This window comes from Qipengyuania sp. (assembly GCF_965277845.1).
In the GTDB taxonomy this organism is placed as follows: domain Bacteria; phylum Pseudomonadota; class Alphaproteobacteria; order Sphingomonadales; family Sphingomonadaceae; genus Qipengyuania.
In genome coordinates this window covers 277,135-334,805 of sequence record NZ_OZ255844.1, presented here as the reverse complement: position 1 = coordinate 334,805, position 57,671 = coordinate 277,135, and the positions used below count along the sequence as shown (strand labels likewise).

The window sequence follows — 57,671 nt, the reverse complement described above, 5'->3', positions numbered from 1 at the left end:
CTTGCGGCCATTGATTGAATTGAAGCTGGCCATCACCGACTCAACGCCGGCCGCGATCGCGGCGGGGTAGGGCGCGGCGTGGATCGCCTTGAGCGCCTCGATGTCGCCGGTCACCTCGCCCTGGTCGACCCCCTGGTCGGTGCCGCCGTCGCCGAAGAAGTGCTTTGCCGTGGCGATGACATGGCCCGCGCCGAGCCGGTCGGCTTCGCCCTTGCGGCCCTGCAGCCCCTCGACCAGGGCGGCGCCGAGCGGGGCGACGATGGCGGGATCTTCGGAATAGCTTTCGTAAGTGCGCCCCCAGCGATCGTCCTGCGCCACTGCGACCGTGGGCGAGAAGTTCCAGTCGATGCCGGTCACTTCGATCTCGACCGCCGTGGCCTCGCCGATACGCCGGATCAAATCGGGATCGCGCGTCGCGCCGAGGCCGATATTGTGCGGAAAGATCGTGGCGCGCACCACGTTGGTGTGGCCGTGAACCGCATCGGTACCCCACATTGTCGGGATGACGGGCTCGTCGCCCTCCATCGGCTGGACGGAGGCGACATACATTTCATCGGCATGGCGCAGCCATTCCGAAGCCGGCGCGAATTCGTCGCCATAGGGGCCGCGATTACCGCCGTTGAGATAGCTGCCGAAGCGATAGCGCTCCATGTCCTCGGCGGTGAAGGAGCCGATCTGCGGCTGGATCAATTGCGCGACCTTGCGCTCCAGGCTCATACGCGCAACGAGATCGGCTACGCGCGCGTCTTCGTCCGAAACGGGCGCCGACGCCGTGCGCGGCGTATTCCGAGCTTCCGACGAAACCGTGGTGCAACCCGCCAAACCCATTGCGGCAGCCGTCGCCAGTAGAATCGCTCGCATTCGAAACATCCCTCCACGCATTCCCATTCTTGAGAACGTTCTCAAAAACGAGGATTGCCATGTGGTCGCAGCAAAATCAAGCCGCGAGTTCGCTGCGTGGCATGGTCGTGAGCAGGATGGTCGCCAGGGCGGCAAGGCCGGCGAGTAGCCAGAATAGGCCGCCGAAACCGAACACCGGAACCATCGCCAGCGTCAACCAGGGCATGATCAGGCTGGGCACGGTATTCGTCAGGTTGAAAAAGCCGAGATCGCGCGCCCGCCGGGCCGGTCGGGGCAGCACCCTCAGCGTCTGGCTGGAATGCAGTGCCAGGAAGACGCTGGTCGAGAGACCGAAGATGACGTAACCGGCAATCGCTCCGCCGAGCCCATCGGCAAGCGCCATGATCACGAGGCCTAGGCTTCCGATTCCGGCGCCGATCACCAGCGGAAGGATGGGGCGACCGCGGGCATCGGACCAGCGACCGGTAAGCAAGGCTGCCGGTACCGAGAGGCCGAGCACGATGGCGAAGATGCGCGCGATATCGTTGTCGCCGAAAGTGGGATCGATTCCCGTAATCCAGATAAGCAGATAGGCGAACAGCGCCGCTTCGGCTATCTGGACCAGCAACCGGGCGAGCCACATCCGCGCGACCGCGCTGCGCTTGACCCGCCCGCGCAATTCGCCGTCATGCGGCGTCTCGACCATCAGCTGCGGCATGGGACGCGGACGTCCGAACAGGACGACCGGCAGCACCATAGCGGCGACCAGGCCCGCGACCAGGCCAAGCCGACCGTCGGCATCGGCAAGGCCCGGCAGGGTCACGAAGGCGCCCGACAGCGCGCCCAGCGCCGGCGCGAAGGCAAGAAGGCCGCCGAGCAGGCCCTTCTGATGGTCCGGCACGACGTCGCCCGCCCATGCCGCCAGCGGTGCAAGCATCATGTTGATCGACACCTGCCATATCACGATCACCAGCAACAGCTGCGCGGGCGTCTGCGCCAGCTGGACCAGTTGCAACAAAGCCCCCGACACGATCATGCCGCCGACGATCCAGGGCTTGCGTGTCCGGGTGATGTCGCTCAGCCAGCCGAAGCCGATATTGGCGATGCTGGCCGCGATCGCCCCGGTAAAGGCGGCATAGGCGAGCAGATCGATGGTCGCCTCGCCCGCCATTGCGCTGGCCCTGAGCGGGAGTAACAGCGTGAGGAAGGGGGCATAGGATACGGAGCCACCCGCGACGGCCAGCGCATACAGCAACAGGAAGCGCCGGGACTGGTACTGTCCTGGCGCTGCGTCAGCTGCGGGCATGGTTCGGCGCGCGGGCGGTCGAGCCGCGAACGATCAACTCACCCTCGACCACCACCGGCTGATCGGGGGCACCGTTCTTGCGCGCGTCGATGAGCAGTTCGACCGCCCGCGCCGTCGTCGCCGAAATCGCCTGATCGAGCGCGGTGAGAGCGGGGCTGGTGAAGCGCACCACCGGTGTGTTGTCGAAGCTGACGATGGAAAGATCCCGCGGCACGTCGAGTCCGCGTTCCCTGGCTACGTCCAGTGCAGCAAGCGCCATCTGGTCGCTACTGGCAATGATGGCGGTCGGTGGATCGTCCCGGTCGAGCAGCGCGCGCGCTGCCGCCAGCCCGCTCTCGAAGCCGAAATCGCCCTGCTCCAGCAGGCCGTCGCAGTCGAGCCCGGCATTGCCCATCGCCTCGCGCCACCCGTCGACGCGCCATGCCGACAGGCTGTATTCGTCGGGACCGGCAATAAAGCCGATCCGCATGTGGCCGAGTTCGATGAGATGGTCGGTCGCCTTGCCAGCGAGCAATTCGTCTCCCATCGTCATGGCGATGCCGGGGCCCTCTTCCTTAGAGCCGATCCGTGCGAAGGGAATGCCACGCTCGGCGAGCAGGCCGGTAATCTGCGGATTTTCCGAGTGCGGCGGAGTGACGATGACCCCGTCGGGCTGCAGCGCCGCAAGCGCCGCGCCAAGCTCGCGCTCGACATGGTCGCTATGCGTGTCGACCAGCTCGAAGATCATGCGATAGCCGCGCTCGGCCGCGGTCAGCATTCCGCCGAGCAGCATCTGGTCGATCCAGTCGCGTCCGTCGCGCGCCCGCCAGTCGGCGATCGTGCGGTCGCGGTCGTTTATGGCGAGGATGAGATAGGACCGCGATCCGCTCATGCGCTGCGCGGCGATAGAAGGAACGTAGCCGAGCTTGTCGATGCTCGCCTGCACCTTCTCTTTCATCGCGGGGCGAACATTGGGTTCATCGTTGATGACGCGGCTGACGGTCTGGAGGGAAACCCCCGCATCGGCTGCGACATGCTTGATGGTGACTGACTGGCGCCGCCGACCCATAGAATTGAAAACCCCATTCTCGCCCGGCTACGCCTTAACGAAGATCACAGGCCCTGTGTTCGATCAGGCGTTTATCCAGCCGCGATTGCGCAACGCTGCGTCGCACAATAAGCAACGGGCCCCGGTCTTGCAACCGAGGCCCGCACTCATTTCATAGGTTCTATCCGCTCAGAAATTGAAGCGCGCGATGAAGGTGAACCGGCGGTCGTTGCGGAATGCCGAACGCGTAACCCTCGTGCCATCGAAATCGATCACCTGCGAGGTTTCGGTCACCTCGTCGAGCAGGTTCACACCCTGAATGCCCAGTTTAAGATGGGAATTGACGTCGTAGAAGATCGACGCATCCAGCTGGCCGGTATCTTCCTGCCAGATGGGCGAGAAGGGGAAGATGTCGTCGCGCGGGGTGATCAGGAATTCCGAACGCCAGTTATAGGCGGCGCGCATCGAGAGCGGCCCCTTCTCGTAGAAGATGGTCGCGTTGATCGTATGCTCCGAAATTCCGGCCAGCGGTTGCCGCGATACGAACGGTCCGCCGTTCAGGGGTTGGAACCCGGTGGAAACCGAGGGCGATCCGATATCCGACAGGTCCGGGTTGGGGAAATCCCCTCCGTCGATGTAGGTATAGGTGAGTTGTGTGCCCAATCCGCTCAGCAACCCAGGCAGGAAATCATAGGTCTGCTGATAGGCGATTTCGAATCCCTTCAGCGTACCGCTGAGATCGTTGGCCGGACCGTTGATGATGACGTCCTGCGACAGGCCGCTCGCTGTCGTATAGTTCACGACACCCGTCCCGGTAGTCACGATCCCGTCGATATCCTTCATGAATACCGCCGCAGTCAGCGAGCCGACGTCGTCGAAGTACCATTCCGCAGACAGGTCGTAATTCCAGGATTCGATCGGCAGGAGGTTGCGATTGCCCGTCGCTATCGAGAGCAACGGTCCATTGTCGACCCGGCCACTGAAGCCGAGAACGCCACTGGCGTTGAACAACTGCAGGTCCGGTCGCGAGATGCCCTTCGAAACAGCGCCACGAATGACCACTCCGGTGCCGCTGTCCAGCCTGATATTGAAGGCCGGGAGCCAATGGTCGAACGTTATCTCGCGATCGTCCTGGACCACCTCGCCGGTGAACAGCGACGCGAATTCTGAAAGGCGAGCGCCCGTCAGATTACAAAACAGTCGCTGCTGACCCGGAGGTAGCGGGGTTGCGCATACTGCGGTGATTTCCGCCGGCTGGACAATGCCATCGCCATTTGCCGAGGGATTGATCGTGGGATCATCGAACTGACCCGGGAGCGGGAACCCGATCAGCCCGCCAGATTTCACCCGCGTTTCGACGTAGCGGAGGCCGATGTTGCCTGCGATCGACCAGCCGCTATCGAAATCGTGGCCGAAGTCCACGCGAGCGTAGGCCGCGTTGGTGATCTCGGTGACGTCAGAGATTTCGGGCGGGCAGAATGGATCGCAAGCCGTTACCGTTCCGGTCACCGGATCGGTGAAGGTGCGGCCGTTCACGCCGAGATTGAACCGTTCGGGCGTCTGTGAAAACTCTCCGATCTGTTCCCACTGCTGGTCGGTCGTCCCGGCGAGGTATTCGCCGAGGAAGTCGTCCCCGCCGAAGAAATAGGCTTCGCCACTGGGAACGGGGGTGGCCGTCCGGCCGCGCTGGAAACCGTCCGCAAAAGGCGAACGGATCTGCGAAAAGCCGGGGAAATCGTCGGTGTATGCGCCGCCACCGATCGCGAACTCCTGCCCGGGCAACCCAGTATAGAAACGGCCCGGGACGAAGCCGTTGCCGAACGGGCCGGGACCTTCCGAGAAACAGCCCGGTCCCGCACCCCAGGGGGCGCAACCGCCACGGCCGGCCCAAGGCGCCGAGAGATTGCCCCAGGTGCTGAAGTTCGTGTTCCGGGTTATGCGGTCCCGTGCAGCCCAGCGCGCGCCGAAGCGGGCCTTCTTGAAGAAGCCGTCGTCGCTGATGTCGTATTCGAGATCGGCCTTGACGCTGAACAGGTCGCCCTCGTTGCGCTCACGGCTGTCGAGGCCGAACCAGTAATAGGTGAAGAAACCGCTCGAGAAATAGTCGTCGGGCGCACCCGGAGGCGCGAGAAACTCGACATTGGGCGTATTGCCGCTGAGGTCGAGCGCGATGTCGGCCCAGGTGCTCATCGCGCCGAAGACCGAATCGCGATTGAGGTCAGAGGTAACGTATTGCGCTTCGACATTACCGCGGAAGCGGTCGGTGAAATCCATGTCGATGTCGAAGGACAAATCCTGGGTCACCGATTCGGTGTCGCGCAGGAACCGCAGCGTATCCAGCGGTATCCCGCCGAGACCGAAGGGTGTCGCGTAGGCGTTGCCGACATTGTCGGTCAGGATGCCGCTCACGAAGCGCCCGTTGTCATCGAAGGTGAAATTCGTGCCCGGACGCGGGTCGGGCGCCGACACGCCGTCGTCGATGCGGCCCAGCAGCGCGAATTCCTCGGTGAAGAAGCTGGTTTCCGAGCGCAGGTACTCGAAGGTCATCAGCAGGTCGCCATCGAGCGTCTCGAACTGGCCGACGGCGGAAAATGCCTCGCGATCACGATCGAGGTCGGTCGTGCGAACACCGGCATATTGCGGAACGATCACCGCGCCTGCCGGCGGGAACTGGTCCTCGGTGAAGTTGGGCGTATCGCCGAAACCGCCCGAATTCACATCGAACACGCGCAGGCATCCGCCGCTCAGATCGGCATTGCGGTAGCAGGGGTCGGCAACCTGCGAGGCATCGGTACGGCTCTTGAGCTCCGACCGGGAATAGGCAAGTTGCAGGCCGAAGGTGCCGGCGCTCGTATCGAAAGTATCCGATACGAGCAGATTGAACGTGGGCGACCATTCCTCGCGCAGATCGCCGTAATTGCCCTCGATCGAACCGGCAATGTTCAGACCCGGATTGTCGAGCGGCTTGCGCGTCACAAGGTTGACCAGGCCAGCAATCTGACCTTCGATCATGTCCGCCGTGGTGTTCTTGAACACCTCCACACGGCCCACGAGTTCGGGAGAAACATCCTCGAAGCTCAGCGACCGTCCGCCGGTGGCCGAGAAGATGTCCCGACCGTTGAGCTCGGAGCGAACGAAGGGCAGGCCGCGGATGATCACGCCGGTACCTTCGACCGAGAACCGGTCGGGGTCGGAAGTTTTTTCGAATCGCCCGATGTTCACGCCGGGAACGCGCTGGAGGGTCTCGGCGATCGAGCGGTCGGGGAGTGCGCCGATATCTTCCGCGGTCACTACGTCGACCACGGTATCCGCATTGCGCTTGATGTTCTGCGCACTCGCCAGCGACTGGCGGAAGCCGGAAACGACGATGACATTGGCATCATCGATTTCCTCGGGTGTTCCGCCCGGAGTTTCCTCGTTGAGCGTGTCGTCCGTTTCCTGCGCCCATGCGGGCTGTGCTGCTACCAGCGCCAGGCCCGATGCTGTGGTGAGCGCGGCGATGCGGCGCGAATGTGCGGCGACGCCAGTCCTTCTAAGAGACATGTTTCCTCCCTTGTCCCAAGCTTCCCAGCAGGTTTGATCCTGCAATCTGTTTGAAACATATCGAAGGTTGTGAGCGTTCACAAGATACAATATGTGCGAGGCGATGAGGCGTGGCGCTCTGGCAACAGAGGCCCCGAAATGGCATGAGGGGAGCGATGGCAATAGAACATATCGTAATCGTGGGTGGCGGCACTGCAGGCTGGATGGCGGCGGCAGCGCTGTCACGGATTCGCGATGGCCGGCCGGTCGCCATCACGGTGATCGAATCGGAACAGATCGGGACGGTGGGCGTGGGTGAAGCGACCATCCCGCCACTCGTCGAGTTCAACCAGGCGCTGGGTATCGACGAACGCGAGTTCCTCGCCGAAGTGCAGGGCACCTTCAAACTGGGAATCCAGTTCGTGAACTGGGGCCAGGTCGGGGAAAGCTACATTCACCCGTTCGGCGCCTATGGCTACGACATCGGCGGAATCAATTTCCACCAGGTCTGGCACAGCCTGCGTGGGCGGGGGGACAAGCGCCCGCTGCAATTGTTCAATCTCGAAACCATGGCGGCCTATTACGGGAAGTTTTCGCGCACCGAAGACTATGCCCGCGACGATCTGCCGCCGATGAACTACGCCTACCACATCGATGCGACGGCTTATGCGCGCTATTTGCGCAAATATGCCGAGAAGCGCGGCGTAGTCCGCCGCGAGGGAATCGTGGAGCAGGTGGCGCTCGACCCGGAAAGCGGCCACGTGGCCAAGCTGACCCTGTCCGATGGTGAGGAGATCGAGGGCGATTTCTTCGTCGACTGCACCGGCTTTCGCGGCCTCCTGATCGAACAGGCGCTCGAAACGGGGTACGAAGACTGGACCCATTTCCTGCCCTGCGACCGCGCCGTGGCGCTGCCATGCAATCGCGACGACGGTTCGCCGCCGCCGCCGTTCACGCGGGCCACCGCGCACAGGGCGGGCTGGCAATGGCAGGTCCCGCTGCAGCGCCGCAACGGCAATGGGCATGTCTATTGCAGCCAGTTCATGGAAGCCGACGAGGCACACGACATTCTCGTGCAGAACCTCGCCGGCAAGCCGACCGCCGAACCCAATCACCTGCGTTTCGTGACCGGCCGCCGCAAGAAGTTCTGGAACAAGAACGTGGTTGCGCTCGGTCTTGCTTCGGGTTTCATGGAACCGCTCGAAAGCACCTCGATCCACTTGATCAACACGGGCGTGAACAAGCTGATCGCGACCATGTCGCTCGACGGCATTACCGAAGCCCAGGCGAATACGTTCAACCGGCTCACGGTCAAGGAATACGAGCGGATCCGCGATTTCCTCGTACTCCATTACAAGGCCACGCGGCGCGACGATTCCCCGTTCTGGGACTATTGCCGGACGATGGACGTGCCGGATTCGCTGACCGAGAAGATCGAGCTGTTCAAGGCGAATGGCCAGGTGTTCCGCGAGGAGGACGAACTGTTCACCACCACCAGCTGGACCGCGGTGATGATGGGGCAGGGCATCTCTATGGAGGGCAACAGCCCCATGGCTGCGGCTGTGGCGGACACATCGGTGCAGGAGATCGACGAGATGGCGAAATCGATCCAGTGGCTGGTCCAGCAGATGCCCGGGCATCACCAGTATCTCCAGCGCTACTGCCCTGCGCGCGAGCCAGCGCCCGCCTGAGGCTTGCCCTTATCGGTGGGCCGCTCTAGCGCTCGCTGTGCATGTTCGATCCGCTGGCCTTCCGCAATGCACTGGGTTCCTTCGCCACCGGTGTGACCATTGTCACTGCGCGCGATGATTCCGGAAAGCCGGTCGGACTTACGGCCAACAGCTTCAACTCGGTAAGTCTCGATCCCCCGATGGTGCTGTGGAGTCTTTCGCTCCATTCGGGCAGCCTGTCGGTGTTCCGCGATGCCGATAACTGGGCGGTGCACGTTCTTGCAGCCGACCAGCAGACGATGTCGGATCGCTTCGCGAGGCCGGGACGCGACAAGTTCGATGGGCTGGACATGGCAGACGGTCCGGAAGGCGCGCCGCTGCTCGAAGGCTGCGCAGCTCGCTTCGGATGCCGCGCGCGGTTCGAATACGAAGGCGGCGATCACGCCATCTTCCTAGGCGAAGTAATCGATTTCGACCGGCGCGAGGCCGAGCCGCTCATTTATCACGGCGGGCAATACGGGCGCATCATGCGGCCCCCGTCGGGACAGGACCTCGAACGTGAGGGGCTCGCCGAAAAGAGCGCCTCGGGACTTTCCCTTACGGAACGCGGCAGCCAGTTGCTCGCCGCGCTGCAGGCGGTGGCGAAGCGCTAGACTCGGCGCGCTCGTCCCGATACCGGTTGCGAAAAGCAACCAAGGGAAGAGGCAGCATCATGAAAACCCGCATTACCGAAATGTTCGGCATCGAGCATCCGATCATCCAGGGCGGCATGCACTATGTCGGGTTTGCGGAGATGGCGGCGGCGGTTTCCAATGCGGGCGGCCTCGGCATCATTACCGGTCTCACTCAGGGCACCCCCGAAAAGCTTGCCGACGAGATCGCGAAATGCCGCGACATGACCGACAAGCCCTTCGGTGTGAACCTGACCTTCCTGCCCACGGTCAACGCGCCCGACTATCCCGGGCTGGTCCGCGTCATCATCGAGGGCGGGGTCAAGGTGGTCGAAACCGCGGGCAACAATCCGCAGCAAGTCCTGCCCTATTTCAAGGACGCCGGGGTCAAGGTGATCCACAAATGCACCAGCGTGCGCCACAGCCTGAAAGCGCAGTCGATCGGCTGCGACGCGGTCAGCGTCGACGGCTTCGAATGTGGCGGTCACCCTGGTGAGGACGACATCCCCAACATGATCCTGCTGCCCCGCGCGGCGGACGAACTGGAAATTCCCTTCGTCGCCAGCGGCGGCATGGCCGATGCGCGCAGCCTCGTCGCCAGCCTTGCGATGGGAGCCGACGGTATGAACATGGGCACGCGCTTCATCGCGACACAGGAAGCGCCGGTGCACGAGAATGTGAAGAAGGCGATTGTCGCCGCTTCCGAGCTCGACACAAGGCTGGTCATGCGCCCCTTGCGCAATACCGAACGCGTGATGACCAACGATGCAGTCGAGGAATTGCTACAGATCGAGAAGGAGAAGGGCTCCGACCTCAAGTTCGAGGATATCATCGAACAGGTAGCAGGCGTCTATCCGAGGATCATGATGGAAGGCGACATGGACGCGGGCGCCTGGTCGTGTGGCATGGTCGCGGGTCTCATCAACGATATCCCGACCTGTAAGGAACTGATCGATAGCATCATGGCCGAGGCAGAAACCCTGATCCGCCAGCGCCTGACCGGTTTCCTCGACGGCTGATCCGTTTCGTCCGATACAAGGATGCAATTTTTATGAATTCGATCGCTGCGGCCGACCGGCCCGCATGGGCGGCGCTGGTTCTGCCCATTGTCTTGCTGGGGGCAAGCATGCTGCTGTTCGTCGCCGTCGGGGCGGCGGACTATCCCGGCAAGATCGCCAAGGAGATGGGACACAGCACGGCGCAGCTGGCGATTGCCGCTGCGCTGGTATTCCTGCTTCACCGGACCGGACTTGCCCGCGAGGCCGGACTCACGCGTCCCGTGCGCGAATGGCCCCGGGGTTGGCCGCTCGCGGTGATTCCGATGGCGCTCATCGGGTTGATCAACCTGCTGTCGGTCGACGTGCAGGCACTCAGTTTCGACCTGCCGAGAGCCGCCGGCTGGCTTTACAACAGCATGTCGACCGGCCTGTTCGAGGAAATCCTGCTGCGCGGCTTTTGCTTCTACTATCTCTATCGCGCCTGGCAGAGCCGGCCCAATGCGCTGATCAAGGCGGGCATCGCGCAGGCGCTGATCTTCGGAATCGCGCATGCCTTCAATATTTTCCAGGCGCCGCTTGGCGATGTCGTTCCGCAGGTCGTCTATGCTACCTTGCTGGGGATCGGCTTTGCCGGGATCGCAGCCTACACGCGCAGCTTGTGGCCGGTGATCGGCATCCATGCGTTCATCAATGCGATGGGCGATCTCGACGTGTTTTTCGGTGTCGAGAGCTCCGCGGAAGCGGGCAGTGCGTCGGGCTATGTCGTCGCGATCGTGATCATTTTCGTGGTCTCTACGCTTCCCGGACTGGCCATGTTGCGGCGTCGGCAGGCGCAGATCGACGGAGCAACGCCGGATGCGTGATTTACTAGACCGCCGACGTGGGGCATCGTCGCCCGTGACCCATCTCCCGCCCCGGAATTGAGGAGCTTTCGCATGCTCGATACCAGCTATCGCACCGCCTACAATGAAGACCACGAGGCCTTTCGAGATACCGTGCGCAAGGTCTTCGCCGAGCACATGACGCCCTATCTCGACCAGCACGAGGAAGAGGGCATAGTTCCCCGCTCGGCGTGGAAGGCGCTGGGCGAGGCGGGCATGCTGTGCCCGACGGTCAAGGAAGAGAATGGCGGGCTGGGCCTCGATTTCGGCTTCAACTGCGTGCTGTGCGAAGAACTGTCCTACCTCGGCAGTTCGGCCGGTTTCACGCTGCAGAACGACATCACTGCGAACTACATCGAACGTCTCGGCACCGACGAGCAGCGCGCCAAATATCTACCGGGCATGGTTTCGGGCGATGTCATAACCGCGATCGCCATGACAGAGCCGGGCGCAGGCAGCGATTTGCAGGGCATTCGCACCACCGCGATCAAGGACGGCAACCATCTCGTGGTGAACGGGTCGAAGACCTACATCACCAATGGCCAGAATGCCGATATGGTGATCGTCGTCGCCAAGACCGATCCCTCGCAGGGCGCCAAGGGCACCACGCTGGTACTGGTCGATGCCGATACCGAAGGCTTCGAGCGCGGGCGCAATCTCGACAAGATCGGCCAGCATTCGGCCGACACGTCCGAGCTGTTCTTCAACGATTGCCGTGTGCCTATGACCAATATCCTCGGCGGCGAGGGACGCGGCTTCATTCATTTGATGGAAGAACTGCCGCAGGAACGGCTTGGCATTGCCGTCGGCGCACAGGCCGCCGCGCAGCGCGCTTTCGACGAGGCGGTGAACTTCACCAAGGACCGCAAGGCTTTCGGCAGAACCGTGTTCGAATTCCAGAACACCAAATTCGTCCTCGCCGACCTCAAGGCCAAGCTGCAGGTCGGCTGGGCGCATCTCGACTGGGCGATCAAAAAGCACCTCGCTGGCGAACTCACCACGGACGAGGCGAGTGCGGCGAAGCTATGGCACACCGATCTGCAGTGGGAGGCCTGCGACAAGGCGCTGCAACTGCATGGCGGGGCGGGCTATATGAACGAATACACCATCGCCCGCCTGTGGCGCGATGCGCGCGTGACCCGCATCTTCGGCGGCACCAACGAGATCATGAAGGAAGTGATCAGCCGCTCGATCTGAAGGAGAGCAGCCAATGGCCGATCCGCTCGATTTTTCCGGACAGACCGTTCTGGTCGTCGGTGGTTCGAGCGGGATCGGCAACGGCATCGCCCACGGTTTCCGAGAGCGGGGCGCCGAGGTTCATGTGACCGGCAGGCGGCCCACAGCCGAGGATTACGCGGGAGAAAAAGGCAGCGATCTCGCCGGCCTCATCTTCCATTCGCTCGACGTCGCGCAGGCCGGGGCGGTTGAATCGATTGTGCTGCCCGCAGGGCTCGATGTGGTGGTCCTTTGCCAGGGCACCGTGCGCTATGGCCGCGAGGAATTCGAGCGGCCCGGCTGGGACGCGGTGATGGAGGTCAACCTCAATTCGCTGATGGACTGTGCGCGCATCGTGCGTCCGAAACTGGCGGAAAATGGCGGCTCGCTGATAATCGTCAGCTCGGTCGGGGCCTATCACGCGATGATCGGCAATCCGGCCTACGCCGCCAGCAAGGCGGGCGCGGCAAGTCTCGTCGGCAGCCTGGCACAGGCCTGGGCGGGCGAAGGAATTCGCGTCAACGGCATCGCACCGGGCCTGGTCCCGACCAAGCTGACGAAGGTGACGACCGATGACGAACAACGCGCCGCCGGTATAATTTCCCGCATCCCGGCGGGGCGCATGGGCACCCCGCAGGACATGGCGGGAGCCGCGCTGTTTCTCGCCTCGCCGCTGGCGGATTATGTCGTCGGCCAGACAATCCGCGTCGATGGCGGGATGACGCTCTCATGAACGTTGGATGGAGGCTTTCCTACTCCACCGGCGTTTGCGATGTGGACACCATGGAGCTGAGAGGCACTATGTTTTCGTCGCGCGCACCTTGTGTCACTTTTGCGGGATGACGATGTAAAACAACAAGTTGGCGGCGTTTTCAAGGGTGACGCAGTGTCACCTTTGTCACGCAGACCGGGCATGGAGAACGTTTCGCCGTCGCACAGGGAGGACCTACACATGGAATACGTCAATCTCGGCCCCTCGGGCCTCAAGGTTTCGCGTCTTTGCCTGGGCTGCATGAGCTATGGCGATACCAGCAAGGGATGGCACGGGGACTGGGTGCTGTCCGAGGAGGAAAGCCGCCCCTTCATTCGCGAGGCGCTGGAGGCGGGGATCAATTTCTTCGACACCGCCAACATGTATTCGCTCGGCGCGTCAGAAGAGGTCGTCGGACGCCTGCTCCCCCAATTCGCCCGGCGCGACGAAATCGTGGTTGCTACCAAGGCCTTCATGCCCTGGCGGCAGGCGCCCAATACCGGCGGCCTCTCGCGCAAGGCGCTGATGCAGGCGATCGACGACAGCCTGACACGGCTCGATATGGACTATGTCGACCTCTTCCAGATTCATCGCTGGGATACCGAAACCCCGATCGAGGAAACCATGGAGGCGCTGCACGATATCGTGAAGGCCGGCAAGGCGCGCTATATCGGTGCGTCCTCGATGTGGGCGTGGCAGTTTGCCAAGGCGCAGGAGGCTGCGAAAGGGAACGGTTGGACCCGCTTCATCTCGATGCAGAACCACGTCAACCTGCTCTACCGCGAGGAAGAGCGCGAAATGCTGCCATTGTGCGCCGATCAGGGCGTGGGAGTGATCCCGTGGAGCCCGCTTGCGCGTGGCAAGCTCGCGCGGGCCTGGGACGAAAGCACCGTTCGCAGCGAAACCGACGGTTTCGGCAAACTGCTCTATCGCCAGCAGGAAGAGGCAGATCGCGCCATCGTCGAGGCAGTCGGTGCGATTGCCGAGGAACGCGGCGTCTCGCGCGCGACTGTCGCGCTGGCCTGGCACTTCGCCAAGGAGGTCACCGCACCGATCATCGGGGCGACCAAGGACGGTCACATCGGCGCCGCGGTCGCCGCCATGGGTCTGGAGCTGACGGCGGAAGAAGTGCGTCGGCTCGAGGAGCCCTACATGCCGAAAGCACCGGTCGGCGTGGAAACCACCGTCCCGCGAGACTGGTCCGTTTCCGTTCGCGAAGATTAGAAAATTCGCCCTTTTTCGCGAAGTGTTACAATCGCGGAAAGGGGGTCACATACAAGTCACAAGACTGCGGCATCGCTGCCTTCGACAGGTGGGGTGATTGCCGCGTGCGCACGATTAACATTTTCCTGACCGACCCGATCGCGGGAGACCTTCCGGACTTCGACAACGGGGACATCCGATACGTTTTTGCCCGTCTCTATCCCGACGGGCCGAGACGGCTGGTCGAAGGGCCCGTCTGCGCCTTCGTCGACTGGGTCATGGACGACCTTTCCGGGCTGGAGATGTGCCGCCGCCTGCGCACCGATCCGCGTATGGAAGATGCGCATATAACCATCGTGCTCGAAGAAGACGATGCGGAAGACAAGCGGCGGGCATTGCGGGCGGGCGCGGACGATTACATCGTCGGCCCGATAGACCGCACTGCCGTCCTAGACCGGGTGATGGCGCTGCAGGTCGGCGGCGCGCAGCCGCGGGTCACTGAGCGCCTCGAGCTCGGCCAGTTGCTGGTCGATCTCGCCGCGTTGCAGGCACGCTGGAACGGCCAGGCACTCGACTTGCGGCCGAACGAATTCCGCTTGCTGCATTTCCTCGCCCAGAACCCGGATCGGGTATTGTCGCGCGCGGACCTGATCGCCGCTCTCGGCAAGCAGGAGCCGCCGATCGACGAGCGTACCGTGGATGTCTGGATCGGCCGCTTGCGCCGCGCCCTGCGCAAGGTGGGTGCCGGAGAGCGTGTGCGTACTGTGCGTTCGCTCGGATACGTATTCGATAGCTACGAGTGACACTGGCGTAGGATTGGGAGCTGCAACGGTCCCGGTTGAAACCAAGCGGGCATTTGCACCAAGAAAAGGGGGCCGCCCGAAGGCGGCCCCCGGGGTGTGAAGACTGTCTTCTCTCAGAACTCGGCGGAAAGCGATACGGCGAAGCTGCGACCGACGTCGTAGCTGTTGATCTCGATCCGGTTGGTGCCGTTGGTCTGGAATTCGAAGTGATCGCGACCCGTCAGATTGCGGGCTTCCAGCTTCAGTTCGAGATCGGTACCGGAGAGTTCGAAGCCCTGCCGCACCACGAAGTCGAGACGAAGGCCCGGATCTTCGACTATGTCGGGCAGTGCCGCCGTTCCGCGGCTGGTCACGCGCTCGCTGGCATAGCTCAACAGGAATGTGGCCTGGCTGATCTTGTCCAGATCCTCGATGCCGAGCTGCAGATTGACAAGGTGGTCCGACTGGCCCGTCAGTGGCACGCCGTCGCGGAAGAAGTTGGTCGCCGGCTGGTCCGCGAGCGGGAAGACCCGAGCGATATCGTTCGAACTGACCTGCAATTCCGAATTGGTGTAGGTATAGTTCGCGATGGCAACCAGGCGCTTGCTGTCCCACCAATCGCCCAGATTGTAGAGGTCCTTGTTCCACTGGAACTCGGCTTCCACACCGTAGAGCTGAGCCGAAGGAGCATTTGCAAAACCGCTGATCTGGTTGTTGTCCGAGAAGCTCGAGAAGATCTCGATCGGATTCTCGATATCCTTGTAGAAGCCGGCGACGCTCGCCTTGCTGCCCGAGCCCCAGTAATATTCGAGCCGTGCTTCGTAATTCGTCAGCTCGCTGTCGACCAGCGACGGGTTGCCGTTGAACTGGCGGTTGGTTTCCGGATCGAAATAGGTCTGGAAAATCAGTTCGCGGAACTGCGGGCGCGCGATCGTCTTCGATGCGTTCAGGCGCAGCTGGAGACTATCGGTCACTTCCCAGGTGAGCGTTGCGCCCGGCAGGAAGTAGTCGTTCTCGAGCAGGGTCGTATTGCCCGAACCGCTTGGCGTGCCGTCCAGGCCTAGCGGGATGACTTCCTGCGTGGCATCTTCGTAGCGCACGCCGACATCGAGCGAAACGCCGAGGGTCGGCTCGATCCGGGTCTGGACGTAGCCCGCCAGAATCTCGAGACCTGCGGCGAAGGCCGGGTCCGAACCGGTCGTATCGAAGATGGTATAGGTGAACGGTCCGATACCCGCGGCATCTTGTGCCACCGGATCGTAACCGAGTTCGATCAGCGAATCGCCGAGCAGGTTGTCCGGGCGGAAGGCGCCGAACACATCGGGGTAGCCGCCCGAGGCACGGATATCGAATTCGCGCCGCGAGGACAGCCGCTCGGTGTCGGTATAGGCACCGCCCACCGTCACTCCGAGCCAGTCCGCCAATTGGTAGCTCAGATCGACACCGCCGTAGTAAAGGTCTTCGGTCAGATCCGAGAATGCCACCACGGCGCCGCCGCGCTGCGGGTCGAGCGTATTGAGAAAGACGTTTCCGAGCGGATCGTTGGCATTGTTGGTACGCGTATAGGTGAACTCCCATTCATAGGGCGCTTCACGCTGTGTCTGGGCATAGCCGCCACGCAGGTCGACCGAAAGATCGCCGAATTCCAGTTCGCCGGTAAATTGCGTATCGAACAGCTGGCGCTCGTACCAGGCGGTGTCTTGGACCTGGTCGGTGTCGTCATTCTGGAAGTCGGTGCCCTCGGCGAGCGAGGCGCGCTTCAGGCTGTCCCGGATGAACAGGTTGACGATCCGGAAGCGATGCTCGCCAACCTCGAGGCCGAAGCCCAGCATGGCGTTCGCGAGGATGCGCTGGTCGGTGGTGAACTGGCGGAAGTCGGTGTCGAGATCGAGGTCCGTATTCACCGCGGTCTGGCGTGTGATGAACCGATTGCGCCACTTGTTGCTCAACGAAGCCGTGGCGATGATGCCGAAGCGGCCGTCGGAAAAGACGTCGAAGCTGGTTCCCGCGGTAATTCCGGTCGACCAGTTGGCTGGCAGATTGTCGGTGCTCTGCAGCAAAATCAGGTTGGGATCGCCCAGTTCGAGCAGGATCGAGCGCTGGTCGACGCTCGGGTCCGAGATAGGAACGCCGCTGTCGAGATAGTTCTGCAGCGCGGGCCGCGTGGTGCGGCGGCCATCGTCGAAACCGAACCAGTCGTAGCTCGACCCATAATAGGTGTAGCCGGTGCCGAAATTGGTTTCGCTGTCTCCGGAAATCCCGGCGCTGATCTTGATGAAGCTTTCTTCGGGAACGGCGCGCGTGGTGAGGTTGATCACGCCGCCGCCGAATTCGCCGGGGAAGTTCGCCGAATAGGTTTTTTGAACCAGGCTCGATGCGATGATGCTGGTGGGAAAGATATCCAGCGGCACGACGCGGCTGAGGGGCTGCGGCGACGGCAACGGGAGACCGTTGAGGAGCGCAAGCGAGTAACGATCGCCCAGGCCGCGAACGAAGACGAGGCCGTTGCCTACGGTCGACAGGCCTGTGACCCGGGTCAGCGCGCCGGCGATGTCGCCTTCGCCGGTGCGGGCGATGCTGGCGCTGTCAAGGACCGAGACGACCTGCGAGGATGCGCGAGTCACGTCCTGGCGACGGCGTCCGGTCACGACGATGGCGCCGCCGGGGACGGAAATCTCGGGCTCCTCGAACTCTTCCTCGGCTGGCGTGTCGTCGATACCCTCGACCTGTTGTGCCAGGGCGGCGTCGGTCGCGGGGTCTTCTTCGGCGGGAACGCCTTCGGCGCCGGTGCCTATGCCCGTTTCCTGGGCATAGGCGGCGCCGGGAATGGTGAGCGCGGTGGTGAGCAGGAGCAGCGCGGTTAGCTGCTTGCCGGTCGACATGGTTCGAGACCCCCTCATGTTCAGGCCTTTGAAAACTGTGTGGAGCCCTGCGATGGCTCCCGTGCGAAAAAGCGAAGAAGGCCGCGGGACGCACGATATGCGTGCGTCCCGCGGCCTCTGGTGCCGATTAGTAGACCGGCAGGCTCGAGCAATCGGACACGGCGGCGTCGAAGGTCACCGTGGCCGAGTTGCAGGTCCAGCCCTGAATCCAGGTGTCGTTGCCCGGATAGGCCGCGCCGATGTTGGTCGGCAGCGTGAAGAACGCATCCAGCGAGGTCGGATCGAACACGGCGACCCCATTCTCGTTGGCGCCGTTGACGAAGGTCATCGTCAGCGTGTTGGTGAAGCCCGAATCGTTGTTCGAGCCGGCATCGTAGATCGCCTGCGTCTGGGCGGCGGTGACTCCGTCGCTACCGTCGCGGAAGTCGACATCGCAATCCATCACGAAGCTTTCGAAGACCGGCGGGCCGTCTTCGTCGGGCCCTGCGCCGGCAGCGCGGATCGTTTCGGGAAGGTCGAGACGCAGGCAGGGCGTTCCGCCGGTCTGGTCGACCAGAACCGAGTTCACGATGGCGAAATCGGCGCCGCCGCGGATGCGGATGGCCTGATCCTGCTCGGCGCCATTGTGGATGAAGGTCGCATTCGAGATCTGCGTCTTCTGGCGCGGGGTCTGCTCTTCGAGGCCGTTGTTCGAGTCAGCTTCGATGATCGTGTCGCCGACACCGGGGCGTTGAACCACGATAACATTCTGCATGTTGGACTTGACGCCGGTATCGGTGTCGAGGCTGTCGTCTTCCGCACCGACGACGATCAGGTTCCGCACGTCGAACTGGCCGCCGAAAAACTCGACGCCGTCATCCGAGCTGTTGTAGCTCATGATGTTGCTGATGCTGGTACCGCTGCCGACACCGCCGGTGGTCAGGGCCTGCAGTTCGTTGTCGCCCGAAAGGACGAAACCGGAATAGCGAATCTGCACGTAGTCGAGGTTCCCCGAGTCGTCGTCGGGGGTAGCACCGCCGAACAGGGCAGGCTGAGCCGCGCCTTCGACCTGGCGTTCGCAGGCGACGGTGCCCGGCGTGGCGCCGGGTGCGCCGCAGTCGGTAACCGGTGCGCGGCCGGAAAGGACGAGACCGCCCCACTGGCCCGACGAGTTGACGGTATTGAGCCCTTGGACGTTGTCGCGGCTGGTGAAGATGATCGGGCGTGCGGCAGTACCGACGGCCTGGATCGTGTTTCCGCGGTTGACGTTCATCCAGCCCGAACCCGACGAGAAGAGGATGACGCCCGGCTCGATGGTCAGCTCGACATCGGTATCGGCACCGGTATCGGCTGGGCCGCCATCGGTGCCGACGTCGACACGTCCATTGATGCGATAAAGCAGGCCGTTGATGAAGGGCAGGGTGGACGAAGCGGCGAAGCGCTCCGGCAGTTCACACACGCGGTAAGTGCCGGTCGGGCCCGAAATGGTTCCGGTGTCGGTCAGGCCGACGGGGTCCGAGATGGTCGGGCAACCGGCAGCCGGAGTGACCAGCGTCGACGTCGGGGTCGGCGTCGGGGTCGGCGTGGGTGCCGGGGTATTGGTGTTGTTGATGGTGATGTTCCCGCCGGTGCCCGGCGAGACGATTTCGTCGGCGCCGCAGCTGGCGAGAGCCAGAGCGGAGCAGCCGAGAACGAGCGAACGATGGAAATTGGTCACGGGTAACGGTCCCCTCAAAAACCGGATGAATCGAAATGCGAATTCGTTGATCGCGAATCGTCCGCTAGGGGTGCTTCGTGACACTTTTTATCGTTTCGTGACCGTTGTGTTGCAAAACCGGCAAATGGCACGACGAACCGAGCCGGTTCTCGAAAATACCTTTGCCGGCGCTAGAAATTTCAGTTTTGTGACAATGTTACGGAATTGTTGCAGTCGCTTTGGGCGGGGTTCATAACAGCTCTCAGAACAGGAAAGGGAGAGCTGTCATGGCGATCATTACCAGCGTTGCTTTGGCCCTTCTCGTGCAGGGTCCCGTCGACGCGGCCAAGACGCCGCAGGCCGAATATGACGTCGGCTACGAAGAACTCGTCGCGAACGACAATCTTGCGGCGCGCGAAATCATCGAAAACTCGGATGAATTGGCCGAAGATGATCCGGCACGGTTGATCAACCACGGCATCGCCCTCGCGCGCACAGGCAACTATGAGGCGGCGCGCGCCGCGTTCGAGGCCGCAGCCAGCGCCCGCAACAGCGTCGAGCTTGAAACCGCACAAGGCAAATGGGTGGATTCGCGCCGCCTTGCCCGCAAGGCCCTGGCAATGCTCGATAAGGGCGAATTTGCCCGCTATTACGCACTGTCGCTTCGCTAAGTCCGCGCGAGATCACCGAACCAACAGGCCCGCCTTCCTTTTTTGCGGAAGGTGGGCCAATTCGTATCGGCCGCGATAGTTTCCTCCACAATTCAGCTTTTTGTCACCCGCCTGTCATGTAGTATCCTCAATGGGGCCGCACGGAGGGTGCAATGATTCTCGCACGCTTGGCGCTGGTTTTGGGATTGTCCTGCGCAGCGCTTTCCGCCTTTCCTGCAAAGGCGGATGTCATGGAGATCGACGCGGACGGAGCGCGCTGGGTGACCGGCGGGGGCACCGCCCTTCCTGCTGCGCAGAACGAGTTGGCGGCGTCCGGACCGCTGGCAGAAGTCCCTGCGGATCTTGTCGTTCCCGACATCGCGGTCGCAGATCCCGTCGAACATGCCCGGCTGGTGCCCGAGGGATACAAGGCGAAAGTGGCCGAACTGGCCGCGCGTTTCGACCTCAGCCCGACGCTGATCGAGGCTGTCGTGTGGCAGGAGAGCCGCTGGCGTGCCAATGCGGTATCGCCGGTCGGTGCCCGGGGTCTTGCCCAACTGATGCCCGGCACCGCGCGCGATCTCGGCGTCGACCCCGACGATCCCTTCGCCAATCTCGAAGGTGGGGCGCGCTATCTGCGCGAACAGCTCGACCGGTTCGACGGCGATCTCGAGAAAGCGCTAGCCGCCTACAATGCCGGACCCGGACGCGTCATTCGTGCGGGCGGCATTCCCCGCATTCGCGAAACACAGCATTATGTGGCGGCCATCATGGGCCGTCTGTCAGACCATTCACGGGAGTAGATAATTGAGTCGCAAGTTTACCGTTCCGGCAGCTCTTGCCGCATTGACGACCCCCAGCGCAGCGTTTGCGCAGGCTGCCGATCCGGCAGGGTCGGGCCCCATCGTCGCAGCGCTTGGCTGGCTGCAGGGGACCTTGCTCGGCAATGTCGCCACCGCGGTTGCAGTAATGGCCGTGGCGGCAGTCGGTTTCATGATGCTGACCGGGCGCCTCAACTGGCGTTTCGGCGCGACCGTGATCATCGGCGTGTTCATCCTGTTCGGTGCGGCTTCGATCGTCGCCGGTATTCAGGGCGTGGCGAGCTAGCATGACCGCGCTCGTCCGCCATCCCGTTCACCGCGCATTGACGCGCCCGCAGATGTTCGCGGGGGTGACATATAACTATTTCATCATCAACGGGATGGTGACGACCGAGGCATTCCTGATCACCGGCAGCTGGCTGGCGTTGCTGGTCTTCGCCGTGATGCATGGCATCGGCTATTTCGCCTGCCTGCGCGAACCGCGCATTTTCGACCTGTGGATTACCAGGGTCAGTAAGTGCCCGCGGGTGAAAAACTACAAGCGCTGGGGGTGCAATTCCTATGCCGCGTAAAGAGAAATGGATGGGCGCTGCGGCGTGGAGCGCGAAGGAAGCGCGCGCCGGCGACCGCTTGCCCTATCTGCGCCTGATCGACGAAAGCACCATGCTGTTGCGTGACGGCAGTGTGATGACCGCGATTCAGGTCCCGGGCCTGCTGTTCGAGACCGAGGACAGCGAAGCGTTGAACGCCCATGCTGCGACGCGCGAAGTCGTGCTGCGTTCCACGCTCGATGCGCGTTTCGTTCTCTACCACCACGTCATCCGCCGCCGCGTTTCGGTGGAGCTGGAGGCGCAGTACCCCGATCCGATCAGCCGCCATATCGACGAGCGTTGGCGCGAGCGGCTCGGCTCGGGCCAGCTGTTCGTGAACGACCAATTCATTACACTGATCCGCCGGCCTGCACGCGGCAAGGCGGGGCTGGCCGAACGCATGAGCAAGAAGTTCAAGCGCGGTGGCGGCGAACGGCTCGAAGCCGATCCGAAGGACCTGCGCAGCCTGCGCGCCGCCTCGCAAGGATTGGTCGCCGCGCTTCAGGCCTATGGCGCGACCCCGCTCGGCGATTATGTCGGTCCGCAGGGTCATACCAATTCGGAAATGCTCGAGCTCTTGAGCGCGCTCTACAACGGCGAGATGCGCCCCGTGCGTAAGCCTGCCGACGATGTCGATCTGGGGCACATGCTGCCCTATCGCCGCGTCAGCTTCGGGCTCGATGCAATCGAGATGCGCGGTTCGGGCGCGCCCGATTTTGCCGCGATCCTGGGCCTCAAGGACTATCCCGAGGCGACTTCGCCGGGGTTGCTCGACAGCCTGCTGCGCCTACCGTTCGAAATGGTCGTGTCGGAAAGCTACGCGCCTGCCGAACGCCAGACCGCGCGCGAACGCATGGATCTCGCCATCCGGCGCCTGAAAAGCGCGGACGAGGAGGCCGCCGCCGAACGCGCCGACATGATGGCCGCGCGCGATGCGCTGGGAAACGGCGCGGTCGGCTTCGGCGACCATCACCTGACCGTCATGGTCAAGGAACAGGGTCTCGGCCGACTCGACGATGCCATGGCCGCCTGCGCCGCCGCACTCGCCGATACCGGCGCGATCGCGGTGCGCGAGGATACCAATTGCGAGCCCGCTTTCTGGGGACAGTTCCCGGGCAATGAGAGCTATCTCGTCCGCCGCGCGCTGATCTCAAGCGCCAATATGGCCAGCTTCGGGAGCCTGCACGGCTTCGCGCTCGGCCAGGCGCAGGGCAACCACTGGGGCGAGGCGGTTACGCTGCTGGAGACCACCAGCGCCACCCCGTTCTTCTTCAATTTTCACCACGGAGATCTCGGCAATTTCTCGGTCATCGGGCCCTCGGGTTCGGGCAAGACCGTGGTTATGAACTTCCTCGCCGCGCAGGCGCAGAAATTCAGCCCCCGCACCATCCTGTTCGACAAGGACCGTGGCGCGGAACTCTTTGTGCGCGGCATCGGCGGGCGCTACGACAGCATCCGTGCGGGTGAGCCGACCGGTTTCAACCCGCTCGCGCTGCCCGACACGCCGGGCAACAAGGCCTTCCTGCGCGACTGGCTGGGCGTGCTGCTCAAGGCCGAGGGGCCGGAGGAAGAGCAGACCATCGCAGGCGCGGTCGACGCGGCCTATGCCAACGATGCGTCGCTGCGCCGCCTGCGCCACTTCAAGGAATTGCTGTCGGGCAGCCGCCGCCCGCAGCCGGGCGACCTCGCGGATCGTCTCGGCGCATGGATCGGGGAAGGCGAACATGCCTGGATGTTCGACAATGCCGAGGACAGGCTCGACCTGACGAGCCGCGTGCTCGGCTTCGACATGACCGCGCTGCTTGAAAATCCCAAGCTGCGCACACCGACCATGATGTACCTCTTCCACCGCATCGAGGAACGGCTGGACGGCAAGCCGACCATGATCCTGATCGACGAGGGCTGGAAGGCACTCGACGACGAGGTCTTCGCCGCGCGCATCCGCGACTGGCTCAAGACGCTCAGAAAGCGCAACGCGCTGGTCGGTTTCGCCACGCAGTCGGCGCGAGACGCGCTCGAAAGCCGCATTTCGACCGCATTGGTCGAGCAGACCGCAACCATGGTGTTCATGCCCAATTCGCGCGCGCGGCCGGAAGATTACTGCGACGGCTTCGGCCTGACCGAGCACGAACTCGCGCTGATCCGAACGCTGCCGGCGCACAGCCGCTGCTTTCTAGTACGCCAGCCCGACGCCAGCGTGGTCGTGCGTCTCGACCTGTCCGGGGCGCCCGAAGTGCTGACACTGCTTTCGGGCCGTGAGAGTTCGGTTCGCCGCCTCGACCTGCTCCGCGAAGCATTGGGCGATGCGCCCAGCGAATGGTTCCCCGCGCTCACCGGCACCAAGTGGCCGGGCGGCGCCAACGACGAAGGGGAGGCGGGGGTCGAAGCCCTCGGCCTTGCCGCGGAGTGAGCGTGAATTGCCAACAGGCCACCGAGCAGGTCGGCAATGGTGTCGCCGCCGCACTGCGCGGGGTGGACTGTATCGCGGGCGAGGCTAGCGCGGCTGCCTTCGGCCGCCTGTTCGCGCCGGGCGGATCGCTCGGCACCGTGCTCACCATTCTTCTGACGATCTTCATCGCGCTGTTCGCGCTCGCACTGCTGACCGGGCGCACCAATATCGGCGTGCGCAGCCTCGTCCCCCGGATGATGACGCTGGGATTGGTGCTGACCTTCGCGACAAGTTGGATCGCCTATCAAAGTGTGGTGTGGAACCTCGCGGTCGCGACGCCCGACTATCTCGCGGGCATCCTGACCGGCACGCAAGGATCGGCTACCGACACTTTCGCGCAGAAGATCGACGTGGTCTTCATCGCCATCCAGGAAGCGAGCGCGGGAGCGGAAGACATCTCCACTTTTTCGCCCGAAGGAATGATGTGGTTCGGTGCGCTTCTCTTCATGCTCGGCACGGTGGGCCTGCTTGTTACCACCAAGATCGCATTGGGCGTGCTGATCGCGCTTGGCCCCCTGTTCGTCGTCATGGCGCTTTTCAACGGTACGCGGGGCCTCTTCACCGGCTGGGTCAAGGGGCTGACGATGTGCGCGCTCGCGCCACTGTTCGCGGTGCTCGGCGGCAGCGTGATGCTCGAACTGGCAGTTCCCATCCTTGCCGCACTCACCGCCGTACCCGGGCAGGTCGATCCGCAGGCGGGCATGGCCTTCTTCCTGATCGGGGCCGTGCACGTTGCGCTCATGATACTGGTGCTCAAGGTCGCCGGCACGATGGTGGCGGGCTGGAGCGTTTTCGGCCTCGTTCCGGACAGGGAAGAAAAACCGTCTCCCGCGGCCGCTCCACAGCAGGCCGCACCGGCCCCCGCGCTCGCTCAGGCGCAGTCGGCCAATCAGACAAGTTCGCAGGCGCGCAAGATCGACGTATCGGCCGTGCCGACCTCCTACGCCGCGAACGATCCCGGCGGTTCTGACGCCGGCGGGGCGCGCGTGACCAAGGTCTACGCGACCTCTTCAGGTTCCGCTCAGCAAGCCATCACTAGCAAGGCCCGCATGCGCGGTTCCGGCATCGGCAGCCGGTTCAAATCCGCCGCGCCCAAAGCCCTCGACCGATCCATGGAGAAACACGCATGATCCGCGCGCTCTTTCCCGCGCTCGCTCTCGCCCTGCTGGCTGCCCCTGCGGCGGCACAGGATTCGCGCCTCGTCGAGGTGATGTATGACGAGGCCAAGGTGGTCCGCGTCGAAGGCCGGGTCACGGTGCAGGCCAGCATCATGTTCGGCGACGACGAGGTGATCGAGAATGTTGCCATCGGCGACAGTTCGACCTGGCAGGTCACCCCCAACAAGCGCGCCAACATCCTGTTCGTAAAACCGCTGGATGCGCGCGCTTCGACCAATCTCACGGTCATCACGAGCAAGCGGACCTATCTGTTCGACCTCGTCGCCAATCCCAATGCCAAGCCGCTCTACCTGATGCGCTTCGCCTATCCGGACGAGCCCGAGGAAGAAGAGGCGCAGATGGTCGCCGCGCCCAATGCCATCGAGCGGCAGGCAGCGCGCGATCCCTATGCCGTGGTCGACCCGGCGGATCTCAACTTCGCCTGGAACGCGTCGGGCGATCCCGAACTGCTGCCCGAAAACACCTATGACGACGGCACGGCGACTTTCCTGACCTGGCCGACGGGCAAGGACGTGCCCGCGATCCTCGTGACCAATAGCGAAGGTGTGGAAGGTCCGGTCAACTTCACCGTCCGCGGCGATACGATAGTGGTCGACGGCGTTCCGCGAACGATCGTCCTGCGGTCGGGCGAGGATTCCGCCCAACTCATCAATACCGGGCCCGAACGGCCCGCTGCCAGTGCGAGCGGCAATCCCGCTCTCGCCTCGAAGGGGAGGTAAACGATGCGTCTTGCCATGCGACTGCCCGAGAAGAAGCCGGGCGACAGCGGCATCGCCAATGATGTCGATCCGCGCGAAGGTGCCGATGCAGAAGTCATCGACCTGGCGCAGCGCAATGCCTTTCCGGCGGTTGCGCGTCCGGCGGGAAAGTCCGACGCGCTCGGCCTCGTGGCGGGTATCGCGATCGTCGCCGGCCTCGGCCTGGTGACGCTGTGGAGCATGAATTCCGCCCGCGTGGCACCGCCCGAGGGGATCGGCGGCCAGCAGGCGCCGGTGGAGGCCGCACCTGCCGTGCCTCCGCAGGCGATCACTCCGCCGGCCCCCGCGCAAGCCGTCGCGGCCCCCGCAGCCCGGCCCGATCCCGCGCCGCAGCCGGTGCTCGCCGCGCAGCCTCAGCCCGGTCTCGCGGCCAATCCCTATGCTAACCCGACGGTAGTCTTCGACTCGGGCGCTTCACCCGCCACGTTGGCGATCGTCGAGCCGGGCACCGGCGGCGATACTGCTTCCGCCGGATCGACCGGCAATTCCGCGACCGATTTCGCCAGCCGCATCGGCGGCGTGGGCGGTGCGCCCGCGCAGGCCAAGGCGATGGTCAATCCCACGACCACGGTCACGCAAGGCACGCTGATTCCCGCGATCCTCGAAACCGCGATCGATACCAATGTTCCGGGCTACGTCCGCGCGGTGGTCAGCCAGGACGTGCGCAGCTTCGATGGGACGAAGATCCTCGTCCCGCGTTCCAGTCGCCTGATCGGCCAGTATCAATCGGGGCTGCAGAACGGCCAGAAGCGCGCCTATGTCATCTGGACGCGGCTGATCCGTCCCGACGGGGCCTCGGTCAATCTGGCATCACCCGCGATCGGGTTCGACGGGACGACCGGCCTTGCCGGCAAGGTTTCGGGCAACAGCTTTTTCAGGCGGTTCGGTTCGGCCATGTTGCTTTCCGTGGTCGGCGGCGTTGGTTCGCTCGCCACCGGCGGTGCGGCCGGCGTATTGATCGGCGGAACGAGCCAGTCGGCTGCCGCAACGGCGGCGGAGCAGGATGGCCAGCGCGGTCCGACCGTGCGCGTGCGGCAGGGCGAACCGATCCGCATCTTCACCGCGCGCGATCTTGATTTCTCCTCGGTCAGCTGAGCGAGTCAGATAGCGTGAGCGCCGACGTCCATCCCTTCCACCCGGACGATCATCCGGAAGAGGACGCACCGCCGGTTGACCTGCATGGCGAGCGCAGCGTCTACCTCGATGCCTATCTGGCGCCGTTTCGCGAATGGCTAGAGCGCGACACAGTGACCGAGATCCTCGTCAATCGGCCGGGCGAGGTCTGGGTCGAGGATGCCGCCGCCGGCGGGATACAGAAGATCGTGCGTCCGGACATCGACGATCGGTTGATCCAGCGCCTTGCCGAACAGGTGGCGCGGGTCAGCCACCAGGGCATCAATCGCGAACATCCGCTGCTCGGTGCAACCTTGCCCGGCGGTGCGCGTGTGCAGTTCTGCGGCCCGCCCGCGGCCCGCAAGCACTGGGCGATGGCGATCCGCAGGCATCGCCGCCTCGACCTGCCGCTCGATGCTTATGACACCGGACCGCTGGTGCCGCCGCAGCGGGGCGCCATGCCCGATGCGCAGGCAGAGCCGGTCGCCTTTCTGCGCGAGGCGATCCGCCAGCGCCGCACTATCCTCGTCTCCGGCGGCACGAGCACCGGCAAGACGACCTTCCTCAACGCCATGCTTGGCGAGATCCCCAGGCACGAGCGCGTCGTGCTGGTCGAGGATACGCCCGAACTCAAACTGCCTGGCGAAAACGGGGTAGGTCTGGTTGCGGTCAAAGGCGAGCTGGGCGAGGCCAAGGTCACGGCCAATGAACTCCTTCAGGCCGCCCTGAGGCTGCGGCCCGATCGCATCGTCCTGGGCGAATTGCGCGGCGCGGAGAGCGTCAGCTTCCTGCGCGCGATCAATACCGGCCATCCGGGTAGTTTCTCGACCATCCACGCCAACTCGCTTCGCGGCGCGCTCGAGCAACTATCCCTGATGGTCATGCAGACGGGAATCGGCCTCACCCGCAGCGACACGATTGCTTACGCGGCCAGCGTGATTGACGTGATCGTACAACTCGGACGCGACGGATCGGGCAAACGCGGCATTGCGCAGATCGCGGAGAGCCATACGCTCGTCTGACTGCGGTAAATCTGCATCACTGTTCGCGAGCCCGCGATGCCGTAACGTCAATTGCGCACGCAATCGACACCCTCGAACAACACTTGCCAAAAATATGTGGGCCTTTGCGCAACAATCATGCGCGAACCCTTGCGTGCATACGAATGTATGATAGCTATGGGACGATAGGCCGCAAAAGACGGCCACATGGAGAGGAGAGGGTTAATGAGGGTAAGGGCTTCCCTGCTCGCGGGGATCTGTGCGAGCGCGATTTCGTTTCCGGCATTCGCGCAAGAGGCTACCGACGACGATCTCACTGATCCGCAGTTCGGCAACACGGTCATTATCGTTACAGCGCAGCGTCAGGCACAAAGCCTGCAGGAAGTGCCGATCGCGGTCAGCGCCTTCGATGCCGAAGCGCTCGAAGCGCAGCAGATCGAGAATAGCTCCGATCTCCAGCTTTCCCTTCCTAATATCACCTTCACAAAAACGAATTTCACCTCCTCAAGCTTCACCATCCGCGGGATCGGTGACTTGTGCGTCGGCGTTTCCTGCGATTCGGCCACGGGCATTCACGTTAATGAAATGCCCTTGCTCGCTTCACGTCTGTTTGAAACCGAGTTCTTTGATCTTGAGCGGATCGAAGTGCTGCGCGGTCCGCAAGGAACGCTTTTCGGGCGCAACGCGACATCGGGTGTGGTCAATGTGGTGACCGCCAAACCTGATCTGACGGGTTTCGGGGCCGAGGCAGAATTTGAATACGGGAATTACAACAGTATCAAAGCGAAGGGCATGGTGAACGTACCCATCGGTGAGACGCTGGGCCTGCGCGTGGCGGGCTACTACCTCAATCGTGACGGGTTCGTAGACAATCTGGTCACGGGCAACGATATCGACGACCGTGATCTCTTCGCCGTTCGCGGCACCGTATTGTGGGAGCCTACTGCGGACACGCGCGTCACGCTGATGGCGTATTACTTCGAAGAGGATGACACCCGATCGCGCATTCAGAAGCAGCTTTGCAACCGCGATCCGACTGGGGTGCTCGGCTGTTTGCCTGACAGGCTCGACAATGGCGTTACCAACGCCAACTCCACGCTTGCCGGAGTCCTGGGCTCAAATGAGTTTCTTGCGATTGCCGTGAGCCCAGCATTTGCGCCGCTGGGACTTGGAAGCCTGTATGGCCCCGACGCCTTCACCAATGCCCAGAACCCCTTGGACTTGCGCACCGTTGCGATCGACTACGAGCCGACGTACTTCGCCCGCGAAGAAATCTACATGGCGAATATCGAGCAAAACTTCGGCGACATGACGCTTTCGTTGACGGGCGGCTATTCGAAGAATCGTGTTGATTCGACGAGCGACTACAATCTCAGCGTTCAGGATTCGCTGGCGAACAATCCCGGCCTGCTCGCGCTACAGGCTTTCGCGGCGGATCCGGCTTTGGGATTCGCCTTTGCACCGGTCGCCAACGCACTCATTCCGAATGGACCCGCAGGGGGAGTATGCCAATCGGCAACGGACCCGAACGGCGTTGGTGTCTTTGGCGGAAACGCGATCGGGTGTTTCGAGTCCAGCCTGAATTTCGACCGATCCGAGCAAGATCAGGAGCAGTGGAGCGTTGAGGCGCACCTCGACAGCGATTTCGACGGTGCCTTCAACTTCCTGATAGGTGCGAGTTATATCGATAGCAAGTTGACCAACAACAGCTACTATGTGAACAGCTTTGGGCTGGACTACGCTTCTGGCATTCTTGGCGCAGCAGTCACTGCGTCCGGCGCCACCGGAGGTGTTCCAGTCTTCCGGCCCACGCCATTCTTCCGGAGCAACTCGCCGCTGCTCGAGCTAAAGAGCTACGGTATCTTTGGTGAACTGTATTTTCAGGCGACCGACCGCCTGAAGATCACGGCCGGCTTGCGCTACAATAATGACGAGAAGTTCCTTCGCGCGCGAACTACGCTGCTGAGCGATGGGAACTCATCGGAATTCAGCGGGGGCGATGCCATCCTTGCCCCTTATGGCGCAACAAGGATCGAAGATGCACTGAACTATGCCTCGGCCGATTTCGATCAAGCGACCCCCGGAGCGCAAGAATTCCAGGAGCGCGAGGTTAGTTTCGACCGTTTCACAGGTCGCTTCGTAGTGGACTATGAACTGACGCCGGACAATCTGCTGTATGCGTCGTATTCGCGGGGCTACAAATCAGGCGGCATCAACCCGCCGCTTTCGGTTGGCTCGGTCCAGGAATTCTTCGAACCCGAGGATGTCGACGCTTTCGAGATCGGCTCAAAGAATGTGTTCGGCAATGGCGAACTTGTCCTGAATCTCACGGCTTTCTATTACAAGTACAACGGCTTGCAGCTGAGTCGGATCATCTCGCGTACTTCCGTCAACGATAACATCAATGCGGATATCTGGGGCTTGGAGGCGGAAGCGATCATCTCCCCGGCCCCCAATTGGCTCATCAATTTCAATGCCAGCTATCTCAACACGGAAGTATCTGAATCGAAGCTGCTTATCAATCCTCGCGATGTTTCCGCAGGCCGTAGCGATACAGTGATCATCAAGGATATCACTCTCGGAAGCAATTGCGCAGTCACGTCAGACGCCGGAAGCGCCGCCGCTGCCAATGGCTTCGTCGCGGCGATCAACGGTGGTATCGGGCTACAGGCTCCGACGCCTGTTCCTGCGACAAATACGACCGGCGCTTTCTCCATTTGCCAAGTGCTGTTCGATCAGGCTGCGGCAGTCGGGGCTGCATTCGGCGGGATCACCGTGTCCTCGGGCGTTCCGGTTGACATCAAAGGTTCGCAATTGCCCCAGGCGCCACAGTACAAGTTCTCTGTAGGGGCCCAATATACACACGAATTCGGCGATGGGATGAGCCTCGTACCGCGTGTCGACGTATCGTATCAGGGAGAAAGCTTCGGCAGCATCTTCAACGATAATATCAACAGGATACAGCCCTACGAAATCGTCAATGCGCAGATCCAACTGAATGGTCGCGATGAGCGCTGGTATGTGCGGGGCTTCGTACAGAACCTGTTCGACAGCGATGCGGTCACCGGCCTTTATGTAACCGACCAGAGTTCCGGCCTGTTCACCAACATCTTCACGCTCGATCCGCGGCGCTATGGCATCGCGATCGGTGCAAAGTTCTAGGATCACGCCTTCATCGGGGGAGGGAAGGGGCGGCCTGCGGGCCGCCCCTTTTTTTGCCGTTCAGCCCCTCGAAGACGCGAAGGGCGAGAAGTCGGTCTGCGTATCGAAGACCTCCACCCCTTCCGCGCGCTTGAGTGCGCCGACCACTGCGTAGGTTACCGGCGTGAGCAGCGCCTCCCATGCGGTCTTGATCGCCCATTGCGACAGCACGACCTGCCACAACAGTTCGACCGGCCATCCCGCGATCCCCCAGAAAGCCAGCGGATAGAAGATCAGGCTGTCGAGCCCCTGGCCGACCACGGTCGAGCCGATGGTGCGCATCCACAGGTGCCGACCCTGCGTCCAGACCTTCATCTTGGCGAGCACGTAGCTGTTGGCGAACTCGCCCACCCAAAAGGCGATCATCGAAGCAAGTACGATGCGCCAGGAATTGCCGAAGACGAATTCATAGGCCTCTTGCCCCGGCCATCCGTCGGCAGGCGGCAATTGCACTACCACCCAGGCCATGAATGCCATGAACAGCAGGGCAGCGAAGCCGGTCCAGATCACGCGCCGAGCCCGGGCATAGCCGTAGACCTCGGTCAGGATGTCGCCGATGATGTAGCTGATCGGAAAAAACAGCACGCCCGCACCGAACGACCATTCGCCGACAATCGGCAGCGTGACATAGCTCGGCTTCGACGCCCCGATCAGGTTCGAGAGCAACAGGATCGTGACGAAACCCGCCATCACCAGGTCGTAGTAACGGAACTGCTGCGTGGCGGTCGGGACGGACTGCGGTGCGTTTTTCATGGCAAAGTGGGTTAGTGCCGATTGGCCCGCCGCGAAAGGCGCGTTATGGCGTCCCCCAGAGCGCGCCCGTAGTTCAACTGGATAGAGCACGAGCCTTCTAAGCTTGGAGTTGCAGGTTCGAGTCCTGCCGGGCGCGCCACTTCCACGACCGGTCGGCTCGGCCTGGCGCGGTATCAGCGTCGATCCTGAGGTCCCGATGGACGAAAGAAAGACTCTTTAATCAGGAAATTGGCGGACACCGCGGAACGCGGCTAGCTCCTGAAGGGGGGCGAAATGCGTCCGTCGCTTGACGGGACTCACGCCTAGAAATTGTACCGGGTCGAAACCTGCACGCGCTGGAGATTGCCGCTGCGTCCGTCTTCGAGCGTTCGTTCGGCGTACATCAGTTCCACCCCGATATCGATCGGATCGACGGGCGACCAGATGAGATTGGCGAGCACGTTCCAGCTCTCGTCGGTCACCTGGTTGGTGGTCAGCAGGATCGGATTGTCGGCCTTGAAATAGGCGCCCGAAATGCTTGAGCGCAGCTTGTCGCTCCACAGGTGCCGGTAGGCGAGAAAACCCGAATAGGTGAAGATCGGATCGAGATCGCCATTGGCATCGAGCGCGGCGTCGTTGACGATATTGAGCCCGATGTACCGCCCGAGCCCGTCACCAGCGGTGGCCATGAACCGTAAATCGTCGCGCGGGCCGATCTTCAGCTTGCCTGCGACGCTTGCGCCATAGGCCAGCGCGCTGTCTGTGCCGGAGCCGAAATCGTCATCCGTGATCCGCAGGGTGCGAACGATCCCGGCAAGCGAGACCGAACCCCAGTCGCCGGCGAAATTGTAGCGGCCGACGATGTCGGGGAATGTGTCGTCGCCTGCCAGCACGCGCGCTCCGGTGGGCGAAGTCACTGTCGTCTCGGGTTGCTCCACCGCAATCTGCAGCCCGCCCCTGGTGTAGCGGATCATGGGCTGGCGATCGAACACCGTGCCCGGCGTCGCGCCGATGAAATCGAGGCTGTCGGGAAGGGCGCCCACATTCTGGAAGGTTGACCAGGCCTGGCCGAACAGCCAGTTGTCGTAGGTTATGTAGGCTTGCCGCAGGCGCGGGACATAGCTGTTCGAAATACGCTCGTCGCCGCCGGGCGTGACCATGAAATCCAGCTCGATATGCGACGCCAGCTTATGCTCCGTGCCGACATCGGTTTCGGTCTTGAAGAAGAATCGCGTCTGGCGCGCATTGAAATCGGTATCGAATCCCGAGGGGGCGCCGCCGACGGGGATCGCACCGGGGATCAGAAAGTCGCGAATGATGCTGCCATCGGCAACGTTGCCACCGCTGAACCGCTGCGAGATCGCGTCGAGCTTGACGTAGCCGCCATAGGCGACGGTGGTCTTGCCGACCTTGAACCCCTTGCCATCCTGCTGACTGGTTGCCGCGGTTTGCTGGGCGAGTTCCGCCTGCTGCGTCTTCAGATCCCGGGTAGCGGCGAGCAGTCCCTCGCTCTGCTCGCGCATCTCGGTGCGGATCGCCGTTTGCTGCGCGGAGTTTGCACCCTCCTGTGCGTCCATCCGCTCAAGCAGGGAACCGACCATCGCCTCGAGCCGGTCGAGGCGTTCTTCGACCGATGCGTCCTGTGCCAGCAAGGGGCTGGCGGAAAGGCAAGTGGCCGCCAGCAGGCTGGTGCGGATGGCGATCCGGAGCGTGGTGCGCGGCATGATTGGTCCCTCCCAGGATTGTCGTTGTGCGGAAGAGATTGGCCCAATGTTGTTGCGCCGGACAGTTAGCGAAACGTCTTACGACCATTGTCTGAAAGCCAGCCGCGCCAAATTCGCTTAGCTTTTCCGGCGCAAACGGGAGAGTCACGATGATCCAAGCCGTCAAACGTCCCCATGTCGATCACGCGACGCACTGCCGCGCCGGGCAATACGACACCATGTACCAGAGGTCGGTGGAGGATCCGGATGGTTTCTGGCTGGAACAGGCCGAGCGCCTCGACTGGTTCACGCCGCCCACCAAGGGCGGCGAATGGTCGTTCGATCCGGTCGAGATAAACTGGTTCGCCGACGGCACGGTCAACCTGTGCCACAACGCGGTCGACCGCCATCTCGATACGCTTGGGGACCAGGTGGCGATCATCTTCGAGCCCGACGATCCGGCGACGCCGGGCCGCACGCTGACCTATCGCGAGCTGCATGGCGAAGTGCTGCGCATGGCCAATGCGCTGAAGACGATGGGCGTCTCCAAGGGCGACCGGGTCACGATCTACATGCCGATGATCGTTGAGGGCGTCACCGCGATGCTCGCCTGCGCGCGGATCGGCGCAATCCACTCGGTCGTGTTCGGCGGCTTCTCGCCCGAGGCGCTGGCCGGCCGGATCGAGGATTGCGGCAGCCGGTTTGTCATTACCGCCGACGAGGGACTGCGCGGATCTAAGCGCGTCCCGCTCAAGGCCAATGTCGATGCCGCGCTGGCCGAACCCGATCACGACACCCCGCTCGACGGGATGCTGGTGGTACGGCACACCGGCGCCGATATCGCGATGACGGAAGGGCGCGATCACTGGTTGCACGACGTCGCCAGCGATGCCGAAGTCCCGTGCGAGGAAATGGCGGCGGAAGACCCGCTGTTCATCCTCTACACCTCCGGCTCGACCGGCAAGCCCAAGGGCGTGCTGCACACCACCGGCGGATATGGCGTATGGACCGCAGCGACGTTCAATTACGTGTTCGACTACCAGCCGGGCGAAATCTACTGGTGCACGGCCGATATCGGCTGGGTCACCGGGCACAGCTACATCGTTTATGGCCCGCTGATAAACGGGGCGACCAGCGTCGTCTTCGAAGGGGTGCCCAACTATCCCGATCACGGCCGCTTCTGGGACGTGGTCGATAGGCACAAGGTCAATATCCTCTATACTGCACCGACTGCGATCCGCGCGCTCATGCGCGAAGGTGACGACTTCGTGACGAGCCGTGACCGGTCGTCGCTGCGACTTCTCGGCAGCGTGGGCGAACCGATCAATCCGGAGGCCTGGCGGTGGTATTTCGAGGTCGTGGGCGACAGCCGTTGCCCGATCGTCGATACCTGGTGGCAGACCGAAACCGGCGGCGTTATGATCACGACACTTCCGGCGGCGCACGACATGAAACCTGGAAGCGCGGGCCTGCCTTTTTTCGGCATCCAGCCGCAGCTGGTCGACCATGAGGGAGCCGTTCTCGACGGTGCGGTCGAGGGAAATCTGTGCATCACCGCCAGCTGGCCGGGCCAGGCGCGCAGCGTCTACGGCGACCACGACCGGTTCGAGCAGACTTATTTCTCGACCTACAAGGGCAAATACTTCACCGGCGACGGATGTCGCCGCGACGAGGACGGCTATTACTGGATCACCGGCCGCGTCGATGACGTGATCAACGTTTCCGGTCACAGGATGGGCACCGCAGAGGTCGAGAGCGCGCTGGTGCTGCACGACAAGGTCGCCGAGGCGGCGGTGGTCGGCTACCCGCACGACATCAAGGGGCAGGGCATTTATTGCTACGTCACTCTCAATGCCGGCGAAGCGGGTTCCGACGATCTCTATGCCGGGCTGCGCCAGCATGTGCGCAAGGAAATCGGCCCGATCGCGACGCCCGACCACATCCAGTTCACCGATGGTCTGCCCAAGACCCGGTCGGGCAAGATCATGCGCCGGATTCTGCGCAAGGTCGCCGAGAACGATTACGGCTCGCTCGGAGACACGTCGACCCTGGCCGATCCATCACTGGTTGATCGATTGATCGAAGGGCGGCAAAATCGCTGACGCCATGGCACAGCGGATCATCATCGCGGACGATCATCCCCTCTTTCGCACGGCTCTCGGCCACGCGGTCGGCAAGGTCTGGCCCGAGGCCGCAATTGTCGAGGCAAGTTCCGCCGGCGAGGCCCGCGCTGCGCTTGGCGAAGGCGAGCCCGAAGCGCTGCTGCTCGACCTTCACATGGAAGATTCGAACGGTTTGTCGGTGCTGATGGACATGCGCCAGGATTTTCCCGCCCTGCCCATCGCCATTGTCTCGGCGAGCGAGGAAGCGCGCGTCTTCGCCGCAGCAAGCCAATTGGGGGCAGCAGCGTTCATTCCGAAATCCTCCGGGCTCGACGAAATGCGCTCTGCGCTCGCTGCGGTTCGGGACGGCGACAGATGGTTCCCTGATTGCGATGGCAGTGAGGACGACGATCTCGCGAAGATCGCCAGCCTCACGCCCGCGCAGCGCCGCATACTGGGCGCGATCCGTCAGGGCCTGCTCAACAAGCAGATCGCATATGAACTCGATATCAGCGAGGCGACGGTCAAGGCGCATATCACTGCGATCTTCCGCAAGCTCGGCGTCAACAATCGCACGCAGGCCGTGCTTCTGGCTGCGAAGCTCGACGTCGATCAGCCGGTGGCCGATTCCGCGTCGATGTGACTGCCCTCGCGCGAGCCCTGGACAAGACATGTCGAAATGAGGGCGCGGAGCGATGCCGGTGAAGAGGGCTTGAGCAAGCGGTTCGCTCCCATGTTGCGGGCTGCGATCTTGGTTTCCTCCGAGTCTTCTGCGGTCAGCAGGATAGCCGGAACCTTGCTGCCCCAGGACCGGCATAGGGCCGCATAGACGGTATCGCCGCGCTCATCTCCATCAAGCCGGAAATCCATGATGACGATCTCTGGCGTGTCGGGACAAAGGTCGAGCGCCTGCGACAGCGAGGCTGCGCAGATCGCGGACAAGCCCCATTTGTCGAGCAGGGCGGACGTTGCTGTGAGTGCCGAGCGGTCGTTGTCGACCACTAGCACGCGGGCGTCACCGAGAGCCTGCACCGGCTCGCGCGATGGCTGCTTGCGGCTCGCCTTGGCCCAATGTGTTGCCGGCATGTGCAGGGCGAACTGGCTTCCGCGCCCGGGCTGGGAAGTGGTTTCGATATGGAGGCCGAGGAGCCGCGTGGTTCGACGCACGATCGCCAGGCCGAGGCCGAGACCTTCGCGGTCGGTCGAATTGCCGCGATTGAACTCTTCGAAGATCGCGTCGCGATCCTCGGGTGCTATCCCGCGACCGGTATCCACTACGCACACGCGCAATTCCGGATCGCCGCGGCGCACGCCGATCACCAGTCCGCCTGTATCGGTATAGCGTATCGCATTGCTGACCAGATTGCGCAGCACGCTGGTGATCAGCGCGCGATCGGTTTTCACCCAGGCGCTTGTCGACACCCGGCGCAGCTTCAAGCCCTTCGCGGCCGCCTGCACTGCGAATTCCCGCTCGATCTCCAGGAGAACCCGGTCCAGCGCGACCGGCTCGACCCTCGGCACGATGCCCCCGGCATCGAGTTTCGAGATGTCGAGCAGCGTTCGGATCAGCCGATCCGCCGACACGATCGACCCATCGAGATCGCGCACCAATCTTTCGAGATCGCTTTTTCCGGCGACTTCTTCCCCCAGCGCCGAGGTGAACAGGCGGGCTGCGTTGAGCGGCTGGATGAGATCGTGACTCGCGGCTGCGAGAAATCGCGTCTTCGAACGGGTCGCTTCGGACAGCGCCGAATTGGCCCTGCTCAACTGCTCGGTTCGCTCGGCGACCTTTTCTTCGAGCGCCTGTTCGGCGCGGCGATCTTCGGTAATGTCGGTATATGATGTCGTGTAGCCGCCGCCCGGCGTCGGCGTGCCCACGATCCGCATGATGCGTCCGTCGGATTGCTCGCTCTCGATTCTGTGTTCGCGCCCCGCACGCATGTGTTCCAAGCGCCGCGTGACCTGCTGTTCGATCACGTCGGAAGGAAGGTCGGTTCGCTTCAGATTAAACCGGATCAGCTCGGCAATCGGCGTTCCGACGCACACCAATTCTTCGGGCAGGTCGAACAATTCCTGATAACGGCGGTTCCATGCGACCAGGCGCATTTCCGCGTCGACCAGCGCGACGCCCTGGTCGATATTCTCAATCGCGATCTGCAGCAGTTCGGCGCTGAAAGACAATCGCCGGTTGGTCTCGTCGAACATGGCGACGACCTCGGCCAAGGGAATGGGATCACCATCCGACCACGATCCCACCAACATCCGTGCAGAAGGTGTACCGATGACCCCTGAAATCGTCCGCTCGGCCATTTCGATCACCGCTTGATCGGCAGGCTGATTGTCGGAGTAACCGCCACACAAAGCAGCAATGCTTCTGTCGGCGTGTTCCCGCCCGACGAATTGAGTAAGGAGCAAACGCACATCGGCAACGCGCTTGTTCGTCGCCAGACGCGGGGTCGCCCCGGGCATCGGCGTCCCGACGAACGCCGCCGCCTGGGCAGCGTCGACCAGCGAAGCTTGCCGCATCGACGAGCCGATCCAATAAGCGGCAAGGTTTGCGCCCAGGCTCAGCATCACCCCGGAGACCAGAGGATCCGGGTGGATCGAGATAATCGGTGCCTTTTCCGTCGCTGCGGGCAGGATCAACAAGACGAGCCAAAGCGCGACCCCGACCCCGAGCCCCGCAAGCATACCCGCCTTGTTTCCTGCCCGGCTCACCATGCCGAGCACGAGGCCGGGGGCGAATTGCGCGGCCGCTGCGAAGGCGAGCGTGCCCAGCCCCGCCAGGCTGCCGAGCGCACCAAAGCCAAGGTAGAAGAGATAGGCGAAGAACAGCAGCGCGGCGATGACCAGTCGGCGGACCATCAGCAACCGCTCGGCAATCTGGCTCCGGTCGCCGGACCCGCTCAGCGCTCGGCGAAATGCAAGCGGCGCGATGATGTCGTTGGTGATCATGGTCGATAGCGCCACGCTGGCGACGACGATCATTCCCGCCGAAGCTGAAAAGCCGCCGATGAAGACGAGCAGGGCGAGGGCTTCGTTCCCGGCCGCAAGCGGCAAGGCGAGCACGATCGTGTCGGGGTCGGTGCCCGCGGGAAGCGCCGTCAGACCGGCCAATACGATCGGAATGATGATGATCGCCGTGACGAGCAGATAGGCGGGAAATACCCATTGCATGGCGGGTGTCGCGCGTTCGCCGCCTGCCTCGACGAAACTCATATGGAACTGCCGTGGCAAGCATAGGGCGGCGCATGCCGCGATGAGCGTGAGGGTCACGAAGCGTGCGTTGATCTGGCTGGTCGAAAAGACATTGCCCGGGTCGATGGCAGGTCCTTGTGCTCCGGAAATCACCATCAGCGCCAGCACAGCAACCGCAATCAGGGCAACCAGCTTGACGACCGCCTCCACCGCGATGGTGAGCACCATCCCTGCATTGTCCCCAGCCCGGTCCGCGCGCCGCGATCCGAACAGGATCGCGAACAGCGCCATCGATCCGGCAACCAGCAGGACCAGCTCGTCCGCTGCGACCTGGCCGAGGAGTTCGGGACTGAGCGTCAGCAGCGATGCGCCTACCGATTGCAGTTGCAGCGCCATATAGGGAAGCGATCCCATGGTCGCGATGATCGTGACCATCGCGGCAACGCTCGCGCTTTTCCCGTATCGTGCCGAGAGAAAATCGGCGATCGAGGTGGAATGCTGCGCCTTCGATTGTGCGAGGATACTGCGGACAAGGCCGAATCCCACGGTGAAGACGAGAATAGGCCCGAGATAGATCGGAAGGTAATCGAGGCCGGCAGTCGCCGCGGTCCCGACACCGCCGAAGAATGTCCAACTGGTGCAATAGACCGCGAGGCTGAGACCGTAGATCAGCCCAGCATGCCTCGAAAGAAAATCGGGCTTGCCGCCCGCCGTCGTTTCGGTCCGCGCGGTGCGATCACGCCAGGCTGCGAGCCAGAACAAGCCGGCCAGATAGAAGCAAGCTGCGGCGACCGCCGCGCCGAGCAACATCATTCCTCTCCTCTCACTAGGGGAGGCTACGCAAAATGGCGCGAGGTGCAAGCGGGTCGCCCGAAAGGAGAAGGGGCGGCGCACGAACCGGCACCGCCCCTTCCGTCATGCGACCCTGTCGGGTCGTGTTCAGTGCGCGTGGGCTTCTCCCGCACCACGCGGCACGCGGATCGAATCCACCAGCTTGCGGATATCCTTCGGAGTGCTCGTCGTCATGCTGGCGACTGCGATGGCGGCGCCGAAGTTGATCAGCATGCCTATCACTCCGATGCCTTCGGGCGAGATACCGAAGAGCCAGTTCTCTGCCGTGTTCGCGGCCGGGTTCATCAGCTTGAAGTATAAGATGTACCCAAAGGTGAACACGAGCCCCGAGACCATTCCGGCAATGGCTCCCTCCTTGTTCATCGACTTGAAGAAGATGCCCATGAAGATTGCCGGGAAGAGGCTCGATGCTGCAAGTCCGAACGCGAATGCGACGACCTGGGCCACCCATCCTGGCGGGTAGATTCCCAGATAGCCTGCCACCAGGATTGCCGCCGTTGCTGCAATTCTCGCCGCGAGCAGTTCGGTTTTGGCCGATATCTTCGGGGCGAACGTACTCTTTAGCAGATCGTGGCTGATCGAACTCGAGATCACCAGGAGGAGTCCCGCTGCCGTAGACAAGGCTGCGGCAAGACCGCCAGCCGCCATCAAGGCGACCACCCAGCCTGGCAGATTGGCAATTTCCGGATTGGCGAGAACCATGATGTCGCGGTCGACATAGACCTCGTTCGCGCTGTCCGGATTCGGCGTGTTCGCAACGACCCGCTCGCCCGATTCACCGGTTTCCCCGGTGAAGACCGGCTTGCCTTCGAACGCGTCGCCGCTGCGATATTGCATCACGCCGTCGCCGTTCTTGTCCTGCCAGGCGATGAGATCGGCGCCTTCCCAGTTGGTGAACCAGCTCTCGGCCTCGCTATATTCGGTTCCGTCGGTCTTGTTGACGAAGTTGTAGATGCCGAACGCGCCCACCGCCGGAGCGGTAGTGTAAAGCATTGCGATGAAAACCAACGCCCAGCCTGCCGATTTGCGCGCATCCGATGCCTTGGGCACGGTAAAGAAGCGCACGATCACATGCGGCAGGCCTGCAGTACCGACCATCAAGGCCATGGTGATGCAGAACATGTCGATCATGCTTTTCGAGCCGGCCGTGTATTGGGTGAAGCCGAGCTCCACGAGCACGTTGTCCAGCTTCTGCAGGACATGCATCCCCGATCCGTCGTTCAACTCCGAGCCCAGGCCGAGCTGGGGGATCGGGTTGCCGGTCAGCATGAAGCTGATGAAGAATGCGGGAACCATATAGGCGAAGATCAACACGCAATATTGCGCAACCTGAGTATAGGTAATCCCCTTCATTCCGCCCAGGACGGCGTAAATGAAGACGATCCCCATGCCGATGATGACGCCCATCGTGATGTCCACCTGCAGGAATTGCGAGAACACGATTCCCACGCCGCGCATCTGCCCGGCGATATAGGTGAAACTGATGAAAATAAGGCAGATCACGGCCACGACCCGTGCGGTCTTCGAATAGTATCGCGTGCCGATGAAGTCGGGCACCGTGAACTGGCCGAACTTGCGCAGGTAAGGCGCCAGCAACAGGGCCAGCATAACGTAGCCGCCGGTCCACCCCATCAGGTACACCGACCCATCATAGCCCATGAAGGCGATCAATCCGGCCATCGACAGGAAGCTTGCCGCACTCATCCAGTCGGCTGCCGTGGCCATTCCGTTGACGACGGGGTTCACTCCGCCGCCGGCGACATAGAAGTCTTTCGTCGAACCCGCTCGGCTCCAGATAGCGATGCCGATATACAGGGCGAAGCTGGCACCGACGAAGAGATAGATCAGGGTTTGCGTTTCCATTGCTCAGTCCCCCTCAATCGTCGAGATCGTACTTGCGCTCGATCTGCTTCATACGAACCACGTAGAAGAAGATCAGCGCGATGAAGATGTAGATCGAGCCCTGTTGTGCGAACCAGAAGCCAAGCGGGTATCCGCCGAGCATGAACTGGTCGAGGAAGCCTCGGAACAGGATCCCTGCGCCATAGGAACAGGCAAACCATATCGCCATCAGGCCAATGAGCAGGCGGAGGTTTTCGCGCCAGTAGGCGCCTTCGGTCTCGCTTGTTTCGCTGTCGTCGGGATTCCGTGACATCGGCCCGGAATTGTCCGCGGCCGGATTATCGTCCTCGTCGGGGCTGCCGTATCCGCCGGGATCGGTCGGTGAGTTTGAAGTATTCATGTCCCTCCCTTTCGCTTGGGCTGGAGACGACGTGCCATTGACGCACGCAATTCTCGAACCATCGCCAGCAAGCTACGTCCCTTGTCCGCGGCGAACGAGGGAGACTTTAGTCTTAGAGCCTTTGGAGGTGCCTATCGTCTCTCGAGCTGGCCCAGCGTCGCATCGGCGGGCAGGCGACTGAGCTGGGCCTGAAACAGTTCGGCGGCAGCGATTGCGTCGGTCAATGCATCATGCGCGCGATATTCGGGCAGGCCATAACGATGCCGACTTGGTCCAAGCCTGTAGGCTTGCGAGCCCACCAGTCGCGGCTTGAGGTGTTTTTCCAGTAGCAAAGTGCAGATGCCCCATATCGGAATATCGACCCCGTAGAGAGCGCGCGTGGCGCGTTGCAGGGCATGTCGCTCAATCGCCTCCCCATGGGCGACCATTACCCGCCCGGCCAGCATGGCGATCAATTCGGGTACGACATCGCGCAGCCTCTGTCCGTTGGCGGCGCGCTGTTCCCCGATACCGTGTATCGTAACCGCGGTATCGTCCAATTCCGCGGAGCTTCGGATATCGACCGAATGCGCCTCTTCGAGCGAGATCGTAGTGCCGACGAACGGCACCCACCCCGCCTGCAGGAGATGCGCGTCCTTGCGCAGGCCGTCGAGTTCGAAATCGAGGGCGAGATAGGAGGCCCTTGTGGCACGGCAGTCCCGCTGCGGCCATGCCGCATTGGCGTAGTCGCGCAAGACGGAGTGGTCGCTTTGCCGCAGCGATCGCAACGCGCGCTCGAACCGCCACCGGGCGAACATTTCAGGCAATACCGCCGGCGAAATTCCGGCGCAGCGCTTCCAATGCCGATCGGATCAGGGAAAACGCGTCCTTGAGATAGTCGCGCTCCAACGGGGATAGCGTATCCGGCGCAATCAGATTGTCCGGTGCCTCGCCGCGCTCGACCTGCCTTGCCTGATGAGCGATCCGCATTTCGTTCACCAGAAGCATTGCATCCTCCAGGCTCTGGGCATCATCGCGATTCATCTTCCCCGCTTGCGCCAGAGCGCGCAGCCGAGCGACGGTGCCAACCTCGTCCAGACCTGCTGCGAGTGCATGGGTGCGTGCGATATCGACGATCGGCATGATCGCCTGCCGCTTGGCATCGAACACTCTCTGCCCGTCATCCGATGTTTCGAGAACCAGATTGCGAAAAATTCCCAGCGGTACCTTGCTGCGCAATGCGTCGCGCGCAAGGTAGCTCACGAACAGCGGGCTGTCCTTGACCAGGGCAACGGTTTGCTCGTGCAGCCTGCGCGACAGCGAGGCGTCCCCGTGGATATGGCGCATGTCGAAGAAGATTGTTGCACGCAGGATGCGGTCTTCATCGGGCCGTGAAATCCACTGCGCGTACCGATTGCGCCATCCTGCAAGCGTCTGCCGTTGATCGGCATTCTTCGCCATGATTCCGCCTTTGCAATAGACGTATCCGCACTCATCGAGCAGATCGGAAATGCGCGTGCCAAGCTTCTCGAAATAGCTTGCGTCCTTTTCCTCGGTGTCGTCTGCGAGCACGAGGCCATTGTCCTGATCGGAACCGACAAGCTGTTCTTCGCGGGCCAGAGAACCGAACACCACCAACGCATAGCGATTGGGCGGCTCGCCCAGTTCGGCTTCGGCGAGCTGCGCGGCCTTGCGATGCACAGCCTCGCCCAATGCAGAGGTGAAGCGCATTGCTTGCGCCGCATGCACGCCCGAATCCACCATGACGGTGAAGCTTTCCGGAATGCGCCTTGCCACCTCGATCAATTCCTTCGGCGTCCGCGCGCGCGCAATCATCACCCCAAGGTCGATTGCATTGTTGCCGACCGCAGCAAGAATATCGGTGGCACTCAAGATGCCCGACAGCGCCCCGGTCTCGTCGAGAAGTGGAATGTGGCGAAAGCCGCCACTCGTCATCAGCGCCATCGCTTCGGCGGCGCTGCTGTCGGTCGACAGGGTGAGTGGTGACGGGGTCATCACATCACCGATCTTGCCTTCAAGCGGCAAACCCGCCGCCACGACTCGGTTGCGCAGATCCTTGTCGGTGAAGATTCCGGTCAGAGCCCCCTCGTCGTAGATCGCGAGCGTACTGACATCGCGCGCGTGCATCAGCTGAACGGCATCGGCGATGGTTGTTTCGCCGGGACATGAAACCGGCATGCTGCGACGGATGAGTTTTCCCGCCATCTCCCGATCGAGTTGGAAGCCCGCTGCCTGCTGGCGGTCCTTCAGGGCGTGAGCGATCCGCGCGGCTTCGCCTTCCGCGAAAAACTTCCGAAATCGCGGACAGCTATCGCGCAGTGCGTGAAAGCGATCGGCCGGAACCGCGTAAAGCAAGGTATCTTCGATCGCGACCGTCGTGTTGTGCACTTCACCTCCGCGCAAGAGCGATGGATATGCGAAGGTCGATCCCGTTGCGAGTCGGGCCGAGAGGTCGTTTCCCGCAAGGCGCAGTTCGACCGCACCGGACCGGACAATGAAGAGGCGATCATTCTGATCCCCGGCGGTAACGATGGCGCTGCCCGATCTGGCGTAGCGAACTTCGATCGCACGACTGAGAGCAGCGCGTTCGGCGTTCGAAAGCGCCTCGAATGGAGGGGTCCGCTTTAGAAATCCGGCAATTTCCGCAATCTCGACCGTCATTTTGCGACTATTACATCACAAATCGTTGCGATCACATTGGACGATCGTATCAAGCCAAAACCGGGTCGATCGAAATCGGTCGGGACTTGTATCGATGCGCATGAATGTCCGGTTCCCCTTGCACCCTTGGCTGCCGCAGCGGACTTTTGATCGCCTCTAACAGCGCTCGAGCTGGATACGACGCTGAATCGATTCGTCATCCAGTCCACAGCCTTCCAGAACTCTGGCAGCAAGCTGCAGGCTTGCTTCGACCGTTTCGGGAACCGTGGCGGTCGCTCCCACGTCCGACAGGCGGTCGGCCTGACCTTTGTCTCGGGCTCGAACGAATAGTGGAACATGCGGTGCGGCCTCACGCATGCTTACGGTCAGGGCTTCCGTATTCCTTTCATCCCCGATCGTTATGACCAGAGCAGTGGCTTGCTTTACCTCGGCGGCTTGCAGAACCTCTATGCGAGACGCATCCCCGTACCGTACCGGCAAGCCGACCGCCTGGGCCTCGGAGGCCACGGTGGGATCCTTGTCGATTGCGATGTATCCAAGGCCTTCCCGATCGAGGATCGAAGCGATCACGCGGCCAACTCTTCCGAAACCCGCGATTACGACATGCCCTTCGAGATCTTCGGCCGGATCGCCGGAACCCGCGGGCAGGGCGGCGGCGCGTTCCTCGAGCCTGCTGCCCAGCTTTCGCGCAAGTCCTTCCAACGCGGGGGTGAGCACCATGGTCAGGCTGGCGACAATCAGCATGAACTGACCTGTGTCGCCGGGCAGCAATCCTACCGACATCGCGAGGCCTACAACGATGAAGGCGAATTCGCCGGCCTGGGCAAGGAGCAGTCCCGCTTCCACCGCGCGATGAAGCGGGGCCTTCCACAGCAGCAGGAGACCCACGTTCAAGGTAGCCTTGATGGCAAGCAGACCGACCACCGAAGCGGCGATCCAGAACGGAGAATCCCCCAGGACCCGCCAATCGATACCCATACCGACCGACATGAAGAACAGGCCGAGCATCAGGCCTTTGAAAGGTTCGATATCGACTTCGACCTGGTGCCGATATTCGGTTTCGGCAATCAGCAGTCCCGCGAGGAACGCCCCGAGCGCCATCGACAGCCCGACCACCCCGGTGATCGCTGCTGTTCCCAAAGCGATCAACAGGATCATTGCCATGAAGGCTTCGCGGCTGCCGGTTTGCGCGATCGTCCGGAATATGGGCCGCAGCAGCAGGCGGCCCACGGCATAGATGACGATGACCGTCACCGCGGCTTCCGCCAGCGCGATCGCCAGCCCGCCGAACACTCCCTCGCCGGCCGAAGCCGTGCCGAGGACGCCGACGATGAACAGGATCGGGACGACGGCGAGGTCCTGCATCAGCAGGACCGAAAATGCGAGCCGACCTACGGGCGTGGTAAGCTGGCTCTTCTCGATCAGCAATTGCATGACGATCGCCGTGGAAGAAAGGGCCAGGCAGGCGCCCAGGACGAGCGCGACGGGCCCCGGATTGCCCCAGGCATAGGCAATGCCGCCGATGAGCGATCCGGTCAGGATGATCTGCGCACTTCCCAAACCAAAAACGAGCCGGCGCATCGACCACAGGCGGTCGAGCGATAGCTCTAGACCGATTGCGAAGAGGAGAAACACCACGCCAACCTCTGCCAGTGCGCGCACACCATCGAGATCGTCGATCACAAGAAATGCGGCGAGAGGAACATCGTCCGCCAGCAGCCCCAGACCGAAGGGCCCTATCAGCCCGCCGATGAGCAGATATCCGAGAACCGGACTGACCCTGCGCTGAAGCACGGGAACGACGAGACCCGCCACAACGAGGAATACGATGACTTCCCGCAGGTAAGGGATGTGGAGCTGCGATTCCATTATCGCGACCTTCCGAGAAACGACCGGACTTGTCGATACCGCAATGCGCAAATCCCTTGGTCTCGGAAGCCCTGGATGTTAGGAATCCCCGCGCATGGGAAGGGTTGCAACAGTCGAGTAAAGTCATGAGCAATAAGATTATTGTCGGAACGGATTTTCGAGCAGAGGCTGATCGTGCAATCGATAGAGCGTTGAAGCTGGGCGAAGAGTGGGACTTGGACGTAGTAATCGTTCACGCACTCGATCCTTCGCTGGGCGAACCGCCGCCGAGGGCGGAACTCGACCGGCGCATGCGCTCCGTGCTTCCCGATCCCGAAATGGAAGTAACCTTTCGCTATCCGATGGATCGCGCCGATTACGCCATCGCCGGCGTGGCCGAAGAAGAAGATGCGCGGTTGGTCGTGCTTGGCGTGGCCCGGTTTAACAGCCTGAGAGACTTCTTGCTCGGAACCGCTGTGGACTATGTGATCCGCCATTCCCCTGTCCCAACGCTGGTGGTCAAGAACCGGCCGACCGGGCCCTATCGCCGCATTGTCTGTGCAACGGACTTCTACCCGCCCTCGCGCCATGCGTTGGAAAAGGCGGCGGACCTGTTTCCGGATGCCGATCTGCAGTTGATCCACGCTTACCACGTACCGTTCGAAGGGTGGCAAAAAGCGGAATACGTGCGCAAGGACGTCGAAAAGGCCGAGCGGAAGGTCTTCAAGGAGTTCATGAATGAGCTTCGCCCTGAAACGCGGGAGCGAGTGACCCCTCATCTCGTCTACGGCAGTGCCGCAGGGGCGCTGAGAAAGGACATTCGCGACAGCGAAGCAGACTTGCTGGTCTTGGGAACGCATGGGGAGTCCGCACTCCGGCACGCGACCATCGGCAGCACGGCCAACGAACTGCTCCGCAGTCTTCCGATCGATACGCTCGTTATCAAGAACCACGAGTGACGCGGAGGCCGCATATTTCGGCGCGCGGATGGCCGGCATTTCTTCGCCCTATGCCCTATACGGCATGCGTCGCTGATACCTTTCGCTTCATGGCCCGTCCCTTCTGATTGGCGAAGCCAGGCGGGCCTCCGCGCGCCCCTGATCGATATATCCTGGCTGCGGTGTTCCCGCAGCCGGGATATGACCTCGATGCATCGATTCAGCCGATGGCAAGCGGGTCAGGCGGGACGCCGCGCGAATATGCCGAAACCTGCGATTATCGCGTAGCAGGCAATGGGTAGGACCATTGCGACCGCGAGACTGCCACTGACATCGGCCAGCATGCCGTAAAACAGCGGAACCACGGCGCCTCCGAAGATGGCCACGTTGATGATGCCGGAACCATCCGCCGCGCGCGAACCGAGTTTCTCGCAGGCGAGCGAGAATATGGTGGGGAACATGATCGAGTTCATCAGCCCCACCGCAAGCAGCGCATAAGCCGATACTTCGCCCGTCGTCAGTGCACTGATGAGGATGAGCATAATCGAACCGGTCGCATTGAAGGCTAGGATCTTGCCCGGCGAGAAAATCCTCAGGAAGTAGGAGCCGATGAACCGGCCGACCATCGCTCCGCCCCAGTAGAGGCCGATCATCCAGCCGATCACGCTTTCGGGCTGGCCGAGCACGCGATCCTGCGCGAGGTAATTGATGATGATCGAGCCAATCGACACTTCTGCGCCGACATAGAGAAAAATGCACAGCGCGCCGTAGCCGAAGCGTCTGCGCTTCAGCAGGTCGAGGCCGGCGAGGCCGGAGGACGCTTCGTGCTTCTCGCCCTTGAGGCGATTGCGGAACAGCCAGACTGCCAGGGCAACCGATGCGATGAGGATCGCCACGCCGAGGTAGCCCTGCCAGATCGCTTCGCTTTCAGCCTGGCGATAGGCGATGAGCTCGCTGCCGGAAAGATCCGCCGCAGTCACATTTGCCAGACTGCCGAGGATGATCACGGACCCGGCGATCGGAAAGATGGTCGTGCCGAGCGAATTGAAGGCCTGGGCAAAGGTCAGTCGACTATGAGCCGTTTGCTGAGGGCCGAGGAGGCTGATCAGCGGGTTGGCCACCACCTGTACGATCACTACGCCGCTGGCGAGAATGAATAGGGCCGCGAGGAAAACCCAGTACGTTGCCGTCTGGCTTGCCGGTATGAACATCAGGCAACCGACCATCATCGTCAGCAGGCCTGCAACCGCGCCGCGCATGTAACCCAGCTTCTTGACCAGCTTTGCCCCGGGAATTCCCACTACGAGATAGGCGGCGAAGAAGCAGAACTGCACCAACATTGCCTGCGTATAGTTGAGCGTGAACAGCTCTTTCAGCTTCGGGATGAGTACGTCGTTGAGAGAGGTGATACCGCCAAAGATGAAAAACAGGCCGAAGACGAAATAGTTGAGGCCGGGCGCAACGATCCCGTTGTCATTGTCCTCGATCGGGACCGAATCGGTGCTCGTTGCAAGATCGGGTGCGAGTGCCATTTAGTCTTCCCCTTTCGATCCGGTGCGCGCTGTCGGCGCCCGGCGGTGTTTTCTTCCCTTCGGCCGTGCCGATCGCTCCAGACATGGCCCCTCTAGAGTCCCGGATAACCAAGAATGTAACCGGTTGCACGAATTTTCTGGCGCCCGTCCTGTCGAGGCCCTAGCCTCGCTGCCGGAGGTGAAAATGACTGGAATTTTGGTGGCCTGCAGATGCTGGATCGTGCTCCTCGCGGCGGGGCTCTTTCTGTGCTTCCCTTCTGCCGACGCGCTCGCCCGGGAAGACACGACGCTCCGGCAATGTTCTCCCGACGGCCGTCTCTGCTTTGCGCTGACCACCGTCGCTGGCGTACTGACCTATTCGGTCGATCGTGGCGGGGTCCCGGTGATCGATCCATCGACACTGGGATTCATGCTGCGTGGCGCGGGGAAATGGGGCAGCGCTATCGAATTGGGCGACGCGGTTCGATCGAGCGTCGACGATAGCTGGGAGCAGCCCTGGGGCGAAAACCGGCTCGTCGTGAACCGCTACAGGGAAATGCGCGTCCCGATGGTCGAGCGACGCGCCACTCTGCGCGAAATCCGGTTGGTTGTGCGTGTGTTCGATCAGGGCCTCGGTTTTCGTTTCGAATTCCCTGCTCAAGACCAGCTAGTCGACGTCATGATCGATGAGGAATTGACCGAATTCGCAATCGCCGGCGAGGCCGAAGCGTGGTGGATCCCTGGCGGCGAGAGCAACCGTTACGAATATCTCTACAGCCGGACGGCTGCGAAGGAAGTCGGCACGGCGCACACGCCGATCACTTTTCGCCGGGTCGATGGGCTGCACGTTGCCATCCACGAGGCAGCGCTGGTCGACTATTCAGCATTCTGGCTGCAACGGATCGAGGGACAGCGCTTCCGCACGCGTCTCGCGCCGTCCTCGCAACCGTGGAAGGTGCGGCGAGAGGCGCCGTTCGCAACCCCGTGGCGCACGGTTCTTGTCGGGAAGGACGCACCGGCGCTCTATGCCGCATCCGACATCATCCTCAACCTCAACGAGCCCAACAGGCTCGGCGATGTGAGTTGGGTCAAGCTACACAAATATGTAGGAATTTGGTGGGCGATGCACCTCGATGAATGGAGCTGGAATTCCGGTCCGAAGCATGGTGCGACGACCGCGAATGCACTCGAATACATCGACTTTGCTGCGGCACACGGCTTCGCCTCGGTCCTGATCGAAGGCTGGAACGAGGGCTGGTGGAGCGAGAGCGGTCGAAACTTCGAATTCGCGACCGCCTATCCCGATTTCGACATGGAGCGGGTGGCAGCCTATGCCGCGCAAAAGGACGTTGCCATCATGGGGCATCACGAAACTGCGGGCAATGCCGGACTTTACGAGCGCCAACTGGAACAGGCGCTCGACTATTACCAGCGACATGGAGTGCATGCGGTCAAGACCGGCTACGTCGCCGACGCGGGCGGGGTGCTACGTGAAGATCCGGACGGCACCGAGCAATGGGAATATCATGACGGACAGTTCATGGCGCGACACCATGTGCTTGTAGCTCAGCGCGCGGCCGAGCACCGGATCGCGATCAATGCGCACGAGCCGATCAAGGATACCGGCCTGCGGCGGACGTATCCCAATCTCCTCACACGCGAAGGCGCGCGCGGTACCGAATACAATGCCTGGGGCGAACCGCCCAACCCGCCCGAACACGAACCGACCCTGCTGTTCACGCGTATGCTCTCCGGTCCATTCGACCTGACGCCCGGCATCGTCAGCCTGGCCGGGCGTGACGGCCGACCGATTCCGAACACGCTCGCGCGCCAGCTCGCCAACTATGTGGTGATCTACTCGCCGCTCCAGATGGCGGCAGACCTGCCGCAAAACTACCGGAAGCGACCAGATGCGCTCGCATTCATCGAACGGGTCCCGGTCGATTGGGAGCGATCGCGCGTGGTGGCTGGCGACATTGGGGAGTTTGCAGTCGTTGCGCGCCAGCGCCGCCATGGCTCGGACTGGTGGCTCGGCGGCGTGACCGATGACAGCCGCCGCGAGATCGCGGTCGATCTGGCGTTCCTTGCAGACGGCAAGGCCTATACTGCGGAAATCTGGCGCGACGGGCCGGGCGGGGGAATCGATGGCGATCGCTTCGCGATGCTCCGCGAAACTCGTACGGTTACCTCGCGCGACACCTTGTCGCTGACGATGGAGGCAGGCGGCGGGTTCGCGATGTCGCTGACGCCGATCGACTAGGGCCGGCAGAAAGATACGGCCACTTAGTAGCCGCGCCCCGAAGTCTTGAGCTCGGGGCGCGGCGATCGTCTACTCGGTGATGGAAAAGGTTACCGGCGTACTGGCTGCCGCACCGGAGGACGGGGCGATCCACAGCTGGAATTCGCCCGGCTCCCATCCATGCGTCATGTCGGCGCGGGTGAAGGCTAGGTCCTCGGGACGCAAAGTGAAGGAAACCGTGCGAGCTTCACCCGGCTGCAGCATGACCTTTTCGAAGCCTTTGAGCTCCTGGACGGGCTGGGTGACCGAGCCGACCAGGTCGCGCACGTAGAGTTGGACGACTTCTTCGCCCGCGCGGTCGCCTGTGTTGGTCACGGTAGCGCTCGCGGTGATCGAGCCGCCCGGACCCATCGATGCGGCGGATAGCACCGCTGGCGAGTAGCCGAAGCTCGTGTAGCTGAGCCCGTATCCGAAACGGTAGAGAGGGTCGTTTGGCGTGTTGAGGTAACGCGAGACGTATTTGGCACCCGGCGCTCCGAGTTCGATGGGGCGCCCCGTGTTCTTCATGTCATAATGGATCGGGACCTGGCCGACGTTACGCGGGAAAGTAACGGGCAGCTTGCCCGAAGGATTGTAGTCGCCGAACACTACGTCGGCGACTGCGTGGCCGCCTTGCGTGCCCGGATACCAGGCATGGAGGATGGCATCGACATTCTCGTCAGCCCAAGTGATCGAATTGGGGCGCCCGCTCATCATCACCAGCACGACCGGCTTGCCGGTCGCGACCAGCTGCTCGAGCAGCGCCTGCTGGTTGCCAGGCAGATCGAGCGAAGTGCGGCTCGCCGCTTCGCCGGTCATGTCCCATTTTTCGCCCATTGCGGCGACGATCACATCGGATTCGTCCGCCAGGGCAAGCGCTTCGGCGAAACCGTCGGTCTTTGCTTCGTCGGCAAATTCGTAGCTTGCACCCTTGGCATAATCGACGCGCACACCGTCGCCGGCGCGCGCCCGCAGACCTTCGAGCACGGTCACTGGTCGGGTTTGCCTGTCGCCGGCAGCGGCCCAGCTCCCGATCATATCGGGTTTGCTGTCGCCGAGCGGACCGATCACCGCGATCCGGTTGGCGTCGGCGGCGAGGGGTAGCGTGCCGCCTTCGTTCTTCAGGAGCACCATCGACTTGCGCGCAACGTCGCGCGCCGCATCGAGAAATTCGGGTTTGTAGAGCGTGGCTTGCTGGCGCTCTGCGTCGGCATAGCGATAGGGGTCTTCGAACAGGCCCAGGCGATACTTCATTTCGAGCACGCGGCGCACGGCGCGATCGATACCGGCCTGGCTGACGCGGCCTTGCTCGACAGAATTCACCATGTTTTCCATGAACACTGCGCCCTGCATGTCCATATCGACGCCGGCATGAAGCGCCTGTTCGCCGGCCTGAGCGAGATTGCGCGCATAGCCGTGGGGGACCATCTCGTTGATCGAGGTGTAATCCGTAACGACGAAACCGTCGAAACCCCATTCGTCGCGGAGGACGTCGGTCAGCAGGAACCTGCTGCCGCTGGCAGGTACGCCATCATACTCGTTGAACGCGGTCATGAAGGTAGCGACTCCCTCGTCGACCGCTGCCTTGAATGGCGGCAGGTAGGTGTCGCGGAGGGTTCGTTCGGAGATATCGACGGTATGGTAGTCGCGCCCCGCCTGCGCGGCCCCATAGGCGGCGAAATGCTTGGCCGTGGCGAGCACGGTATCGATCGCACCGAGATCCTCCCCCTGATATCCGCGCACACGTGCCTTCGCGATCAGGCTGCCGAGGAATACGTCTTCGCCGGCGCCCTCCGATCCGCGGCCCCAGCGCGCGTCCCTGCTCACATCGACCATTGGGGAAAAGGTCCAGTGAATGCCTTCGGCAGAGGCCTCAACTGCGGAAATGCGCGCCGATTCCTCGATTGCATCCAAGTCCCAGCTGGCGGCTTCGCCGAGTGAGATCGGGAAGATCGTGCGGTGACCGTGGATGACGTCGTAACCGAACAGCAGCGGTATTCCCAACCGCGTCCCTTCGACCGCCATAGCCTGCAGGTCGCGCGTGTATTCGGCGGTATAGGCGTTGAAGATCGCGCCCACGCGACCTGCAGCGATGTCCTGCTTGTACCCTTCGCGCATAGTCGGACCGGTCGATTCCCAGTCGCTTGTCAGCAGCGTAAGCTGGCCGACCTTCTCCTGCAGCGTCATTTTGGCGATCAGTTCGTCGAGGAAGCGATCCATTTCGGCATCGCGCCTCGCCCAGGCTGGCTCGGCGGATTGGCTCGATGCAAGGGTAGGCGACGACCCCGCATTCGCTTCCCGTTCCGATGCCCCGCTCATAGTCGCGCAACCGGCTAGTGCCAGGGCGCTTGCGCAGGTCAGCGCGGCTCGGTGCAGTGATCGCATGAAATACCTCCCCAAATGGATTTTCGTTCATAGACCGCGACGGATCGCGCAGAGGGAATCGCCTCCAAGCCCCATCTATACAGGCAGAATGAAACCGGTTACAAGCACACTCGTCAATTGTCGATTCGGGGGCGCTGCAAACATGTGGCGAACCGACAGAGACCAAGAAACGGTCGTGTTTATGGGGAGGAAGTAATGAGTTCATACCGTCGCACCGCTGCTAATCGTGTGGCACGCAAGCTTGCCGTCGCGCTGGCTACGAGCACCTGCGCATTGTCGCTTACGGTGCCTTTTGCGCCGGCGCTGATGGCGCAGGACACGGCCGGTTCGCTCCGCGGCACGATTGCCGGGGCCGACGCATCCAGCACCGTTACCGCAATCGAAGTCGGCACCGGCGCCAGCCGCACGGTTCCGGTCGAGGCCGACGGCAGCTATCTCTTCGCCTCGCTGCGCCCCGGCACCTACCGGCTCGAGGTCACCACTCCTGACGGCATGCGCCAGACCGATGAGTTCGAAGTGCGCGTCGCGCAGGATGCGGTTTTCGATTTCGACCTCGCAGAAGGCCGCGCCGCCGATCCGGGCATCGCCGCGGCAGACGGCAATGTCATCATCGTGACCGGCGGTCGCGTTCGCGCGGCCCCGGGTGGGGCGGTCGGCGCCAGCGTCTCGCAGGAACAGATCAAGTCGCTTCCGCAGACGGATCGCAACTTCCTGTCCTTCGCCGCGCTTTCTCCCGGTGTCGTCTATCTCGACAGCGAGACCGACAAGGGCATCCAGTCCGGCGCCTCGACCCGCAGCCAGGTCAATGTGTTCATCGACGGGGTGAGCCTCAAGAACAAGCTGCGCGAAGGCGGCATTGCCGGGCAGCAGAACAGTCGCGGCAATCCCTTCGGGCAGCTGGCGGTTCAGGAATTCCGCGTCCTTACGCAGAATTACAAAGCCGAGTATGAAGAGGCTGGTTCCGCAATCGTCACTGCGGTGACGAAGTCGGGCACCAATGAATTCCACGGCGAGGCCTTCGCCCAATACACCGACCGCAGCCTGACCGAGATCGATGTCATCAATGCGCGGCAGGATCTCCCCGAACCGCCGTTCGAGCGCAAGCAATACGGCATTTCGCTGGGCGGTCCGATCATCAAGGACAAGCTGTTTTTCTTCGCTGCCTACGAGGGCAACGATCAGGATCGCGCTTTCAACGTCATTGCCGGCGGCACGCCTGCCTTGCGCAACCAGTTCGAGGCCAGCTCCGGTCGTTCGATCGACGAATTCGAAGGGGCCTTCGTCAGCCCGTTCCGTGGCGATTTCTATTTCGGCAAGCTGACGCTGACGCCCGACGATCGCCAGATCTTCGACCTGTCTTTCAGCCGCCGCGAAGAAACCGACATCCAGAACTTCGGCGGACAGACCTCGTTCGAGGCAGCCGAGAACAAGAAGAACCGCGTCGATTCGGGCCTGTTCAAATGGACCTATCAGGGCGACGATTTCACCAACGAATTCAGTGCCAGCATGATCGACTACGTGTTCAATCCCACTTCGATCAATCCAGGCCTGCCGCAATTCCAGTACATCGGTGTGCTGACGTTCGGCGGCAAGGATTCGACCCGGCGCGAACAGCAGCAAAGCTACACGATCCGCGACGATTTCACTTATTCGGGCCTCGCCGATCATACCATCAAGTTCGGCGCGCGTGTCGATGTGCTGGATATCGAATTCGATAACCGGGCCTTCGTGCAACCGCGCTATACGTTCTTCGTCGACGATGCGAACAATCTCGATTTCCGCTTCCCGGCGGAAGCGCGGCTGGGCCTTGGCAATTCGCTGATTACCGCGTCGAATACCTCCTTGGGCCTCTACATCCAGGACGACTGGCAGGTAACCGACAGGCTCGAGCTCAATCTCGGCGTGCGCTGGGATTACGAGACCAACGGATTCAACAATGACTACGTCACGCCGGCAGCCGCCGCCGCCGCATTGCGGGCCCTTCCGTCGACCTTTTACTTCGATCCCGAGGACTACATTACCGACGGGACCGAGCGCGACCCGTTCATGGGCGCCATTGCGCCGCGTTTCGGGTTTTCCTACGACCTGAGCGGGGATGGCACGACGATCCTGTTTGGCGGGGCGGGGCGCTATTACGACCGTAACACATTCAGCAATACGGTCGACGAGATCGCCCGGCTGCGCAATCCGGTCGGCGTGTTTCGATTCTCGGAAGATGGCTCGCCTCGCAATGGCCTGCCCACTGTCGCATGGGATCCGAGCTATCTGACCCGCGACGGCCTGATCGCATTGCGCGAGACGTCGACCTCGGGCCTTCCTGAACTGTTTGCAGTGCCGGAAAATGCCAAGCCGCCCGTGAATGACCAGTTCAGCCTGGGTATTCGCCACCGGTTCGGCGATTGGGAAGCTGCGCTTACCGGTTCCTACCAGCGCGGTCGCAACGGCTATACGCATCTCTTCGCGACGCGCCGCGACGGCGGACTCGGGAATTGCTGCGATACGTCTCCCGTCGTTCCGTTCGGCTTCGCCAATGTCCTGATCGGATTCGATGGTCTGGATACGCGGTACAAGGCGCTCTTCGCCACGCTCGACAAGAACTACACCGAAGAGTCGGGCTGGGGTCTGAACATTGCCTACACGCTCTCCAAGGGGGAACAGAACGGTAATGACCTGTTCAGTCTCGACGGCACGGTTCCCGATTCCTACGGCTGGCGTGCGCGACCGGGCGACGAACGCCATCGCGTGGTCATTTCCGGCCTGGTCGATTTGCCGTGGGGTTTCCGCTTCTCCACTCTCAGCACATTTGGAAGCGGGCGAGCCTACCAGGTTGTCGATGCGACCGATGGCTTCGACAACGGACAGCTACGGATCACATCCGCCTATCCCGAAAAGACCTGTGTCGATGGTGTGTTCCAGTTCTGCGAGGTCAATCTGACCCTGGCCAAATTCATCGAGTTCGGCGACGATCGGGAAATCGAGCTTGCGGTCGACTTGCTCAACGCTTTCGATAACCCGAACTATTCTGGATTCGACGGCTTCTTCAACAGCGTCGACCCGCTCGATCCGGCAAACGGGGAATTCAATCCGCAAACCAACAGGTACAACGCCAGCTCCATTCTGACCCTACCTCGCAGGATCCAGTTCCGCGCCGCGGTGCGGTTCTAGGGCTAAGCCGCCCGAGGGAGATACCGCCCTCGGGTCGCGCGTGGCAGGGGAAACCCTGCCACGCCTCGCGTTCACTACAAATAGGGCAAGCATCTGATGAAAACGCTGCGTCTTCTGGCTCCACTGGCAATCGCGCTGGCAACTTCCGCCTGTCTGCAGCCGGCAGTTGAGAGGGTTACCGCCAAGCCTGCGGACGTCGCCGATGCCTCGGAGGTTGAAGCGTTTTCCGAAGATCTCACCCTTCGCACATTCACCTATTTCTGGGAAACGACCGACACGGAACGGTGCCTTGCACCCGATCGCTGGCCCACGCGCACGTTTTCCTCGATCGCGGCAACGGGATTTGCCCTGACCGCGTATGGGATAGGGGCCGAACGGGGTTACGTATCCCGTGAAGCCGCAGCACTGCGGACACGCGATTGCCTCGCCGTCTACTGGAACGCGCCGCAAGGACCGGAAGCTTCGGGCACTACCGGATACAAGGGCTTCTTCTATCACTTCCTCAAATATGAGGACGGGACGCGCTACAAGACCGTTGAATTGTCGACCGTCGATACGACGCTCTTCCTTGGCGGCGCGCTGTTCGCGCAAAGCTATTTCGATCGTGACGATGCCGTCGAAGCGGAAATTCGCGATCTCGCCGAGAAGATCTATCGCCGGGTCGAATGGGATTGGGCGCAGCGCAACACCACCGGAACCGAGGCAATCAATCTCGCCAATTCGCATGCGATCACCATGGGTTGGTATCCCGAGAAGGGTTGGGAACAGGCCGATTGGGTCGGCTACAACGAAGGCATGCTGGTCTATGTGCTGGCGCTGGCTTCGCCGACCCATCCGGTGGGGAAGGATGCCTGGGACAAGGGCTGGGCACG

At 62.3% G+C, this 57,671-nt stretch carries 40 protein-coding genes and 1 tRNA gene (2 of these 41 only partly in view); 25 read left to right on the top strand and 16 right to left on the bottom strand.

Annotated features, from left to right (window positions below):
• The 4 genes from ACQY4G_RS01665 to ACQY4G_RS01650 all read right to left on the bottom strand — a co-directional run.
• Nucleotides 1-861 carry the 5' portion of a glycoside hydrolase family 3 N-terminal domain-containing protein gene (locus tag ACQY4G_RS01665; protein ID WP_421992595.1) on the bottom strand. 1,518 nt of this gene lie to the left of the window's left edge, so only the first 861 of its 2,379 coding nucleotides appear in the window; it begins with the start codon at nt 859-861; its stop codon lies beyond the left edge, outside the window.
• A 76-nt stretch (nt 862-937) separates the two neighbouring features.
• Entirely contained in the window at nt 938-2,146 is a 1,209-nt protein-coding gene (locus tag ACQY4G_RS01660) for an MFS transporter (RefSeq protein WP_421992593.1), read from the bottom strand.
• Nucleotides 2,133-3,194: a LacI family DNA-binding transcriptional regulator gene (locus ACQY4G_RS01655; RefSeq protein ID WP_421992591.1), complete on the bottom strand. Its 1,062-nt coding sequence runs from the start codon at nt 3,192-3,194 to the stop codon at nt 2,133-2,135. Before ACQY4G_RS01655 ends, ACQY4G_RS01660 begins: the two co-directional genes overlap by 14 nt.
• Before the next feature lie 168 nt (nt 3,195-3,362).
• Nucleotides 3,363-6,716, bottom strand: a complete 3,354-nt coding sequence (locus ACQY4G_RS01650) for a TonB-dependent receptor (RefSeq protein WP_421992589.1) — start codon at nt 6,714-6,716, stop codon at nt 3,363-3,365.
• A 155-nt stretch (nt 6,717-6,871) separates the two neighbouring features.
• Between ACQY4G_RS01650 and ACQY4G_RS01645 the strand changes: the two genes are divergently transcribed.
• The 8 genes from ACQY4G_RS01645 (at nt 6,872) to ACQY4G_RS01610 (ending at nt 14,887) form a co-directional block, all read left to right on the top strand.
• Nucleotides 6,872-8,386, top strand: coding sequence for a tryptophan halogenase family protein (locus ACQY4G_RS01645; protein WP_421992587.1), 1,515 nt, complete (start codon nt 6,872-6,874; stop codon nt 8,384-8,386).
• A 41-nt stretch (nt 8,387-8,427) separates the two neighbouring features.
• Nucleotides 8,428-9,018 carry a flavin reductase family protein gene (locus tag ACQY4G_RS01640; protein WP_067694125.1) on the top strand — a complete coding sequence of 197 codons (591 nt, stop codon included), beginning with the start codon at nt 8,428-8,430 and terminating at the stop codon, nt 9,016-9,018.
• A gap of 59 nt (nt 9,019-9,077) precedes the next feature.
• Entirely contained in the window at nt 9,078-10,055 is a 978-nt protein-coding gene (locus ACQY4G_RS01635; RefSeq protein WP_067694129.1) for an NAD(P)H-dependent flavin oxidoreductase, read from the top strand.
• Nucleotides 10,056-10,087: 32 nt separating this feature from the next.
• Nucleotides 10,088-10,897 (top strand): CPBP family intramembrane glutamic endopeptidase, encoded by an 810-nt coding sequence (locus ACQY4G_RS01630; RefSeq protein WP_421992585.1) that lies wholly within the window; start codon nt 10,088-10,090, stop codon nt 10,895-10,897.
• A gap of 72 nt (nt 10,898-10,969) precedes the next feature.
• Entirely contained in the window at nt 10,970-12,112 is a 1,143-nt protein-coding gene (locus tag ACQY4G_RS01625; RefSeq protein WP_067694137.1) for an acyl-CoA dehydrogenase family protein, read from the top strand.
• A 13-nt stretch (nt 12,113-12,125) separates the two neighbouring features.
• Complete coding sequence (locus tag ACQY4G_RS01620) at nt 12,126-12,863, top strand: SDR family NAD(P)-dependent oxidoreductase (RefSeq protein ID WP_421992583.1); 738 nt, start codon at nt 12,126-12,128, stop codon at nt 12,861-12,863.
• Between the two features lie 219 nt (nt 12,864-13,082).
• Nucleotides 13,083-14,105, top strand: coding sequence for an aldo/keto reductase (locus ACQY4G_RS01615; protein ID WP_421992581.1), 1,023 nt, complete (start codon nt 13,083-13,085; stop codon nt 14,103-14,105).
• A gap of 104 nt (nt 14,106-14,209) precedes the next feature.
• Nucleotides 14,210-14,887 carry a response regulator transcription factor gene (locus ACQY4G_RS01610; protein WP_421992579.1) on the top strand — a complete coding sequence of 226 codons (678 nt, stop codon included), beginning with the start codon at nt 14,210-14,212 and terminating at the stop codon, nt 14,885-14,887.
• A gap of 113 nt (nt 14,888-15,000) precedes the next feature.
• On the opposite strand, the gene ACQY4G_RS01605 is transcribed toward ACQY4G_RS01610, so the two are convergent.
• Both ACQY4G_RS01605 and ACQY4G_RS01600 read right to left on the bottom strand, forming a co-directional pair.
• Nucleotides 15,001-17,748, bottom strand: coding sequence for a TonB-dependent receptor domain-containing protein (locus ACQY4G_RS01605; protein ID WP_421992577.1), 2,748 nt, complete (start codon nt 17,746-17,748; stop codon nt 15,001-15,003).
• Nucleotides 17,749-17,875: 127 nt separating this feature from the next.
• Nucleotides 17,876-19,444 (bottom strand): hypothetical protein, encoded by a 1,569-nt coding sequence (locus ACQY4G_RS01600; RefSeq protein ID WP_421992575.1) that lies wholly within the window; start codon nt 19,442-19,444, stop codon nt 17,876-17,878.
• A 266-nt stretch (nt 19,445-19,710) separates the two neighbouring features.
• On the opposite strand from ACQY4G_RS01600, the gene ACQY4G_RS01595 reads away from it, so the two are divergent.
• The 10 genes from ACQY4G_RS01595 to ACQY4G_RS01550 all read left to right on the top strand — a co-directional run bounded on the left by ACQY4G_RS01595 (nt 19,711) and on the right by ACQY4G_RS01550 (nt 31,145).
• Nucleotides 19,711-20,094 carry a hypothetical protein gene (locus tag ACQY4G_RS01595; protein ID WP_067694155.1) on the top strand — a complete coding sequence of 128 codons (384 nt, stop codon included), beginning with the start codon at nt 19,711-19,713 and terminating at the stop codon, nt 20,092-20,094.
• A 152-nt stretch (nt 20,095-20,246) separates the two neighbouring features.
• The gene (locus ACQY4G_RS01590) at nt 20,247-20,876 is read left to right on the top strand and encodes a lytic transglycosylase domain-containing protein (RefSeq protein WP_067694158.1); all 630 of its coding nucleotides are present in this window, start codon (nt 20,247-20,249) and stop codon (nt 20,874-20,876) included.
• Between the two features lie 4 nt (nt 20,877-20,880).
• Nucleotides 20,881-21,180: a TrbC/VirB2 family protein gene (locus tag ACQY4G_RS01585; RefSeq protein ID WP_291172450.1), complete on the top strand. Its 300-nt coding sequence runs from the start codon at nt 20,881-20,883 to the stop codon at nt 21,178-21,180.
• A gap of 1 nt (nt 21,181) precedes the next feature.
• Nucleotides 21,182-21,466, top strand: a complete 285-nt coding sequence (locus tag ACQY4G_RS01580) for a type IV secretion system protein VirB3 (RefSeq protein WP_067694164.1) — start codon at nt 21,182-21,184, stop codon at nt 21,464-21,466.
• On the top strand, nt 21,456-23,894 hold the full coding sequence (locus ACQY4G_RS01575; protein ID WP_421992573.1) for a VirB4 family type IV secretion/conjugal transfer ATPase: 2,439 nt from the start codon (nt 21,456-21,458) through the stop codon (nt 23,892-23,894). The genes ACQY4G_RS01580 and ACQY4G_RS01575 overlap by 11 nt, the downstream gene beginning before the upstream one ends.
• 2 nt (nt 23,895-23,896) lie before the next feature.
• On the top strand, nt 23,897-25,063 hold the full coding sequence (locus ACQY4G_RS01570) for a type IV secretion system protein (protein WP_425061702.1): 1,167 nt from the start codon (nt 23,897-23,899) through the stop codon (nt 25,061-25,063).
• Nucleotides 25,060-25,830, top strand: coding sequence for a TrbG/VirB9 family P-type conjugative transfer protein (locus ACQY4G_RS01565; protein WP_421992569.1), 771 nt, complete (start codon nt 25,060-25,062; stop codon nt 25,828-25,830). The genes ACQY4G_RS01570 and ACQY4G_RS01565 overlap by 4 nt, the downstream gene beginning before the upstream one ends.
• Before the next feature lie 3 nt (nt 25,831-25,833).
• On the top strand, nt 25,834-26,964 hold the full coding sequence (locus ACQY4G_RS01560; protein ID WP_421992567.1) for a TrbI/VirB10 family protein: 1,131 nt from the start codon (nt 25,834-25,836) through the stop codon (nt 26,962-26,964).
• 14 nt (nt 26,965-26,978) lie between these two features.
• Nucleotides 26,979-28,004: a P-type DNA transfer ATPase VirB11 gene (gene virB11, locus ACQY4G_RS01555; RefSeq protein WP_291172432.1), complete on the top strand. Its 1,026-nt coding sequence runs from the start codon at nt 26,979-26,981 to the stop codon at nt 28,002-28,004.
• Nucleotides 28,005-28,208: 204 nt separating this feature from the next.
• Nucleotides 28,209-31,145, top strand: coding sequence for a TonB-dependent receptor (locus tag ACQY4G_RS01550; RefSeq protein WP_421992565.1), 2,937 nt, complete (start codon nt 28,209-28,211; stop codon nt 31,143-31,145).
• Between the two features lie 60 nt (nt 31,146-31,205).
• Here the strand turns inward: ACQY4G_RS01550 and ACQY4G_RS01545 are convergent, their stop codons facing one another.
• Nucleotides 31,206-31,937: a queuosine precursor transporter gene (locus tag ACQY4G_RS01545; protein ID WP_067694183.1), complete on the bottom strand. Its 732-nt coding sequence runs from the start codon at nt 31,935-31,937 to the stop codon at nt 31,206-31,208.
• Between the two features lie 62 nt (nt 31,938-31,999).
• Between ACQY4G_RS01545 and ACQY4G_RS01540 the strand changes: the two genes are divergently transcribed.
• Nucleotides 32,000-32,076: transfer RNA gene (locus ACQY4G_RS01540), tRNA-Arg, on the top strand.
• A 163-nt stretch (nt 32,077-32,239) separates the two neighbouring features.
• Here the strand turns inward: ACQY4G_RS01540 and ACQY4G_RS01535 are convergent.
• Nucleotides 32,240-33,640: a DcaP family trimeric outer membrane transporter gene (locus ACQY4G_RS01535; RefSeq protein WP_421992563.1), complete on the bottom strand. Its 1,401-nt coding sequence runs from the start codon at nt 33,638-33,640 to the stop codon at nt 32,240-32,242.
• A 149-nt stretch (nt 33,641-33,789) separates the two neighbouring features.
• Here ACQY4G_RS01535 and acs point away from each other — a divergent pair, with 149 nt between their 5' ends.
• Nucleotides 33,790-35,721 (top strand): acetate--CoA ligase, encoded by a 1,932-nt coding sequence (gene acs, locus ACQY4G_RS01530; protein ID WP_421992561.1) that lies wholly within the window; start codon nt 33,790-33,792, stop codon nt 35,719-35,721.
• 4 nt (nt 35,722-35,725) lie between these two features.
• The gene (locus tag ACQY4G_RS01525) at nt 35,726-36,364 is read left to right on the top strand and encodes a response regulator transcription factor (RefSeq protein WP_421992559.1); all 639 of its coding nucleotides are present in this window, start codon (nt 35,726-35,728) and stop codon (nt 36,362-36,364) included.
• On the opposite strand, the gene ACQY4G_RS01520 is transcribed toward ACQY4G_RS01525, so the two are convergent.
• From ACQY4G_RS01520 to ACQY4G_RS01495, 6 genes are all read right to left on the bottom strand, one after another.
• Complete coding sequence (locus ACQY4G_RS01520) at nt 36,334-39,732, bottom strand: PAS-domain containing protein (RefSeq protein ID WP_421992557.1); 3,399 nt, start codon at nt 39,730-39,732, stop codon at nt 36,334-36,336. The two genes, ACQY4G_RS01525 and ACQY4G_RS01520, sit on opposite strands and share 31 nt — an antisense overlap.
• A gap of 126 nt (nt 39,733-39,858) precedes the next feature.
• On the bottom strand, nt 39,859-41,634 hold the full coding sequence (locus ACQY4G_RS01515) for a sodium:solute symporter family protein (RefSeq protein ID WP_067694192.1): 1,776 nt from the start codon (nt 41,632-41,634) through the stop codon (nt 39,859-39,861).
• A 13-nt stretch (nt 41,635-41,647) separates the two neighbouring features.
• Nucleotides 41,648-42,013 carry a DUF4212 domain-containing protein gene (locus ACQY4G_RS01510; protein WP_421992555.1) on the bottom strand — a complete coding sequence of 122 codons (366 nt, stop codon included), beginning with the start codon at nt 42,011-42,013 and terminating at the stop codon, nt 41,648-41,650.
• Nucleotides 42,014-42,144: 131 nt separating this feature from the next.
• Entirely contained in the window at nt 42,145-42,810 is a 666-nt protein-coding gene (locus tag ACQY4G_RS01505; protein WP_425061701.1) for an exonuclease domain-containing protein, read from the bottom strand.
• A 1-nt stretch (nt 42,811) separates the two neighbouring features.
• Nucleotides 42,812-44,674 carry a putative nucleotidyltransferase substrate binding domain-containing protein gene (locus ACQY4G_RS01500; protein ID WP_421992551.1) on the bottom strand — a complete coding sequence of 621 codons (1,863 nt, stop codon included), beginning with the start codon at nt 44,672-44,674 and terminating at the stop codon, nt 42,812-42,814.
• 156 nt (nt 44,675-44,830) lie between these two features.
• Nucleotides 44,831-46,543, bottom strand: coding sequence for a cation:proton antiporter (locus ACQY4G_RS01495; protein ID WP_421992549.1), 1,713 nt, complete (start codon nt 46,541-46,543; stop codon nt 44,831-44,833).
• A gap of 125 nt (nt 46,544-46,668) precedes the next feature.
• Between ACQY4G_RS01495 and ACQY4G_RS01490 the strand changes: the two genes are divergently transcribed.
• Nucleotides 46,669-47,481 (top strand): universal stress protein, encoded by an 813-nt coding sequence (locus ACQY4G_RS01490; RefSeq protein ID WP_083508320.1) that lies wholly within the window; start codon nt 46,669-46,671, stop codon nt 47,479-47,481.
• A gap of 218 nt (nt 47,482-47,699) precedes the next feature.
• On the opposite strand, the gene ACQY4G_RS01485 is transcribed toward ACQY4G_RS01490, so the two are convergent.
• Complete coding sequence (locus ACQY4G_RS01485; RefSeq protein ID WP_421992547.1) at nt 47,700-48,992, bottom strand: sugar MFS transporter; 1,293 nt, start codon at nt 48,990-48,992, stop codon at nt 47,700-47,702.
• A gap of 184 nt (nt 48,993-49,176) precedes the next feature.
• Here ACQY4G_RS01485 and ACQY4G_RS01480 point away from each other — a divergent pair, with 184 nt between their 5' ends.
• A complete protein-coding gene (locus ACQY4G_RS01480) occupies nt 49,177-51,231 on the top strand; it encodes a glycoside hydrolase family 97 protein (RefSeq protein ID WP_421992545.1) in 2,055 nt (684 codons plus the stop codon).
• 69 nt (nt 51,232-51,300) lie between these two features.
• Here ACQY4G_RS01480 and bglX read toward each other — a convergent pair whose 3' ends face one another.
• Nucleotides 51,301-53,568, bottom strand: a complete 2,268-nt coding sequence (gene bglX / locus ACQY4G_RS01475) for a beta-glucosidase BglX (protein WP_421992543.1) — start codon at nt 53,566-53,568, stop codon at nt 51,301-51,303.
• 261 nt (nt 53,569-53,829) lie between these two features.
• On the opposite strand from bglX, the gene ACQY4G_RS01470 reads away from it, so the two are divergent.
• On the top strand, nt 53,830-56,799 hold the full coding sequence (locus ACQY4G_RS01470; protein WP_421992541.1) for a TonB-dependent receptor: 2,970 nt from the start codon (nt 53,830-53,832) through the stop codon (nt 56,797-56,799).
• A 96-nt stretch (nt 56,800-56,895) separates the two neighbouring features.
• A protein-coding gene (locus tag ACQY4G_RS01465) for a glucoamylase family protein (protein ID WP_421992539.1) crosses the window boundary here: on the top strand, nt 56,896-57,671 show its 5' portion. It continues 718 nt past the right edge of the window; the window shows 776 of its 1,494 coding nt (coding positions 1-776); its start codon is at nt 56,896-56,898; the stop codon falls past the right edge of the window.

What these genes read in the sequence shown, in the direction of transcription:
- ACQY4G_RS01480 (WP_421992545.1), top strand. Translation starts at nt 49,177, where the DNA reads ATGACTGGAATTTTGGTGGCCTGCAGATGCTGGATCGTGCTCCTCGCG.
- ACQY4G_RS01645 (WP_421992587.1), top strand. Translation starts at nt 6,872, where the DNA reads ATGGCAATAGAACATATCGTAATCGTGGGTGGCGGCACTGCAGGCTGG.
- acs (WP_421992561.1), top strand. Translation starts at nt 33,790, where the DNA reads ATGATCCAAGCCGTCAAACGTCCCCATGTCGATCACGCGACGCACTGC.
- ACQY4G_RS01650 (WP_421992589.1), bottom strand. Translation starts at nt 6,716, where the DNA reads ATGTCTCTTAGAAGGACTGGCGTCGCCGCACATTCGCGCCGCATCGCC.
- ACQY4G_RS01535 (WP_421992563.1), bottom strand. Translation starts at nt 33,640, where the DNA reads ATGCCGCGCACCACGCTCCGGATCGCCATCCGCACCAGCCTGCTGGCG.
- ACQY4G_RS01615 (WP_421992581.1), top strand. Translation starts at nt 13,083, where the DNA reads ATGGAATACGTCAATCTCGGCCCCTCGGGCCTCAAGGTTTCGCGTCTT.
- ACQY4G_RS01635 (WP_067694129.1), top strand. Translation starts at nt 9,078, where the DNA reads ATGAAAACCCGCATTACCGAAATGTTCGGCATCGAGCATCCGATCATC.
- ACQY4G_RS01515 (WP_067694192.1), bottom strand. Translation starts at nt 41,634, where the DNA reads ATGGAAACGCAAACCCTGATCTATCTCTTCGTCGGTGCCAGCTTCGCC.
- ACQY4G_RS01655 (WP_421992591.1), bottom strand. Translation starts at nt 3,194, where the DNA reads ATGGGTCGGCGGCGCCAGTCAGTCACCATCAAGCATGTCGCAGCCGAT.
- ACQY4G_RS01470 (WP_421992541.1), top strand. Translation starts at nt 53,830, where the DNA reads ATGAGTTCATACCGTCGCACCGCTGCTAATCGTGTGGCACGCAAGCTT.
- ACQY4G_RS01565 (WP_421992569.1), top strand. Translation starts at nt 25,060, where the DNA reads ATGATCCGCGCGCTCTTTCCCGCGCTCGCTCTCGCCCTGCTGGCTGCC.
- ACQY4G_RS01560 (WP_421992567.1), top strand. Translation starts at nt 25,834, where the DNA reads ATGCGTCTTGCCATGCGACTGCCCGAGAAGAAGCCGGGCGACAGCGGC.
- ACQY4G_RS01590 (WP_067694158.1), top strand. Translation starts at nt 20,247, where the DNA reads ATGATTCTCGCACGCTTGGCGCTGGTTTTGGGATTGTCCTGCGCAGCG.
- ACQY4G_RS01510 (WP_421992555.1), bottom strand. Translation starts at nt 42,013, where the DNA reads ATGAATACTTCAAACTCACCGACCGATCCCGGCGGATACGGCAGCCCC.
- ACQY4G_RS01500 (WP_421992551.1), bottom strand. Translation starts at nt 44,674, where the DNA reads ATGACGGTCGAGATTGCGGAAATTGCCGGATTTCTAAAGCGGACCCCT.
- ACQY4G_RS01620 (WP_421992583.1), top strand. Translation starts at nt 12,126, where the DNA reads ATGGCCGATCCGCTCGATTTTTCCGGACAGACCGTTCTGGTCGTCGGT.
- ACQY4G_RS01525 (WP_421992559.1), top strand. Translation starts at nt 35,726, where the DNA reads ATGGCACAGCGGATCATCATCGCGGACGATCATCCCCTCTTTCGCACG.
- ACQY4G_RS01495 (WP_421992549.1), bottom strand. Translation starts at nt 46,543, where the DNA reads ATGGAATCGCAGCTCCACATCCCTTACCTGCGGGAAGTCATCGTATTC.
- ACQY4G_RS01625 (WP_067694137.1), top strand. Translation starts at nt 10,970, where the DNA reads ATGCTCGATACCAGCTATCGCACCGCCTACAATGAAGACCACGAGGCC.
- bglX (WP_421992543.1), bottom strand. Translation starts at nt 53,568, where the DNA reads ATGAGCGGGGCATCGGAACGGGAAGCGAATGCGGGGTCGTCGCCTACC.
- ACQY4G_RS01550 (WP_421992565.1), top strand. Translation starts at nt 28,209, where the DNA reads ATGAGGGTAAGGGCTTCCCTGCTCGCGGGGATCTGTGCGAGCGCGATT.
- ACQY4G_RS01485 (WP_421992547.1), bottom strand. Translation starts at nt 48,992, where the DNA reads ATGGCACTCGCACCCGATCTTGCAACGAGCACCGATTCGGTCCCGATC.
- ACQY4G_RS01605 (WP_421992577.1), bottom strand. Translation starts at nt 17,748, where the DNA reads ATGTCGACCGGCAAGCAGCTAACCGCGCTGCTCCTGCTCACCACCGCG.
- ACQY4G_RS01640 (WP_067694125.1), top strand. Translation starts at nt 8,428, where the DNA reads ATGTTCGATCCGCTGGCCTTCCGCAATGCACTGGGTTCCTTCGCCACC.
- ACQY4G_RS01580 (WP_067694164.1), top strand. Translation starts at nt 21,182, where the DNA reads ATGACCGCGCTCGTCCGCCATCCCGTTCACCGCGCATTGACGCGCCCG.
- ACQY4G_RS01595 (WP_067694155.1), top strand. Translation starts at nt 19,711, where the DNA reads ATGGCGATCATTACCAGCGTTGCTTTGGCCCTTCTCGTGCAGGGTCCC.
- ACQY4G_RS01520 (WP_421992557.1), bottom strand. Translation starts at nt 39,732, where the DNA reads ATGATGTTGCTCGGCGCGGCGGTCGCCGCAGCTTGCTTCTATCTGGCC.
- ACQY4G_RS01630 (WP_421992585.1), top strand. Translation starts at nt 10,088, where the DNA reads ATGAATTCGATCGCTGCGGCCGACCGGCCCGCATGGGCGGCGCTGGTT.
- ACQY4G_RS01545 (WP_067694183.1), bottom strand. Translation starts at nt 31,937, where the DNA reads ATGAAAAACGCACCGCAGTCCGTCCCGACCGCCACGCAGCAGTTCCGT.
- ACQY4G_RS01575 (WP_421992573.1), top strand. Translation starts at nt 21,456, where the DNA reads ATGCCGCGTAAAGAGAAATGGATGGGCGCTGCGGCGTGGAGCGCGAAG.
- ACQY4G_RS01490 (WP_083508320.1), top strand. Translation starts at nt 46,669, where the DNA reads ATGAGCAATAAGATTATTGTCGGAACGGATTTTCGAGCAGAGGCTGAT.
- ACQY4G_RS01505 (WP_425061701.1), bottom strand. Translation starts at nt 42,810, where the DNA reads ATGTTCGCCCGGTGGCGGTTCGAGCGCGCGTTGCGATCGCTGCGGCAA.
- ACQY4G_RS01660 (WP_421992593.1), bottom strand. Translation starts at nt 2,146, where the DNA reads ATGCCCGCAGCTGACGCAGCGCCAGGACAGTACCAGTCCCGGCGCTTC.